41 protein-coding genes and 2 pseudogenes are annotated in these 48,401 nt (G+C 70.7%); 16 read left to right on the forward strand and 27 right to left on the reverse strand.

Annotated features, from left to right (window positions below; all coding sequences use genetic code 11):
* Positions 1-647 (reverse strand): annotated as a pseudogene (locus tag ACZ7H1_RS08115) (hypothetical protein); the annotation flags it as partial.
* A gap of 355 nt (positions 648-1,002) precedes the next feature.
* Between ACZ7H1_RS08115 and ACZ7H1_RS08120 the strand changes: the two are divergent.
* Complete coding sequence (locus ACZ7H1_RS08120; RefSeq protein ID WP_470784723.1) at positions 1,003-2,715, forward strand: M4 family metallopeptidase; 1,713 nt, start codon at positions 1,003-1,005, stop codon at positions 2,713-2,715.
* A gap of 73 nt (positions 2,716-2,788) precedes the next feature.
* On the opposite strand, the gene ACZ7H1_RS08125 is transcribed toward ACZ7H1_RS08120, so the two are convergent.
* Positions 2,789-3,331, reverse strand: coding sequence for a hypothetical protein (locus ACZ7H1_RS08125; protein ID WP_470784724.1), 543 nt, complete (start codon positions 3,329-3,331; stop codon positions 2,789-2,791).
* A gap of 293 nt (positions 3,332-3,624) precedes the next feature.
* Between ACZ7H1_RS08125 and ACZ7H1_RS08130 the strand changes: the two genes are divergently transcribed.
* Positions 3,625-4,335, forward strand: coding sequence for a DUF4232 domain-containing protein (locus ACZ7H1_RS08130; protein WP_470784725.1), 711 nt, complete (start codon positions 3,625-3,627; stop codon positions 4,333-4,335).
* 251 nt (positions 4,336-4,586) lie between these two features.
* Here ACZ7H1_RS08130 and ACZ7H1_RS08135 read toward each other — a convergent pair whose 3' ends face one another.
* Together ACZ7H1_RS08135 and ACZ7H1_RS08140 are read right to left on the reverse strand one after the other, a co-directional pair.
* Positions 4,587-4,904, reverse strand: coding sequence for a hypothetical protein (locus ACZ7H1_RS08135; RefSeq protein ID WP_470784727.1), 318 nt, complete (start codon positions 4,902-4,904; stop codon positions 4,587-4,589).
* A gap of 239 nt (positions 4,905-5,143) precedes the next feature.
* Positions 5,144-5,815: a MerR family transcriptional regulator gene (locus tag ACZ7H1_RS08140; RefSeq protein ID WP_470784728.1), complete on the reverse strand. Its 672-nt coding sequence runs from the start codon at positions 5,813-5,815 to the stop codon at positions 5,144-5,146.
* Between the two features lie 133 nt (positions 5,816-5,948).
* Here ACZ7H1_RS08140 and ACZ7H1_RS08145 point away from each other — a divergent pair, with 133 nt between their 5' ends.
* Positions 5,949-7,304 carry a YhgE/Pip family protein gene (locus ACZ7H1_RS08145; RefSeq protein ID WP_470784730.1) on the forward strand — a complete coding sequence of 452 codons (1,356 nt, stop codon included), beginning with the start codon at positions 5,949-5,951 and terminating at the stop codon, positions 7,302-7,304.
* A gap of 43 nt (positions 7,305-7,347) precedes the next feature.
* On the opposite strand, the gene ACZ7H1_RS08150 is transcribed toward ACZ7H1_RS08145, so the two are convergent.
* From ACZ7H1_RS08150 to ACZ7H1_RS08160, 3 genes are all read right to left on the reverse strand, one after another.
* Positions 7,348-8,763, reverse strand: a complete 1,416-nt coding sequence (locus tag ACZ7H1_RS08150; RefSeq protein WP_470784731.1) for a M1 family metallopeptidase — start codon at positions 8,761-8,763, stop codon at positions 7,348-7,350.
* Positions 8,764-8,965: 202 nt separating this feature from the next.
* Positions 8,966-12,598: a CHAT domain-containing protein gene (locus tag ACZ7H1_RS08155; RefSeq protein ID WP_470784732.1), complete on the reverse strand. Its 3,633-nt coding sequence runs from the start codon at positions 12,596-12,598 to the stop codon at positions 8,966-8,968.
* 85 nt (positions 12,599-12,683) lie between these two features.
* Positions 12,684-13,523 carry an endonuclease/exonuclease/phosphatase family protein gene (locus ACZ7H1_RS08160; RefSeq protein WP_470784733.1) on the reverse strand — a complete coding sequence of 280 codons (840 nt, stop codon included), beginning with the start codon at positions 13,521-13,523 and terminating at the stop codon, positions 12,684-12,686.
* Positions 13,524-13,865: 342 nt separating this feature from the next.
* Here ACZ7H1_RS08160 and ACZ7H1_RS08165 point away from each other — a divergent pair, with 342 nt between their 5' ends.
* Complete coding sequence (locus ACZ7H1_RS08165) at positions 13,866-14,828, forward strand: tellurite resistance/C4-dicarboxylate transporter family protein (protein WP_470784734.1); 963 nt, start codon at positions 13,866-13,868, stop codon at positions 14,826-14,828.
* Between the two features lie 102 nt (positions 14,829-14,930).
* Here the strand turns inward: ACZ7H1_RS08165 and ACZ7H1_RS08170 are convergent, their stop codons facing one another.
* From ACZ7H1_RS08170 to ACZ7H1_RS08180, 3 genes are all read right to left on the reverse strand, one after another.
* Positions 14,931-15,590, reverse strand: a complete 660-nt coding sequence (locus tag ACZ7H1_RS08170; RefSeq protein WP_470784735.1) for a CE1759 family FMN reductase — start codon at positions 15,588-15,590, stop codon at positions 14,931-14,933.
* Complete coding sequence (locus tag ACZ7H1_RS08175; RefSeq protein WP_470784736.1) at positions 15,587-16,687, reverse strand: LLM class flavin-dependent oxidoreductase; 1,101 nt, start codon at positions 16,685-16,687, stop codon at positions 15,587-15,589. The genes ACZ7H1_RS08170 and ACZ7H1_RS08175 overlap by 4 nt, the downstream gene beginning before the upstream one ends.
* Positions 16,688-16,818: 131 nt before the next feature.
* A complete protein-coding gene (locus ACZ7H1_RS08180; RefSeq protein WP_470784738.1) occupies positions 16,819-17,607 on the reverse strand; it encodes a GNAT family N-acetyltransferase in 789 nt (262 codons plus the stop codon).
* 236 nt (positions 17,608-17,843) lie between these two features.
* Here ACZ7H1_RS08180 and ACZ7H1_RS08185 point away from each other — a divergent pair, with 236 nt between their 5' ends.
* From ACZ7H1_RS08185 to ACZ7H1_RS08195, 3 genes are read left to right on the forward strand one after another with little or no spacing between them, the layout of a single operon-like run.
* Entirely contained in the window at positions 17,844-18,815 is a 972-nt protein-coding gene (locus ACZ7H1_RS08185) for an MBL fold metallo-hydrolase (protein ID WP_470784740.1), read from the forward strand.
* Positions 18,808-19,929 carry an RNA ligase family protein gene (locus tag ACZ7H1_RS08190; protein ID WP_470784741.1) on the forward strand — a complete coding sequence of 374 codons (1,122 nt, stop codon included), beginning with the start codon at positions 18,808-18,810 and terminating at the stop codon, positions 19,927-19,929. The genes ACZ7H1_RS08185 and ACZ7H1_RS08190 overlap by 8 nt, the downstream gene beginning before the upstream one ends.
* A gap of 38 nt (positions 19,930-19,967) precedes the next feature.
* Positions 19,968-21,008, forward strand: a complete 1,041-nt coding sequence (locus ACZ7H1_RS08195; protein ID WP_470784742.1) for a vWA domain-containing protein — start codon at positions 19,968-19,970, stop codon at positions 21,006-21,008.
* Between the two features lie 36 nt (positions 21,009-21,044).
* Here ACZ7H1_RS08195 and ACZ7H1_RS08200 read toward each other — a convergent pair.
* The 7 genes and pseudogenes from ACZ7H1_RS08200 to ku form a co-directional block, all read right to left on the reverse strand.
* Positions 21,045-21,450: pseudogene (locus ACZ7H1_RS08200) on the reverse strand (hypothetical protein).
* A gap of 75 nt (positions 21,451-21,525) precedes the next feature.
* Positions 21,526-22,155, reverse strand: coding sequence for a hypothetical protein (locus ACZ7H1_RS08205; protein WP_470784743.1), 630 nt, complete (start codon positions 22,153-22,155; stop codon positions 21,526-21,528).
* A gap of 48 nt (positions 22,156-22,203) precedes the next feature.
* On the reverse strand, positions 22,204-22,815 hold the full coding sequence (locus ACZ7H1_RS08210) for a hypothetical protein (protein WP_470784744.1): 612 nt from the start codon (positions 22,813-22,815) through the stop codon (positions 22,204-22,206).
* A gap of 293 nt (positions 22,816-23,108) precedes the next feature.
* Positions 23,109-23,270 (reverse strand): hypothetical protein, encoded by a 162-nt coding sequence (locus tag ACZ7H1_RS08215; RefSeq protein WP_470784746.1) that lies wholly within the window; start codon positions 23,268-23,270, stop codon positions 23,109-23,111.
* Between the two features lie 264 nt (positions 23,271-23,534).
* On the reverse strand, positions 23,535-24,293 hold the full coding sequence (locus ACZ7H1_RS08220) for a VOC family protein (RefSeq protein ID WP_470784748.1): 759 nt from the start codon (positions 24,291-24,293) through the stop codon (positions 23,535-23,537).
* Positions 24,294-24,503: 210 nt separating this feature from the next.
* Positions 24,504-25,175 carry a DUF4097 family beta strand repeat-containing protein gene (locus ACZ7H1_RS08225; protein WP_470784750.1) on the reverse strand — a complete coding sequence of 224 codons (672 nt, stop codon included), beginning with the start codon at positions 25,173-25,175 and terminating at the stop codon, positions 24,504-24,506.
* 329 nt (positions 25,176-25,504) lie between these two features.
* Complete coding sequence (gene ku / locus ACZ7H1_RS08230; protein ID WP_470784752.1) at positions 25,505-26,482, reverse strand: non-homologous end joining protein Ku; 978 nt, start codon at positions 26,480-26,482, stop codon at positions 25,505-25,507.
* Between the two features lie 546 nt (positions 26,483-27,028).
* On the opposite strand from ku, the gene ACZ7H1_RS08235 reads away from it, so the two are divergent.
* Positions 27,029-27,796, forward strand: a complete 768-nt coding sequence (locus ACZ7H1_RS08235) for a hypothetical protein (protein WP_470784753.1) — start codon at positions 27,029-27,031, stop codon at positions 27,794-27,796.
* A 221-nt stretch (positions 27,797-28,017) separates the two neighbouring features.
* A complete protein-coding gene (locus ACZ7H1_RS08240) occupies positions 28,018-29,508 on the forward strand; it encodes an outer membrane protein assembly factor BamB family protein (RefSeq protein WP_470784755.1) in 1,491 nt (496 codons plus the stop codon).
* 478 nt (positions 29,509-29,986) lie between these two features.
* Here the strand turns inward: ACZ7H1_RS08240 and ACZ7H1_RS08245 are convergent, their stop codons facing one another.
* From ACZ7H1_RS08245 to ACZ7H1_RS08270, 6 genes are all read right to left on the reverse strand, one after another.
* The gene (locus tag ACZ7H1_RS08245; protein WP_470784756.1) at positions 29,987-31,354 is read right to left on the reverse strand and encodes a hypothetical protein; all 1,368 of its coding nucleotides are present in this window, start codon (positions 31,352-31,354) and stop codon (positions 29,987-29,989) included.
* Between the two features lie 70 nt (positions 31,355-31,424).
* Positions 31,425-32,777 carry an amino acid permease gene (locus tag ACZ7H1_RS08250; protein WP_470784757.1) on the reverse strand — a complete coding sequence of 451 codons (1,353 nt, stop codon included), beginning with the start codon at positions 32,775-32,777 and terminating at the stop codon, positions 31,425-31,427.
* On the reverse strand, positions 32,774-34,051 hold the full coding sequence (locus tag ACZ7H1_RS08255) for an MFS transporter (RefSeq protein WP_470784758.1): 1,278 nt from the start codon (positions 34,049-34,051) through the stop codon (positions 32,774-32,776). The genes ACZ7H1_RS08250 and ACZ7H1_RS08255 overlap by 4 nt, the downstream gene beginning before the upstream one ends.
* Complete coding sequence (locus tag ACZ7H1_RS08260; RefSeq protein WP_470784760.1) at positions 34,048-35,295, reverse strand: ATP-grasp domain-containing protein; 1,248 nt, start codon at positions 35,293-35,295, stop codon at positions 34,048-34,050. The genes ACZ7H1_RS08255 and ACZ7H1_RS08260 overlap by 4 nt, the downstream gene beginning before the upstream one ends.
* Before the next feature lie 80 nt (positions 35,296-35,375).
* Positions 35,376-36,377 (reverse strand): class I SAM-dependent methyltransferase, encoded by a 1,002-nt coding sequence (locus ACZ7H1_RS08265; protein WP_470784761.1) that lies wholly within the window; start codon positions 36,375-36,377, stop codon positions 35,376-35,378.
* Positions 36,374-37,366 (reverse strand): pyridoxal phosphate-dependent aminotransferase, encoded by a 993-nt coding sequence (locus tag ACZ7H1_RS08270; RefSeq protein WP_470784788.1) that lies wholly within the window; start codon positions 37,364-37,366, stop codon positions 36,374-36,376. Before ACZ7H1_RS08270 ends, ACZ7H1_RS08265 begins: the two co-directional genes overlap by 4 nt.
* Before the next feature lie 183 nt (positions 37,367-37,549).
* Between ACZ7H1_RS08270 and ACZ7H1_RS08275 the strand changes: the two genes are divergently transcribed.
* The 3 genes from ACZ7H1_RS08275 (at position 37,550) to ACZ7H1_RS08285 (ending at position 41,870) form a co-directional block, all read left to right on the forward strand.
* A complete protein-coding gene (locus tag ACZ7H1_RS08275) occupies positions 37,550-40,315 on the forward strand; it encodes an AfsR/SARP family transcriptional regulator (protein ID WP_470784763.1) in 2,766 nt (921 codons plus the stop codon).
* A 179-nt stretch (positions 40,316-40,494) separates the two neighbouring features.
* Positions 40,495-41,004: a lamin tail domain-containing protein gene (locus ACZ7H1_RS08280; protein WP_470784765.1), complete on the forward strand. Its 510-nt coding sequence runs from the start codon at positions 40,495-40,497 to the stop codon at positions 41,002-41,004.
* Positions 41,005-41,303: 299 nt separating this feature from the next.
* The gene (locus tag ACZ7H1_RS08285; RefSeq protein WP_470784766.1) at positions 41,304-41,870 is read left to right on the forward strand and encodes a DUF1062 domain-containing protein; all 567 of its coding nucleotides are present in this window, start codon (positions 41,304-41,306) and stop codon (positions 41,868-41,870) included.
* 77 nt (positions 41,871-41,947) lie between these two features.
* On the opposite strand, the gene ACZ7H1_RS08290 is transcribed toward ACZ7H1_RS08285, so the two are convergent.
* Positions 41,948-42,631, reverse strand: coding sequence for a CAP domain-containing protein (locus ACZ7H1_RS08290; protein WP_470784768.1), 684 nt, complete (start codon positions 42,629-42,631; stop codon positions 41,948-41,950).
* A 409-nt stretch (positions 42,632-43,040) separates the two neighbouring features.
* On the opposite strand from ACZ7H1_RS08290, the gene ACZ7H1_RS08295 reads away from it, so the two are divergent.
* Positions 43,041-43,373: a hypothetical protein gene (locus tag ACZ7H1_RS08295; protein ID WP_470784769.1), complete on the forward strand. Its 333-nt coding sequence runs from the start codon at positions 43,041-43,043 to the stop codon at positions 43,371-43,373.
* Positions 43,374-43,423: 50 nt separating this feature from the next.
* On the opposite strand, the gene ACZ7H1_RS08300 is transcribed toward ACZ7H1_RS08295, so the two are convergent.
* Both ACZ7H1_RS08300 and ACZ7H1_RS08305 read right to left on the reverse strand, forming a co-directional pair.
* The gene (locus ACZ7H1_RS08300; protein ID WP_470784771.1) at positions 43,424-43,972 is read right to left on the reverse strand and encodes a GNAT family N-acetyltransferase; all 549 of its coding nucleotides are present in this window, start codon (positions 43,970-43,972) and stop codon (positions 43,424-43,426) included.
* A 138-nt stretch (positions 43,973-44,110) separates the two neighbouring features.
* The gene (locus ACZ7H1_RS08305; protein WP_470784772.1) at positions 44,111-44,899 is read right to left on the reverse strand and encodes a VOC family protein; all 789 of its coding nucleotides are present in this window, start codon (positions 44,897-44,899) and stop codon (positions 44,111-44,113) included.
* Between the two features lie 121 nt (positions 44,900-45,020).
* Here ACZ7H1_RS08305 and ACZ7H1_RS08310 point away from each other — a divergent pair, with 121 nt between their 5' ends.
* The gene (locus ACZ7H1_RS08310; protein WP_470784790.1) at positions 45,021-45,650 is read left to right on the forward strand and encodes a TetR/AcrR family transcriptional regulator; all 630 of its coding nucleotides are present in this window, start codon (positions 45,021-45,023) and stop codon (positions 45,648-45,650) included.
* A 293-nt stretch (positions 45,651-45,943) separates the two neighbouring features.
* Positions 45,944-47,134 carry a cytochrome P450 gene (locus tag ACZ7H1_RS08315; protein WP_470784774.1) on the forward strand — a complete coding sequence of 397 codons (1,191 nt, stop codon included), beginning with the start codon at positions 45,944-45,946 and terminating at the stop codon, positions 47,132-47,134.
* A gap of 97 nt (positions 47,135-47,231) precedes the next feature.
* On the opposite strand, the gene ACZ7H1_RS08320 is transcribed toward ACZ7H1_RS08315, so the two are convergent.
* Positions 47,232-47,504: a hypothetical protein gene (locus ACZ7H1_RS08320; protein ID WP_470784776.1), complete on the reverse strand. Its 273-nt coding sequence runs from the start codon at positions 47,502-47,504 to the stop codon at positions 47,232-47,234.
* Positions 47,505-47,851: 347 nt separating this feature from the next.
* On the opposite strand from ACZ7H1_RS08320, the gene ACZ7H1_RS08325 reads away from it, so the two are divergent.
* Entirely contained in the window at positions 47,852-48,196 is a 345-nt protein-coding gene (locus tag ACZ7H1_RS08325; protein ID WP_470784777.1) for a DUF1330 domain-containing protein, read from the forward strand.
* The last annotated feature ends 205 nt before the right edge of the window (positions 48,197-48,401 follow it).

The following is a 48,401-nucleotide window of genomic DNA, read 5'->3' on the forward strand; positions in this document are numbered from 1 at the left end:
GTAGGTGGCGAGGAGAAAGAAACCCCCCCCCCCCCCCCCCCCCCCCCCCCCCCCCCCCCCCCCCCCCGCCTTCGCCCCCCCCCCCCCCCCCCCTTCCTCCCCCCCCCCCCCCCCCCGAGCCGCTCGGAGGCGACGTGCACCGGAACGACCTCGGCCTCGTCCGCGACCACCGCCAGGTCGGGCAGTTCCCGGCCTTCCGGCAGCCCGATGCGCGCCCAGAAGACGGGACGGTTCTCCACGGCCGCGAGGACGAACACGGGGTGGGCCGCGGTACGCATCCCCGCTTCCCGGGCGAACGCGCGCTCCTGTGGGTCCTCGCCCACGAAGACGCATTCGCCGGGCGCCGCGGACTGCACGCCCGCCGCGCTCGCGATCGCCTCGTCGAAGAGCCTCCGGCTGTTCTTCGGACCCCAGTGCACGAGACCGTCGTCCGTGAAACGGCCGGGAAAGGCCGCGTGCAGAGCCGCCGCGGCCACCGCGGCGGCGCCTTCGTGGGTTCCGGGGTTGGAGATGATGCCCTTGGGGACCTCACCAAGAGAGTCGAGCACGGCCATGACCCGCGGCCGGGGCAGGAGCGTCAGCGAGTCGTCGGCCTCGAAGCGGGCATCCGCCAGGGTCGCCCCGATGTCGAAGAAGAGCACGGGCATCTCGATCCTCCGTTGACCCGGAAGCCCGGGGGCCGACGGCCACACGCCCGGCGAACGGCCGGGCACGCTGCTCCGAGAACGGGCTCCCGACCCCTCCATCCTCGTCCTGCGGTTGCGTCCGCGCATCCCGGGGCGTAAGGGGATGCCGTTGAACCTCGCACAGTTGAAGCGAATACGGGTGTCCGATACGGGTGTCCTACGGGTGCACGTCGGTGCGAGCCGTCCGGTTGCCGCCGGTGTCACCTGGTGTGACGTTTGAAGGGGGCGCGCACGACGCGCGCGACGAAGGGGCGGGGCAGCATGCGCGAGGACGACGCACCGAGGGGGCGTGATGAGGGGGACGCAATGAGGGGTCGTGTGGACAGCCATGTCACAACTGGAAACATTCCGCTATCACTTCACCGACGACCCGCTGGCGGAGGGCGTGCCCCGAGGGCCCGAGTCCGTGCGCGGGGTGGGCGACCCGGAGGGCGCTGGGCGCCGGGCCTTCAACTCGGCCGAGTCCGCCGCACGGTTCTACCTGGCCGAGAAGCTCGCTCAGGAGCAGGCCCCGGCGCTGCGTGAGGCAGTTCGCGAGGACCGGCCCGACCGGGTGCCCGATCTCGCCCTGAGCACGGAGCGCCACCAGGCCGGCACGGGCACCACTCTGGTCCGCTTCGAGCAGACACAAAGGGACATCCCCGTGTTCGGCGCCGAGGTGCTGGTCGAGATCGACGAGAACCAGCGGTTGGTCTCGATGGACGGCAAGCTCGGCGAGGTGACGGGCGTCGGCTCCGTGCCGGAACTGTCGGGCAGGGAGGCCCTGGAGCGCGTCAAGACGGCGACCGGGAGCACGGTCAGCGCCGAGGAGCTGCCGCCGGCGACCTTGGCGTACGTCAACCGGGACGGCCGATGGCACCTGGCCTGGCACCTGCGCGAAGTTCCGGCCCAACTGCCGGAGAACCGCCGCGAGGAAGGCCAGCGCGGCCATGGCCTCGGTGCTTCGCCGCGTGACGCCTTCCCGATCACCGGGTACCTCGTCGACGCGTACTCCGGCGAGATCCTCAAGTCGTACGGGATGGCTCCCACGATCGTCGTGCCCACCCGGCTGGAGGGCGAGGACGAGGTCAGTGCCCGTCACCAGTTCCAGGGCAGCCGGCAGGACGGCTCCTTCCTCCTCCACAACAAGTGGCGCCAGATCGCCACCTACGACCTGCGCTTCGCCGACATCGACACCGCCCGGCTGCCGACCTCGGCGATCGGCTCGCCGCAGGCGGACTTCGGCACCGGCCACCGCGCGGGGGTCTCGGCGCACGTCAACGCCGAGAGGGTGGAGAAGTTCTACCGCGACCAGCTCCACCGGAACGGCATCGACGACGCCGATATGGACCTGGTCTCCCTGGTCAACTGCACGTACCGCTTGCACGGCCCGGGGCCGGAGTGGTTCAACGCCGTATGGTTCAACAAGCGGATGTGGTACGGCCAGGTGTCCGACGGGGCACGGCTGGTCAGCCTGGCGCGCTATCTCACCGTCATCGCACACGAGATGACCCACGGGGTGATCGAAACCTCCAGCGACCTGATCTACGAGGACCAGTCCGGCGCCCTGAACGAGTCGCTGGCGGATACGATGGGCATCATCATCGCCAACTGGTACGAGGCGTCGGACCGCAACGACGTGGGCACCTGGAACTGGGAGCTCGGGGCCGGGCTGGGCGGCAACGGTCTGCCGCTGCGCGACCTGAGCGATCCCACCCGGACCGGCGATCCCGACCACATGCGCGACTACCTGCACACGACGCGCGACAACGGCGGGGTCCACACCAACAGCAACATCCACAACAAGGCGATGTTCCACTTGCTCACCTCGGTCGACTCGGCCGGCGGGCCGGTCCTCAAGGTCGAAGAGTGGGCACTGCTGATCTATCTCGCCATGGTGCGACTGCTGAAGGATTCGGGATTCACGGACATCCACCGGGCGCTGCGGGACGTCACCAGCACGTACCTCTCCGGGGACGCTGCGCTGCGGGCCGCCGCGCACGCGGCGATCGACCAGGCGTACCAGAAGGTGGGCATCGCCACCGCCTGAGCGACGCGGGCGGACCGGGCCCGGGACGGGCAACGGCCGGCCCTGGGGAGGCGGGCAGCGGTCTTCCCGGCTTTCAGGCCGCTGTCTTCCCGGCCCGCCGGCGCCGCGGCGCGGTGTTCAGGACGGCCCACAGCCGCCGTCCGTCCGGCCCCGTGTCCGTCCCGACCGAGTCGACCGTGGCCAGCACCGCGACCTCGCCGAGCACGGCATCGTCCGGCGTCCCGGCCACATGGCTGAGCACGGCGACGAGAACCTTCTCGTCCTGGTCGCCGAGGTGCACGCTGAGCCGCTTCCCGCCGTCCGCCACAGCGGCCGTCACCAACCGCAGCACGGCCGCTTCGAGGTCGCTCTCGTCCAGTGCCGGATATCCCCAACCGCGTACGGTCTCCAGGGTTTGACGGGCAGCCTTCTTCGCCGCCCACTCGTCGGACCGGAACGTGAGCGCAGCCGTGCGCCGGTTCCGCACGATCACGCGCGGCTGCCGTGCCGCCACCTCCTTCACGGGCTTCGCCGCCGGCTGGGGCCGCGGGGCCTCGACCGGCTTCTTCTGCGGCGGCGGCGTCTTCGGCGGGTAGGTCGGCGGTAGCTTGGCCCCCTGGGCATCGAGATCCGTCAACTCGTCCTCCTTGCAGCGAGGTACAGCGGCTGCTCGCAATCCTGGCAGGCTCCTTCCACGCCCGGGAGCAGTTCATCCCGCTCACGCCCGACCGGCGGCGGGCCGCACGCGTGTCCGGGTCCCGTTCGGCCCTGCCCCCGTCGTCCGCCGGCCTGACACCGCCCTTCACCACGGAACCGTCACCACCGCATGCAAGAGCTGTAACGGTCGTTGCGGGGCGCGTGAATCCGACGGCACGGCGGGCATCCTGTCCAGACCAATCCCAGCACGTCAGCACGCCACGGGGGCTCGTGATGCGCACTTTCCGCAAGACCACCCACGCCCGGACGCTCGGCGCCCTTGGCCTCGCCGCGCTGCTGGCCGCCACGGCCTGCGCGCCGAGCGACGACAAGGCCGGCGGCACGCCGCCGAAGTCCGCCACCTCCCCTTCCGCAGCGCCTTCCGGCTCCGCATCCGCACCGGCAGCCCCCTCGGCCTCCGCGCCGTCCGCCGCCAAGCCCTCCGCGGCCTCCTCCGCGCCCGGCCGTCCGGGCGAGGCCGAGGGCGACCCCACGGGCATCGACGGCAACTGCCCCGGCGAATACACCGAAGTCAAGGTGGAGTGGGCCGTGCCACCCACCAAGGACGACACGAAGCTCCTGCTGACCGTCACCAACACCAGCACCAAGCCGTGCAAGCTGCGGACCCACCCGGTACTCCGGCTGGAAGACGGCCAGGGCCGGCTCGTGGGCGTCTTCAAGAAATCCAAGCCGCAGACGGAGGTGACCCTCGCCCCCGGCAAGGAGGCGTACGCCGGTCTGCTCCTGCGCCAGAGCAACAAAGAAGTCAGCACGCTCGTGAAGGACATGGCGCTCGCGCCGCACGGTCAGAGCCCCGACGACAGCACGGGCGAGGGTGTGCTCCTGGAGATGCCGAAGGGCGGCGTGTACGTGGACGACAAGGCCCGCGTGACGTACTGGAACGTCAGCTCGGAGGCCGCCGTGTCACCGCTGTTCGCCCACTGACCGCCCGCGTGCGGGCAGCGATGCTCACCGGCCGACCAGCGGGAGTGCCGGGAAGGTGTGGTTCTGCCACAGGAGCCGGGAGGCCTCCTCCGGATAGACGGTGACGGTCGGTTGCCTGTCGAAGAGCTGTACGAGGCGCCGCTCGGCGTCGTACGCAGGCCGGCCCGGGTCGCCGTGGGCGGCGAACGCCGTCCACGCGGCGCGGATCTGCGCGGACAGTGTTTCCGCCTCCGGGGAAGGGGGGTCGCCGATCAGCGGCCGTCCGGGCCCGGGGCGAGGATGCGCAGGGCGGTGTCGGCCTGCTCCTGCGTCACCTGACCGAGCACGCCGTCGATGAGGCTGAACAGCCGGTGCTCGTCGCGGACGTGGCCGGCGAGGAGCTCGACGTCCCGGCCGGCGCCTTCGGCCAGCGCCTGCCAGGGGGTGGCCGGCAGAACGTCGCCGTCGACCACGGGGGCGAACGGGATCGGCCGGTGCGTGATCTGCCCCCAGCGTTCCCTCCACTGGCCGATCTTCGCGGAGATCGCGTCACCGGCGGCGGGCAGTCTGGACGGCGCGACCGCGGACAAGCCGGCCACCGTGGGCCGTACGACGCGGTGACGGTCACTGCTGCTGCCTCTCCGACGGGTCGAGCGCGGTCAGTTGGCTCCTCCGGCAGGCGGAACGGCTCCGTGGACCCTGCCACCGCGCACAGGATGAGGGCCAACCGTTTACGGACGGCCTCGACCTGACATCGGCAGGAACGCCCGAAGTCTCGAACGCCCGACCGGGTCAGGCCACGCGGCCGGCGGCCGGACACGCGTGAGTGCTACCGGGGCGCTCCGGGCTCGGCGCTGCCGCCCGCGACCCGGCGCCGGACCTGGTCCTCCTGGGCGAGGCGCCGCAGCAGCTCGAAGACCGGGGCGCAGATCGCGAAGACGATGACCGCCCGCTCGGCCAGAGCCACCGGGTCGTCGAGGCCGGCCGCGCGCTCGAGGTCCAGCCGGGCCACCGACTCGGCCAGCCTCGCGTAGGCGGCGAGCTCGCCCGGGGCGTACTGCGCGTCCAGCCGCCGCAGCTCCTTGAGCGCCGCCGTCAGCCCCTTCACGTGCGGTGACGTGCCGGGCGCCTGCCAGTCCAGGGCCGCGAGCAGCTCCGCCACCTCGGCCCCGGCGGTCGCGTCGGCCCCGGCTTCCTCCTCGTCGCCCGCCGCCGGCTGTGCCGCCACCGGCACGGGCAGGGCGTAGCTGACCGCTCCGAGCGCGCCCTCGGAGCTGCGGGCCTGGTCGACGGCCCCGAGCACGTCACGGGTGGCGGCGATGGACAGGCCGCCGAGCGTGGTCAGTGCCTTGATCAGCCGCAGCCGCTGCGCGTGCTCCTCGCCGTACTCGGCCAGGGTCGCGGCGGTCGCCCGCCCTGCCGGCATCAGGCCCTGCCGCAGGAAGTACTTGATGCTGGCGACCGGCACGCCGGTCCGCCGGCTGAGCTCCGAGATCTTCATACGGCTTCCCTGCTGGTCACGCGGTCCGGTATCCGTCATCGGCGATTGGACACCACAACAAGATACTGCCACTATCCAGTAGCTGGATACCATAAGTATCCAACTACGGAAACGCAGCCGCACCGGAGAATCGATGCCTCATCCCACGCCCCCCTCCGTGCTCCGCCGACCCCAGCTGTGGATCGGAACGGGACTGATCGCCGCAGTGGTCTCGATGCTGTTCGCCCTGCTCTACGTCGGCGGCAACGTCAACCCCAAGGGCAACCTGCGCGACCTGCCCGTGGCCCTGGTCAACACCGACAGCGGCGCCGACGCCAACGGCCGCCGCATCAACCTGGGCGAGCAGGTCGTCTCGGGGATCCAGAAGGCCGCCAAGGACAACAAGAGCATCGACTGGCAGGTCGTGAGCCGCGAGGAGGCCGACAAGCGGCTGGGCCAGGGCAAGGTCTTCGGCGCCCTCGTCATCCCCGAGGACTTCTCCACCACGGTGACCGGGCTCACCGCCCCGCAGCCCGCACCCCGGGGCAAGGCCGCCCCGCCGACCCTGACCGTGCTGACCAACCAGGCCGCCGGCAGCATCGGCTCCTCCATGTCCTCCCAGGCCGCCCAGAAGGCCGCCCACGCCGCCTCCGCCCAGCTCGGCCGGGAGCTCCTCAAGCAGGCAGGCTCCCGGAAGACCCCGCTCCCGACGGCAGCCCAGCTCCAGCTGGCCGACCCGGTGACCGTGAACGTCGCCGACGGCCACCCCGTGGGCTCCCGCAGCGCCATGGGCCTGAGCGCCTTCTACTACGCGCTGGTCCTGGTCGTCTGCGGCATGCTCGGCGCCAACGTGGTCAATTCCCAGGTCGACACCGCGCTCGGCTACGTGCACACCGATTTCGGCCCCTTCCGCAAGCGCGAACCCGTCCAGCACACCAGCCGCGTCCGCACCCTGGCCATCGGCACGGCGCTCATGCTCGGCCTGTCGCTGGTCATGGGCACCCTGGTCGAGGTCGCCACGGTCGGCATCCTCGACATGGACGCCTCCCACCTCGGCCTGCTGTGGCTCTACTCGGTCGCCACCATCGCGGTCGTCGGCATCGGCAGCCTGGCCCTGTTCGCCGCCTTCGGCACCCCCGGCATGCTGATGGCCACCATCGTCTTCATCGCGATGGCCGTCCCCTCCTCCGGCGCCACCGTGCCCGTCCAGGCGCTGCCCGGATTCTTCCGCGCCCTCGCCGAGTTCGAGCCGCTGCGCCAGATCACCGAGGGGCTGCGCTCCCTGCTCTACTACGGAGCCCAGGCCGACGCGGGCCTGACCCGGGCGTGGACGGCGATGGGTGTCGCCCTGGTCGCCGCGCTGCTCTTCGGCTTCGCCGTCGCCCGCCTCTACGACCGCAGGGGGCTGCACCGCATCCCCCGCCCTGAGGCCGAAGCCGCGACCACGGCCCTCGACGAGACCCCCGAGGCCCCGGAATCCCCCGAGGCCGCAGCGACCGCCACGGCCTGAGACCACCGGGCCTCCCGTCAGGAGCGTTTCGCGCGGGTCCGCGTCACGAGCCCGTTCCCGTGCGAATGCGGTGCTCGCGCCAGAACGACGTGAGGTCGGTGGGCGTCGCCGCCTGCGCCGCACGCTGGAAGGCGGTGGTCGTCGAGACGCCGTACCAGTGGTCGCGTACGTAGCGCTTCAGCACGGCGGCCATCGCCGGGCCGCCCAGGACCCTCTCCAGGTCGTGCAGCGCGCACGCGCCGTTGACGTAGACGAAACGGGTCCAGCCGCGGCCGTAGGCCGCCCAGTAGCCCATGGAGTTGGTGACCGCCTGGGTGTCGTCCTCCCAGACGACGGACTCCGCGCACGATTCGCCGTTGTCTCCGACGAGGAGGGCGGCGGCGTAGGTGGCGAACGCCTCGTCCAGCCACGGCGAGGCGTACTGGTCGTTGCCGACGATGCCGTACCACCACTGGTGGGCCAGCTCGTGCAGCATTCCGCCGCCGGTCTCGTCCGGCCAGACCAGGACCAGACCGGGGAACTCCATGCTGCCGATGGGCGCGAACCCGTCACTGATGATCGCGTCGATCTCGCCGTAGGGATAGCGGCCGAACCGTCTGCCGAGCTCGTCGATGCCGCGGACCGCTTCGGCGCGGGCGGCCGACACCCAGGCGTCCGGGGTGCCGGCCGTCCAGTAGGAGCGCACCTTGACGCCGCCCGGCGAGGTCGCGACACCGCTGCGGAACGGGCCCGCCGCCCACGCGAAGTCCCGCACCTGGCGGGCGACGCTGGTGGTGACGGTGCGGCCGCGGGTGCCCGGCCGGGTGGTGGTGACGCCGGTGGCCGGGACCTTCAGCGCGGCCGGGTGGTCGAGGGTGACCCGGAAGTCGGAGGCCAGCGCGTAGTAGCTCTCGCCCCGGTCGAGCTGGGGGTCCAGGTGCCAGCCCCGCGCGTCCCGGACGGCCAGCACCGGGAGGGCGTTGCCGAGGTAGCGGTGGGCACCGTCCCGCCCGAAGCGGTGCATCCGGTCGGGGACGGTGATCGAGACGTCGAAGCCGACCGTGGCCCGGCCCCCGGGCCGCAGCGGGACGGGCAGCTTGATCCGCACCGCGCTGCACCCGACCGACGAGGCACCGTGCACGCCTCCGGTCACCCGGCTGATCCGGACCGGGGAGGGCGCCTGCGGCGTGCCGCAGCCGTCGGTGGCGTTGCCCCACAGGCGGACGTAGACCTCGCGCAGCGGCTTGCCGGACCGGTTGCCGAAGGTCACCGTCTCGCGGCCGGTCCAGCGGGTGCCGGTGGCGTCCGCGCGCAAGGCGACGCGGTACGCGGGCCGGGAGGGCGCCGCGCGCTCGGTACCGCTCCCGGCCGCGCGCTCGGTACCGCTCCCGGCGTCTGCGGAGGCCGGGGCGCCGAGCCCGGTCACCCCCAAGAGCGCCGCGAGCGCCATGGCCGCGATTCCGTACCCGGTCCGTCTCATGATCTGCCCCCGCAGTCGTGGTGATCGGCATGCGCGCACCGACGCTACGGGACCGAAACGGCCTTGCCCATAGCCCCGCACGACCCCAACACGGCGCGTGTGGAGCCGAGTTGAGGGAACGGGCGTCAGAGCGTGCCGGCGAGCCCGATGCTGCCGAGGGTGCCGGTCAGGCCTTCGAGGTCGACCGGTACGGTCGCCGCGGTCACGCTCCCGCGTGGAGGTAGGCCGCCCAGAGGAGCGGCGTTTTCGTCCGGTCTCTTCCAGCAGGCAGGTCCTGCCCGTCACGCACTGCGCGTACGGCCCGGTGCAGGGCATCTGCAGATCGGTTCGGGTCCATGGTTCCGGTCGTCGTCTTCAATGCGGCGTAGAAGGCGTCAGCCGTGCTGACGGCGATCTCGTCGTCGATCTCCCACAGCGTGCCGATCACATGGGGAAACCCCGCGAGCTGGAAGGCGGAGGTGAGGTGGATGGCTTCATCGAGCAGCTCGGTTCGGTCGATGGCCGCGGTGCGGCAGGCGGAAAGGAAGGCCAGTTGGGCGTGGTCCAGGGCGAGGGGAGCCAGGCTGGCGACGGTGAACGGGTCGTCGGCGTGGTCGTGGAGCAGCATCCTGCTCTTCGACGGGTCGGAGGCGTCGGTGTCGCCGTGGCATGCGAAGTGCACGAACTCGCACTCGGAGAGGTACATCAGCACGTTCGCCTTGGTCGGTGTGTCCGCGGTCGCCGGAGGGGACGAGGAGGGCTCGGGCTCTTGCAGCAGCACGGCGTGCGGCAGGCGGTCAAGGAGCATGGCCGCTTCGGCCGCGGCGAATTCCAGGAGGCCGTCGTCGGGGAGGCCGGGCGTGGTGGGCATGCAGACGATCAAGGCGCGTTCGGAGCGCTGACGTTCTGCCCGTATCCGGGAGGAGTTCTCTCGAGCGTGGCGCAGCGCGCGCACGGTGGGGGTGTAGGAGGAGATCACCCGGTCCATGACCGTACGGGGTTGTGGTGCGCCGGATTCCGTGTGGTAGCCGGCTGCGTGGAGGGGCAGCAACCCGAGCAGCCCGCCGGGGGCCCACCAGACACGGGGCACATGCCCGTCACCGTACGTGCGGTAGGCGCCGGCCAGTGTGTCGAGTTCGGCCAGGACGGGACCGGCAACGGCATCCCAGAGCCACTCCAGGTGCTCCACCATGACGCTCTGCGCCAGGCTCCGCTGCGCTTCGTCCTCGCCGGCCGCGGCCGCGTCCTGGGCTTGGCGGAAGGAGTCGGCCCGTTCCCGCACCGTGGCCGCCGCGAGGTCAGGGAGCTCCCGGTGGTGAATGCCGTCGCTCGTGAGCAGCAGGGCGTCGCTGCGGTAGTCGCTGACGTTGAACACGACCACCGGCCCCTGGGAGGCTTCCTCGAGGAGTTCCGCGGTGGTGGGCGGCAGCGCGAACGAGGCGAAGCCGTCGAGACGGCGGATCTCGTCCAGCGTTGCGTTGAAGTCTTCCGCGAGCCGGTGCCGGTCTCCCTCCCCGTGGAACGGTCCTTCGCCGAAGGGGTCCGGGAGATGGTTGAGCCGGGCCCGGAGCTGGGCGAACCGGCGGGCGAGCCGCGGGTGGTGCCTGCTCAGGTCGGTGAGATCGCTGCGGGCGTCCAGCGCCTGACCGAACAGGATGGAGCGCCCTGCTTCGAGCAGCCGCAACGCCCTGGCCGCCCGGTCGCTCGCCGTCCCCCGGGGCGAGGCGAGGGCCAGCGCGGCGGCGTCGGCGACCAGCCCCGCGAAGCCTCCGAGCACGTGCTGCTGATCGGTCTGCTCCAGGTGGAGCGGCGTCAGCTGGGGCAGCAGCCGTACGGCCCTCTCCGCTGCCTCCGCCGCCTCCGCCACCCGCCCGGCGTCCGACTCGGCCAGCACGACGGCCTCTGCCCATGCCGAGCGGATGCGGTACGAGGGCACCGCGCTCTCGATCCCGGATGCCTCTGCCCACGCAAGTTCCGCCGCGTACAGGTCCGCTTTCGCCCCGGTGTGCTCGAACCGCAGGAGCAGGGCATTGGCCAGGCTGGAGAGCATGGGGGTGCGGTGGGGATGGTCGGAGGGGACGATGCGCACCGCCTCTCGCAGGTGGTCGACGGCGGCGTTCGCATCGGCAAGGGCATGACCCGCTTCGAACCGGGCTCTCAGCACGTTGCCCGCATTGGACAGGTGCATCGCGCGGTTGGGATGGTCCCCGGGGGTGGTGTACAGCGCCTCGCGCCCCGCATCGACGGCCTCGTCCAGATCGGTGGAAGCGCCTGCGTACTCGAAGCGGGCGTGCAGGGCGCTGGCCAGGTTGGACAGGCGGACGGCCCGGTTGAGGTGACGGCGAGGGGTGGCCCGCACCGCATCGCGTGCCGCGTCGACGGAGGCGTCGAGATCGGCCGTCGCACCGGTCCTGCCGAATCTGACCCGCAGTGCGCTGCCGAGGTTCGACAGGCAGTAGCCGGCCCGTTCGGAACCGGAGGGGACGGCCCGCGCCGCCTCGTACAGGACGTCGATGGCGCCGTCGAGGTCGGTCAGCGCACCCATTCTCTCGAACCTGGCCCGCAGCGCGTCGCCGAGGTTGGACAGGCAGCCAACCCGCTCGGTGTGGTCGGCCGGTGTGGACCGTACCGCGTCGTGCATGGTGCCGATGGCGCCGTTCAGGTCGGTCAGGTTGCCGGTTCGCTCGAACCTGGCCCGTAACGCCGCCCCCAGGTTGGACAGACGGGGGCCGCGCTGGGGGTGGCCGACGGGAGTGGCCCGCAGCGACTGCTGCATCACCTCGACGGTGGCGTCGAGGTCGGCCGGAGCGCCGCCTCGTCCGAACCGGGCCCACAGCACGCCGCCCAGGGCGGCGAGAATCCTGCCGTCGGAGCGGAGGGCTGTCGTGGTCCGTACGGCCTCGTGCAGCATGTCGACGGCGCTGTCCAGATCTGCCGAGCTGCCGGGCAGCGAGGACCGGTCCTGGAGCGCGGCGGCCAGGGTGGACAGCCGGCTCTCCCATTGCACATCGTCCCTCGGCGTGGCACGCATGGCCTCGAGCAGAGGGCCGATGGCGGCGTCGAGGTCGGCTGCCTCTCCCGTCCTTTCGTATCGGCTTCGCAGGGCCACTGCCAGGTTGGACAGCATCGTCGTACGGTTGGCCTGGCCGGCGGGCGTGGCTCGTACCGCTTCGCTCAGGTGGCCGACGGCAGCGTCGAGGTCGGCCGGGGCCCCGGTCCGTCCGTACCGGGCTTGCAGCGCGGCCCCCAGGTTGGACAACGCCACCGTGCGTTCCGGATCGGCGGCGGGAGCGCTCCGCACCGCCTCCCGCAGGTGGCCGATCGCGTCGTCGAGATCTCCCGCTGCGCCGTCGAGCTCGAACCTCAGCTTGAGCGCAGCTCCCAGATTGGTCAGACGGCGTGCGTGAATAGGGGCGTGGGGCGGGGTGGCGCGCACGATGCGCTCCCACAGTTCCACGGTGTTCCGGACCAGTTCCCGCCGGGGCGAGGTACTCGACTCGTGGAGTGCCAGCAGGGCGTACGGCACTGCCGAGGTCGCAAGGCGGGGCAGCAGCGGATCGGGCAGGTCCTCCATGCCGACCACGAAGCAGAACGTCAGCGCCTCGACAGCGGCATCCAGATCCGCCTGCCCTGCACCGGCGGGCAGCGCCTGACAGCGGAACCAGTGGAACCAGCCCAGCAAGTACTGCGGCTCCAGGTCGCTTTCGTGCTCGCTCGCGCGGGCGAGCCTCCGCGCGTCGCGCACCGCCCGCGGTTCCAGAGCCGGAGTCGGGTCGCGTGTGTCGTTGATCCTCTGCAGCAACGCCCTGACCGCCTCGCGCGATTTCGCGCGTCCCGAGCCTCCCCATCTGCTCACATCATGTGATGGTAGTGCCACATCCTGTGGGGAGGGCGGGTGTTGCCATGATGCGCTCACCCGCCGAGCGGGCCGGATTGCCCGCTTACGTGGTGTCCAGGTCGGCGTGCACCAGGTGGTGGTCCGAGTAAGGTGTCGGATTCACACGGTGCCGGAGCGGGAGGACGCCCCTCAGGAAGATGTAGTCGAACTTGCTCTGCCAGTCGGTGGTCGGCTTGCAGTTGCCGGTGGACGACGGCCGGCACTGGGGGTCCGTATCCGTGGCCAGTGCCCACATCCGGGTGAGCTCGGAGGTGTCCGGCACGGCGTTGAAGTCGCCGAGAACGATCGCGCGGTCGTGCCGGGCGACGACTGCGGCGAGTGCTCCGGCCTGGCCCGCCCGGACTGCCTCTTGCCGGCGTTGGGCAAGGTGCGTGTTGAAGACCCGGACGGACCGGCCGCCCACCGTGGTCGTCACTGCCATGTACCCGCGGTCTTCGGATCCGCCGTCGGGGTATTCCGCTGTGACGCGGTCGGTCATCGGTGCCGCCGAGAGCACCGCCTGGCCGAAGCCCCCCGGGTTCCACGGCACTCCCCCGCAGCGGCCCCAGTTCTGCAGGACCGTCCCGTACTCGACGTGGTAGACCAGCCCGTAGAGGCGCTCGAGATAGTGCCGGATCCTCTCGACGTCACGCACGCACGCCTCTTGCAGGCCGATGACCTGGGGCGCGTACGTCGCGATCTCCGCTGCCCGGTCGACGTTGCCTTCCCCGCAGGGGTTGCAGATGTTCCACGTCATGACCCGGTTCGGTACGACCTCCCCGGCGGCATCGGCGGGCAGTGACCGGGCGGAGGGGCCAGCGCTCGGTGCGCTGGGGCCGACGAGCACCGTGCAGGCCACGATCACGGCGCCCGCGAGCACACGCGTGCCTCTACCGAGCACCATCGCCTCCTCGAAGTGGATACCCGCCCACTACATCTCACGTCTCATGCACAAGGTTATGGGACGGCATGTGCGGCGGGTGAGATCAGGGCTTGGCCTTCGCTGTCAGGCATCCGGACCGTCTCCGGCCGAGCTCGACGCGCGCTTGGCCCTTCCCCGCACACGGGCCTCCTGGGAGCGCCGAATGGGCTACTTGCAGTCCGCCCTCGAGATCCGCTTCCTCACCGTGCACAGCCCCCACCGGCCCGTCACCGCGAGAACCGGCCACTCGCACGTGTGGGCAAAGGCCGGGTAACGGCCGGGGCTCGGGTGGCGGAGCCCGGTGCGGTGGGTTCCGCTGGGAGGATGCGCGACCGTCCCGGCCCGTGGTGGACCGAGCTGCCGCCCGCCGCGGGCGCCGCCGTCATGGCCACCTGCATCCTCTCCATCGGACTCCATCTGACCGGGTACGAGGTCCCCTCCCTCGCGCTGTTCGCGCTGTCGGGACTGGGATGGGTGCTGCTGGCGGGCGAGTTCCTCGTCCGCCTGTTCGGCAACCGGCAGCGCTGGCGCTCCGAAGCCGACACGCCGCCGGCGCTGACGGCCGTGGCCGCCACCACCGTGGTGGGCGTGCGCTGCTCCCAGCACGGCTGGACGGGCCTCGCGTACGCGCTGCTCGCGGTGGCCGCCCTCATCTGGCCGGTGCTGCTCTACACCGTGGTCCGCAGCTGGCACCGCCGCATGCCCGGCTCGGCCTTCCTCGTGTGCGTGGCCACGCAGGGCCTCGCCGTACTCGCCGCGACCCTCTCCCTCGCCGAGGACGCCGCCTGGCTCGGGAACACCGCCCTCGCCGCGTTCGCCCTGGGGCTGCTCCTCTACGCCGAGGCGCTGCTCCGCTTCGACTTCCGGCAGATCCGCGAGGGCGGGGGCGACCAGTGGATCGCGGGCGGTGCGCTGGCGATCTCGGCGCTGGCCGGGTCCAGGCTCTTCGCCCTGCCGCTGTGGACGGGAGGCGGGCACGCTGCGCTGCGGGGGCTGACCCTGACCCTGATCGTGCTCGACCTCGCCTGGTACGTCGTCCTCCTCACTGCCGAGGCCCGCTGGCCGCGCCCGGCGTACGACATCCGCCGCTGGGCCACCGTCTTCCCTCTCGGGATGACCGCCGTGGCCTGCCTGTCCACGGCCGACACCGCCGGCGTCGACTGGCTGCACTCCACCGGCCTGGTGCTGCTGTGGATCGCTCTCGGCCTCTGGCTGGTCACGGCCGGAGGACTGGCGCTGTCCGTACGCCGACGTCGCACCGAGCAGACTTCCACCCCAAGGGCATAGGGCGCGGCTCCGGTGCCGCCGGGCACGGAGCAGTGGGAACGCGCCCTCCCCGCCACTGAACGGTAGCCACTCGGTTACGGTCCGCTCCCGGTCCGGCCGCGGTTACTCGGCCCGCAGCGCGGCCAGCCGCCGTTCGAACGGCACCACCCCGAAGCCGTCCGCCGGGTCCACCGACGTGATCGCCCCCGTCAGCGAGCGGGGTGCGATCGCGGCCGCGGTGTCGACGTCCGGGGCGACATCCCGAGTGGCGGGTGCGGGAGCCATGAAGCGCGCCAGCTCGGCGCCCGCACGGGCGATCCGCTGCGCCAGCCCCTCCTCGCCCCAGTCCTCCGAGGCCGCGTAGACGGCGGTGGGCAGGACGAGGGCGCGCAGGTACGTGAACAACGGGCGCAGGGCGTGCTCGGTGACCAGGGAGTGCCGGGCCGTGCCGCCGGTCGCGCCGAGGAGGACCGGCTTCCCGGTGAGGGCGTCCTTGTCGATGACGTCGAAGAACGACTTGAACAGGCCGCTGTACGAGCCCGCGAACACCGGCGTTACGGCGATCAGGCCGTCCGCGGCTGCCACCGCGTCGAGCGCGGCGGCCAGTCGGGCGGGCGGGAACCCGGTGACGAAGTGCTGGGCGATCTCCGTCGCCAGGCCGCGCAGTTCGATCACTTCGGGCTCGGCGTCCACGTGCCCCGCCGTCGCGGCCGCGAGCCGGTCGGCGAGCAGCCGCGTCGAGGAGGGCGAACTCAGGCCCGCCGATACGACGATGAGCTTCATGCCTGCGTCTTCTCCTTCGGTGTTTCCCGGTCCGCCGCCACGCGGACCGGGTGCGTCGGCGCGTCCGGCACGCCGGCCGGGCGCAGGTTCGCGAACTCCTTGCGCAGCACCGGCACGACCTCTTCGCCGAGCAGGTCGAGCTGCTCCAGGACGGTCTTCAGGGGCAGGCCCGCGTGGTCCATCAGGAACAGCTGGCGCTGGTAGTCGCCCGCGTAGTCCCGGAAGGACAGGGTCCGCTCGATGACCTGCTGCGGCGAGCCGACGGTCAGCGGGGTCTGGGAGGTGAACTCCTCCAGGGACGGGCCGTGGCCGTACACCGGCGCATTGTCGAAGTACGGGCGGAATTCGCGCACCGCGTCCTGCGAGTTCTTGCGCATGAACACCTGGCCGCCGAGCCCGACGATGGCCTGCTCGGGGGTGCCGTGCCCGTAGTGGGCGTAGCGCTGCCGGTAGAGGTTCACCATCTGCTCGGTGTGGGAGGCCGGCCAGAAGATGTTGTTGTGGAAGAAGCCGTCGCCGTAGTACGCGGCCTGCTCGGCGATCTCCGGCGAGCGGATGGAGCCGTGCCACACGAAGGGTGCGACGCCGTCCAGGGGGCGCGGGGTCGAGGTGAAGGACTGCAGCGGCGTGCGGAACTTGCCCTTCCAGGTGACGACGTCCTCGTCCCACAGACGGCGCAGCAGCGCGTAGTTCTCGATGGCGAGGTCGATGCCGTCCCGGATGTCCTTGCCGAACCAGGGATAGACCGGGCCGGTGTTGCCGCGGCCCATCATGACGTCGACGCGGCCGTCCGCGACGTGCTGGAGCATCGCGAAGTCCTCGGCGATCTTCACCGGGTCGTTCGTGGTGATCAGCGTCGTCGACGTGGACAGGATCAGGTTCTCGGTGCGCGCGGCGATGTAGCCCAGCATCGTCGTCGGCGAGGAGGGGACGAACGGCGGGTTGTGGTGCTCGCCGGTGGCGAAGACGTCGAGGCCCACCTCCTCGGCCTTCTGCGCGATGGCGAGCATCGCCTTGATCCGCTCGTGCTCGCCGGGCGTGCGTCCGGTCGTCGGATCGGTCGTGACGTCACCGACGGTGAAGATCCCGAACTGCATGACTCCCCTTCCCAGGGTGATTGACGATTCAACTACACGGGGGAACGAGGGCCTCGTCCGAGGTATTCCCGATGGGGCGCGGAGAGGGCCGGGCCGGACTGGGCTGGGCTGGGCTGGGCGCGGGCCGGCGCCTACGGCAGCGCGGTGTACGTGGCCTCGGTGAAGTCGGCGACCTCGGTGAAGCCGAGCCTGCGGTAGAGACCGATGGCCGTGGCGTTGTCCGCCCGGACGTTCAGCCCGATGTGGTCCACGGTGCTCCCCAGCCGCCGGCACAGAGCGGCGACGCATGCCCCGCCCGCACCGCGTCCGCGCACCGCGGGGTGCGTGGTGACGTTCCCGATCGCGGCGACCCGGTAGACGGCCGAATAGACGTGCACGCCCGCGACCGCGACCAGCCGGCCGTCCTGCCGGGCCCCCACGTACTGTCCGGTGTCGAGCATCCGCCGGTCGAACCAGTTGCCCGGGTACGCCTGCTCGAACAGCTCCAGCAACTCCGGCAGGTCGGCGCGCCCCAGCGGGGACGGCCGCCACGTGCCGTCCGCGTGCGCCGCGGCACGGCCCGGGTCGGTGAGCGCCATCCGCAGCAGCGTGCCGTGCGGACGCACGTCGTACGCCGACGCCAGCACCTTGTGCGCCGCTCCGGTCAAGTGCCCGAAGAAACGCCGGGGAAGTACGGGTTGCAGCGCCTCGGCGAGCTCCTCGAGCTGCTCTGCCTGCTCGGGAACCGTGAAGCCGAGCAGGGTCGGCATGTCGCCGACCACGTACAGCAGCGCGACCGGACCGTCCTCGGAGACCGTGTACCAACTGGTGTGGGGCCACAACAGGTCGTCGAGGTCGCCGAGTTCCATCAGGTGCAACGACGGATTCCGCCGGAAACGGTCGGCCAATGCGCTTCGGTCGTGCAGGCTTCGGAGGGTCACCCGTCCAGCCTACGGTGCCCCCTGCTCACCCCGGAGCGGGGCCACCGCGTACACCGGGGACGTAGGCCCGCCCGGGGAGCGACCGGCAGGACGGGGGCCTCGCGCCGACGCGTCCGGACCCGGAAAATCCGCAGGCCTTCCGTCGGGGCGGCCCGCTACGATCACTGCCCTCACCCGACCACGCGCCTCACCCCCCTCACTCACCCCACCCCATCACGCATCCGACGGAGGCACCGATGACGCAGGTCCCCCCGCGGACGCCTGCCCACCCAGGGCGGCTGGAACAGGGCCACCCGTTCCGGCAGTGGAAGACCTGGCGCATACCCGGAACCGGGCTCACCCTCACCGGATACTCGCGCGCCAACGACAAAACGTTCTTCCACGTCCCCGAACTCCGCTGCGCACTCGACGCCGGACTGGCGGAGGGCCACCAGCCGGAAACCGTCTTCCTCACCCACACGCACCACGACCACTCCAAGGACCTCGACTACCTCGCGGCCAGGCCGGCCGGGGTCGACGTCCACCTGCCCGCCGCGGCGGTCCCGTACGTGGAGACCTTCCTGAGGGCCTCGGCCGAACTGAACCACGGCGCGGCCTACGACCCGGCCCTGGCCGCGAAGTGCAGGCTCCACGGGGTGCGCGGCGGCGACGAGTTCACCTTCGGGCGCCGGGGGCACCATGTGCGGGTGGTGGAGTGCGCGCACAAGGTGCCGTGCGTCGGGTACGCGTTCTCCGAGTGCCGCAAGGCCCTGCTGCCCGAGTACGAGCAACTGCGCCGCACCCTGGCCGAAGCGGGCCGGGGCAGCGAGTTCGGCCGGATCGTGGCCGAGCGCCGCAAGGAGGGCGCCGAGGTCGAAGGCGAGGTACGCAAGCCCCTGTTCGCCTTCCTCGGTGACACCCACGTCAGCGTCTTCGACGACAACCCGTGGCTCTTCGAATACCCGGTGATCGTCACCGAGTGCACCTACCTCGACGACGCCGAGGCCGAACGGGCCAACCGGGTGGGCCACACCGTCTGGAGCCGGCTGAGGCCGGTCGTCGAGGCCCATCCGGACACCCTGTTCGTCCTCACCCATTTCAGCCTGCGCCACTCGGACCAGGAGGTCCTCGACTTCTTCGCCGACGTGCACCCCGCCAACGTGCTGCTCTGGGTGCACCCCGAGAGCCGACTGCCCGAACAGCACCAGAGCGGCGGTACGCGTGACTGACGTGCCCGACGGCCACTGGGCGCCGTACCCGAAGATCCCCTCCCGTGCCCGGCTCGGCGAGGCGCGGGCCCGCGCATGGGTGGCGCTGGAGAAGATCCACGGCGCGAACTTCGCCGTCGTGTGCGACGGCGAAGGGGCGCGCCCGGCCAAGCGCCGTGAACTGCTCGGCGAGAGCGGCCTCGACGCCTTCTTCGGCGTAGGAAGGATCTGGCCCGCCCTGGCCGTCGCCGCGGAGCGCTGCGCCGCCGCACTGCGGCGCGACCACGGCGCGCACGCCTCTGCGCCGGTCACGGTCTTCGGTGAACTCGCGGGCGGGCGCTACCCGCACCCCGACGTGCCGCCCGCGCCGGGGACGGAACCCGTGCAGACCGGCGTCTGGTACGCGCCGGGACTGCACTGGCTGCCGTTCGACGCCGTGCTCGGCATCGACGGCGGTGTCCTGTGGGTCGGCGACCGGGCCCTGCGCGGGGCCGCGGGCGCCGCGGGCCTGCACTGTGCCCCCGTCATCGCCCACGGCACCCTCGCCCAGGTGCGGGAACGGGACCCGGTGTTCACGACCCGGGTACCGGACCTGCTGGGACTGCCTGCGCTGCCCGGCAACCTCGCCGAGGGCCTCGTCGTCAAACCGGCGGGGCCGTGGTGGTCCGCCGAAGGAGCCGCGCCCGGCAGGACGCCCGGCACCGTGGTGGCCGCGGCCGGCGCGCTCGGTGCCGGCACGGGCCCACGCCCGGTTGCCAAGTTCAAGCAGCCCGCATTCGCCGAGGACGGACGCTTCGACGGCTCGCGGCCCTACCAGGTGCCCGCAGCCGGCGCCGCCGGCGTGCCCGGCTGGCTCCTCGGCCAGGTCACCGCGCTCCTGACCCCGGCCCGTGCGGCCGCCGCCGTCAGCAAACTGGGGCCGCGCGCCCCGGTCGAAGAGGTGGCCGCCGAAATCGTCCGGGACGCGGTCGAGGAGGTGGCCGAAGCCCTCGGCGGCCTCGATGACGGCGTGGCGCAGTCCCTGGAACGGGCCGTACGGGACGGGGCGCTGGCGCTCGCCCGTTTCGACGCGGCCGACCGCCGCGCGCCTGTACGTGCAGCTTGGCAGCCAAGATCGATTGTCAGTGGTGGGTGAGAAGGTAGGAGCATCGAGTCGCCAACAGGGGAGCGGTCATGTCCGGAAACCAGAATTACATCAATCACGTTGCTCTCGTGCTGGATGCCAGTTCATCCATGTCGCATCTGAACGGCAAGGTCGTCGAGGTCGCCGACCAGCAGATTGCCTATCTGGCCCGTCGATCGCAGGAACTGGACCAGGAAACCCGCGTCACCGTCTACGTCTTCTCGAACGCGGTGGAGTGCGTCATTTACGACAAGGACGTGCTGCGGATGCCGTCCTTGAAGCAGCTGTACCGCGTCGGTGGAATGACGGCTCTTCTGGCGGCCACACTGAAGTCGCAGCGGGAACTGGCGCAGACGGCCCAACTGTACGGCGACCACAGCTTCCTGACGTTCGTACTGACCGACGGGCAGGAGAACGCAAGTCACCGCTGCGCGGACGCCCCCAGCAGGGATCCGCGTGAACTGGTGCAGGCCGTCACCAAGATGATCGAGACGCAGGAGGACAACTGGACACTGGCCGTCCTCGTGCCGGACCAGGTCGGCAAGCGCGAGGCCATGCAGTGCGGTTTCCCGAAGGACAACATCGCCGTCTGGGACGCCACGAGCACCCAGGGCCTGGAGGAGGCCGGGCAGGTCATCCAGGAGGCGACCGAAAAGTTCATGGTGGGCCGCACGAAGGGCATCCGGGGATCGCGGGCGGTGTTCTCCACGGGCGCCGATGCGGTAAACAAGGACACCATCAAGGCGGCCGGCCTCACCCCGGTGAATCCGTCGGAATACGAGCTCATTCCGGTGGCTCGTGAAGCGGCGATCCGTGACTGGATCACCGAATGCGGGCACACCTACCGTACCGGTTGTGCGTTCTATCAGCTGAGCAAGTCGGAGAAGGTCCAGGCGCGGAAGCAGATCGCGGTGCTGGAAAAGAAGACCGACCGGGTCTACTCGGGGCCGGAGGCCCGGGCCCTCCTCGGCCTGCCCGACAGTGAAGTCCGCGTCAAGCCGGACCACAACGACGATTTCACGATCTTCGTGCAGAGCACCAGCGTGAACCGGAAGCTCGTCCCGAACACGCGGCTGCTGTTTATGATCTGACGCCGTACTGAACTTGCGCGTGCGCGACGCCGGGCGTCACTCGTGGTCCGCGCCCGCCAGAGCCTCGGTGATCAGGCGGGTGGCGTAGTCGCGGTCGTCGGTGAGCCGGTTGATGTGGTCCGCGAGCAGGAAGGCAGTGGCTTCCAGGGGGTCCATCGCGCCCTCGGTCCAGTCCCCGTGCTGCTTGCGCCGGAGATCGGGGCTCAGGCCGGTACCGGCCGCGATGACAAGGCCCGCCATGGTGGGGATGGCCTCGGGGCGAATGCTCCTGTATGAAGATGATCGTGCACGCACCGTCCAGCAGATCGCGGGCCTCCCTGGGGCTCACAAAGGCGGTGAACTGGTCCGTCAGCAGCCGCTGTTCGGGGTCGCCCTCGGTTCTGCCGTCGTAGACGGCCTTGAGCCGGGAGTCGATCACCTTGAGTGCGGCACTCAGATCCACCGGTGGGCGGCGGCGAGCAAAGACGGTCCGCCGCGCGCGCGGGTTCGACACCGTCAACTCGCCGGGCCTTCACTGCTACCGCTCTCCAGGCTTGAACGGGCCGGACACGGGGGCTACGCACTTGTCGACGACGGTGTTCTCGCCGGCCGCCGAGCCGTCCAGGCAGAGCCGTCCGCCCTTGTCACGCAGGTCGAGGAGGAACCGCGCGGTCGCACCGGACTGCTTGAGGTCGTGGATGCGCTCGTCGACGTAGCCCAGGTCGTTCAGGACCGTCCTGACCTTGGCGGGGGTGGGGTCCACCAGATCCCGGAGCGCCCGGGCGATGCGCTCTTCGTGCAGGGAGCCGGCACACCAGTCGCGGGCGTTCAACTCCGCTTCCGGGCCCGCCGTGGGGGCGATGGGCTCGACGTCCGGCGGTACCTCCACCGCACCGGGCGGCAGGGCGTACACCGGACCGGTCGGCGGCCCCTCTGCCGGGGCGCTCGGGGGACACGACCGCGCGATCCTGTCCAGCATCTCGTCGAAAGACGCGCCGGACCGGAACTCTGCAGTGTCAGCAGGCTTGCTGTGCGGTCCGTCGGCGCTCGTCTGCCCGGTTCCGCAGGCGGCGAGCGTCAGAGCGGCAAACGCAGTCATCGCGAGCGTGAGCCGCGGGCGGCGCGGGGAGCCGGCAAGCATGCTGGTCAGGGCAGGGGTTCGTCTCATGCGCCAAGTCTCCGATCAAGCCGTGCCCCTGCAGGTGAGTACGCGTACTCACCTGCAGAGGGGTACTTGCTCAGACATGTGGGCAGGGGCCGCGGCGGCGCTGGGCGCGGGAGCCGGGGCTCGCACCGCTGCGGGGACCGGCTGCCGTGGCCCGCAGCTCGTCACGGCGCGAGCAGTCCGATCCGGCCCCACTCGAAAGGCAAGGGCCCCGCCACGGGTACGGCGCAGGTGGTAGGCCCGTGTGACCACCGCCAGCAGCGGCCCCCAGGCGAGGACCGGGGCGTAGCAGGCCCACATGGCCCATGCCCCGGGGCCGCTGGTGGGGAATGCCTCGCCGGTGTCGTTCAGCGGGGGAACGAAGCGGAACAGGTAGTTCAGGGTGGCGTACGCGGCCAGGGCTGTAGCCAGCAAGGCGCCGATGGAGGCCGGGACGACGACCGCGCGGACTGACAGCACACGGCCGCCGAAGAAGGGAACCCAGGCGGGCAGCCGTTCGCCCCAGGGGCGGACGAGCCCGAGGGTGAGCAGCGCCAGGCACTCGGCGACCAGAGAGAGCGAGAGGACGTACGGCCGTTCCCCGGGCAGCCAGTCGTGCCCGGGGTACCAGTCGGGCCAGCCGGTGACGAGCGCGATGCGCCACAGCCCCGGGGGAGAGCGCACAAGGGAATGGCGTACGCCGCCCACTTGATGCGGCGCGGCACGTCGAGGAGGGGCTGGGGGCGGTGGGGGCTCATCGCGGTCTTCCTTTCACCGGGGAGTTCCGGTACCGCCATGCTCACCCCGCCGCTCGCGGCCTCGCGTCCCCCGCTGGTCCTGGCCTCCTCCCCCGCGTGGGGGAGGCGAGGGAACACCTGAGGGCCCAACCCGCCCCTGGCCCCACCGGCCGGGGGCCGGCCACTGGTGCAGCAGCCGGCCCCCTTCTGCCCGTCCTGCCAGTTCGGCCTAGTGGATTCTTACTCGCTCTCGCTGCTGCACCGTGCGCACATCGCGTAGGCGGCGGCGGTGTCTGTGGTGGGGCCGCCGCAGAGGCAGCAGGTGCCCTGCCGCCCCTCCACGTGCGCGACGAGCTCTGTCTCGGTATTCTTCGCCCCCGCCATTCCATCGCTCTCGCTCATGTCCAACCTCTCCTGCCCTCGGACGATGACCGGCACCGAGCACCCGATGCGGGCGTAACTCTTACAAGCGTGAAACGACACCACGTCCCCCGCGCGCTAACCCCCTCTGAGCAGGCACGGAAGCGCTCCCGCGAAAGCCGGGAAAGCAAGATCCCGGGTCGTAAACCTCCGGGTCGGCACGAGAGCCTGCCCGGCTCCAGCCCAGGCGAGCCACCCGGTGGCCATGGTGCACGAGCAGGCAGGCCTCACGGTGTCGGAGTGTCGTCAGGGCGCCACTTCAGGACGGGGCGCGAGGACGCAGAACTCGTGGCCCTCCGGGTCGGCCAGGCACTTCCACGGGGCGTCGCCCTGCCCGAGGTCGATGTCGGTGGCGCCGAGGGCCCGCAGCCGGGCCACCTCCGCCTCCTGATCGTCACCGGGGTACGGCAGCAGGTCGATGTGGACGCGGTCCGGCACGGTCTTCGCGCCGGGCGTGCGGAGGAACTCGAGGTACGGGCCGACACCCTTGGCGGAGCGGAACACCGCGTGATCGTCAGTCGCCTCGTGCAGGGTCCAGTCCATCGCCTCGCCCCAGAACCGGGCCATGGCCTGCGGATCCACGCAGTCGACCACCACCGCGGCGATCGGCCCGGTGTCCCGGTAGACCTCCCGGGGCTCCAGCACGCAGAACTCGTTGCCCTCCGGGTCGGCGAGAACCGTCCACGGCACGTCGCCCTGGCCCACGTAGGCGGGCGTCGCGCCGAGAGCCCGGAGGCGCGCGACCAACTCCGCCTGGTGGGCCGCAGAGGTGGTGGCGAGATCGACGTGCACACGGTTCTTGGTCGTCGTCTTGGGTTCCGGGACGGCAACCACGTCGACGCAGAGGGCGGCCGGATCCGGCCAGACGAATCCGCCGATCGGTTCGACATTGGTCACGCCGGGTCCCTCGCTGGAAACACCCCAGCCGAGCGCCTCCGCCCAGAAGCGGCCGACTGCCGAGTCGTCAAGAGCCTTCATGTTCACGTTGACCGGTCGTAGTGCCATGCCGGCGATCCTACGCACCCGCCCTGCAACGGATCCACACCTTTCGAACTCCGTGCAGTCCATGTCCGTCGGCTCCGCCAGAAGCCCGCCCGGGTCCTGTCCGCCCCGGCGGACGTACGGATCCTGAGGTCTCTCGACAGTCGGCGCCCGCAACTGGACCTCAGTGGCGCTCGCCTGATGGTTGAGGCCGGGTACTCGATACGGCCCTTCTTACAGGCTGCGCGCGGTGATGTCGCCGTACGAGGTGGTCGCGTAAATGGCCAGGGCGGTGATGGGGCCATCGGTGTTGTTGAGCGAGTTGCGGATCCGGCCGTGGCCGGTGTCCGCATCCAGGGACGCGGAGACGCCGCGGGCGGCCCCGACCGAGATGTCGCCCTGCTGAGTGCGCAGGGTGACCGTGCCGCGCGCGGCCTCGGCGATGTGGAGGCTGCCCCGCTGGGTGCTGATCTCCGCGGAGCCGCTCAGGCGGCCGACCGAGACGTCACCGTGGAGGAGGGCGAGGCGGGCGTTCACGGCCTCGCCGATCTCGACCGCGCCCTGCGCGCCCTCGAAGGTGACGTCGCCGAGGCGCCCGAGGCCCCGGAAATCGCCGTCGGCAGACTTCGCTTCGACGCAGGAGCCGGCAGGCAGCTGAACGGTGACGTCGACGGAACCTGAGCTGCCGACGATCCAGTTCTTCGCCGCCGGTGCCGCGATCCTCAGGACCCCGTCGGCGTACACGACCTCGATCTCCTTCGCCGCCTTCACGTCACTGCCCTTCGAGTTGTCCGCAGGCAGGATCTCGACCGTGGCGTCGGCCCGGTCCGCAGCCTCGATCCGGATGCGCCCCGCGGGGATGTCGAGGACGGCGGAGATGGGGGCGACGGTGTCGAACTTCTGCATGGTCTACTCCTGCTTCTGCTGTGCGCGCCCGCGCGGCCCGCTCCGTTTCTGATGATGGAAACGCTACGTTGCATTCAACGATCAGACAACACTGTCGTTGCGAACAAAATACATATGCGCAGGTCAAGCCGTAGAATTCGTTGCAATAACCTCCAGCCTAATGCAACAAGCCTTCATTCGTCGTTGCATTAGATTGAAGATGAACGCTATGCCGGACGCGCGCGGAACGCGAAGCAGACCGCGATGCCTATTTTAAGAGCCCGCACCCCCACATCCGCGCCCCCGGCGGCACGGCCTCAGCGGCCGCGGGGCCGCGATCAGGGCAGGGATCAGGACAGGGCCTTGACCAGGTCGTCGCGGGTCATGTGAGAGCGTCCGGCGACGTCGGCGGCGGCAGCCTTCTTGTAGAGCTCGGCCTTCGACAGGCCGCTCAGGTCCTTCTTGGGCGCGGAGCGCATCCGCTTCTTCGCCGCGGGCTTCTTCACCGTGGTCTTGCCGGACGCGGTGGCCTTGCCGCCGGTGGCCTTGGGGCTCTTGGCCCGCTCGACGCTGGCGCGCAGCGCTTCCGCGAGGTCGACCACTCCGGTCGGCTCGCTCGGCACCTCGGCCTTCGCCACGGTCTCGCCGCCCTGCTTGGCCTCGATCATGGCGGCGACCTTCTCCTGGAAGGTGTCGTGGAACTTCTCGGGGTCCCAGTCCATGGTCAGGGCCTCGATGAGCTGCTCGGCCATCTTCAGCTCTTTGCCCGAGGCCTTCGCCCTGCCGGGGAGGTCGTCGATCTCTTTCCTGGGGTCTCGGATCTCGTCGGCCCAGTGCAGGGTATGGAGGGTGAGGAGGCCGTTCTCGGACTTGAGCGCGACCAGGTACTCGTGCTGACGCATGACGAAGGTCGCCACGCCCGCCTTGCCGGCCTTCGCGAGAGCTTGCTCGATGAGTCTGTAGACCTTGCCGTACTCGGCGCCCCGCGGCCCGAGGTAGTACGTCTTGTCGAAGAAGATCGGATCCACCTCCGCGAGGTCGACGAAGCCGGCGATCTCAAGCGACCGGGAGCGGCCCGGCGCGATCTCGTCCAGCTCCTTCGGCTCGACGAGGACGTACTCGCCGTCGGCGTCGTAGCCCTTGACGATGTCGTCCAGCTCGACCTCCTCGCCCGTGCGCTCGTTCACCCGGCGGTTGCGGATCCGGTCCGAGGTCCCGCGCTGCAGCTGATGGAAACGGATCGTGTGGCTGTCGGTAGCCGTGTACAGGCCTACCGGCAGGCTGACCAGGCCGAAGGCAAGACTTCCCGCCCACACGGGACGAGCCACGACCGCCACCTCCTCCGATCGCCCCCGCCCTTCCAGCTCACGACACCTACCCGGTGATCGCACCTCTACGCCGGAGCAACGGATTCAGTCCGAGGCCCTGCGGGGCGCCACAACGGCCGGGAACAGCGCAGGACGGCCGGAGAGCCGCGGTGCTGCCCGGTGAACGAGCTGTCGAGGACCGGCCTTTCCGAGATCAGCTCACGCATGACGCCAGGGGCACGGACACCCGCAGCAACGCTCGTTTTCCATCTCGAATTGTCAATCCTGGTCCGCCTGTTGGCTAGGACATCAAGAGGAGTCAGACTTCGTCGCACAAGCTCGTCGAGCGAGCACTGTGCATGCCATGTCGAGGGGGACGGTATGACGCAGGATCCCGCGGGGGGTGACCGCGGACGTGCACCTTCGGGAGCGGACGCCGACCGAATCGCGGCCCGCCCGCCCGAGGAGTCCACTCCAGCGAACACGCCGACTCGCGACGCAGATCCCGCAGCTGGGGGCGATGCCCGGGAACCCGGGCGGAGTGCGGCGAGGGCCTGGGGGGCAGGTGTGGCTGCAGCGATCGTCGCCGCGGTGGCCGCCGCTCTCCTCACCGGCTGGCTCCAAGACGAGGGGCCGGATCTGGTCGACACGGTCACCGGCGAGCCGTCGGTCAAAGTCGTGCATGCAGCAACTTCCGTAGATGAGGGACCTTTTGCGCTACGGGGCGGTATGACCACTCTGCGGGACCGAGCCATGCTGGCGGAGCCTGCCGCCAGTGAGCAATGGCGGGCCTTCCTGCAACGCCGACGGGCGGCGCCAGTAGGCCGGATGAACGTCGTCGCCGTGGTTGAGGGCAGGCGCAGCAAGGCGCGCGTGGTCGACATGCGCCCTCGCATCCTGCGGAAGCAGGAGCGGTTGAGCGGGGCGTACTTCGCGCCGGCGACTGCCGGCGAAGTAGGCACGATCTCGCTCGCCGCGGACCTGGACCGGCGAAACCCTGTTTTCGTCATCGACAAGGGGAAGACCAAGGAGCCGAGCCGGGCCTACTTCCGCGTGCACCAGATCGATCTGGTGCGGGGCGAGCAGACCACGCTGGCCATGTCGTTCGCCGCGCGCGCCGCAGCGTACGACTTCGATGTGGTGGTCAGCGTCATTGCCGACGGGAAGACCGAGGAAGTGGTCATCCGCCTCCCGAAGGAAACGCCCTTCCGGATCACAGGACGCCAGGATCGGCCGAGGGGCTACGGCCAGGTGTTCAACGAGTTCCAGGGGGCATGGGTGCAGGCACCCCCGGGCCGCTGGTGCGTACCGTCGGCCGTCAATCCGGACTGCTGACCGTGAGGCGAGGGATCCGGCTCGTCCTGGTAACCGTGTGCGTGGCGCTCTGGCCTTGGATTGCGGGGTCGGGTGGACCGCCGCGCGCATGGCCTACTGCCGTAGGGCTGCGCGAAGTGTGGCATGCGGACCTGGTCCTCGGTAAGCAGACCTCTCTGTACGCCGACCACGGATACATCGTGTCATCGGCCCGCCGGGGTCGCGGGCTGGAAGTCCGCCGGATGGCCACCGGAAAGCACCTGTCCTCTATCGCACCTCGCGACATTCCGCAGGAGTACACGGCGGAGCGCCTGCGCATCAACCGATCGACACTCGTGATTGCCTGGACGGCTCTTGGTTCCGATCCCGTCCTGCTTCGCGGATACGACCTGGAAACCGGTCGGCAAACGTGGCGCAGAAATGTCGACCAGCCGTCCGGACGCGGGTCGCGCGTGGACCTCACGGAAGGCATGGTCGCAGTCTTCAGCAGCCTTCCGGCCAAGGTCAGGGTATTCGATGCGCGCACCGGGGCCCATCGATGGAGTGCCGAGGCAGGGCACCGGTTCGACGGCCTGTTCCTCCCGTCGCGCGAGGCACAAGCGGTTTACGCGGGCGCGGGCAAGATCCTGTACGCCCTCACATGGAAGGGCCACCCCGGATCGCCGGCCACGCTGGCGGCTCTGGATTCCCTCTCCGGCGCGAAACTCTGGCAGCGCACCGTACGAATGCCCACCGCGCCCGGCTCATGGGACGCCAGCGGATACCCCTACGGGCTGGCGCTGACCACGTCGAACGCCGGTGACATCGCCGTGAACCTCGGCGAGAAGCACCTTCTGTACTCCGATACCGGACGCCTATTGTCGCAAGGAAGCAATTACATATGGAGTCTTTCCCGAACGGGATCGGTTCTGTACGTGCAGGAAAAAAGGCAAGAAGAAAACGAATACACCCCATTCCGCCTGCGCGTAATCGACGCTACCGGTGGCGGGTCTCAATGGGAGCGCACCGTCTACGCTCCCCTCGAACTGGAAGGAGACTCGCTGATCGGACAGATCCATCGCGAGTGGCCGTTGGCCACGTACGTCGAACATGTCGCACTCACCTCTGGCCGCTCCGTGCAGATTCCAGTTCTCAGCAGCGTAATTCACACGGATCTCATCGGATCCGACGGGGATCTGCTGGCCATCTGGGAAGAGAAGGGACATACGGATACACCCCCGGAGAACGTCTACGGCCGGCTCACCGTCTACCGCTTCGTCGCCGACCCGGGAAACCCCTACCCGGCCCTCGCCGGCCTGCCGCCCTCAAGATGGCCGGATGCATGCCGCCTGCTCCCCCTCGACAAAATCTCGAGCGCCACCCGTTACAGCCCTGTCCCTCAGAGTCGCAGTGTTTTCGGAACTCGCCTGCCGCGACCGCCGACCTGCACCTTCGTACCCGGCACGGCATCAGCACCCTTGGTCCGCATGACCGTCGAGTGGACGGCACATTCACCACAAGAAGCCGACCGCCTTCTGCGTTCACGGCTGGCCTTGGCCCGCCTCAGCGCTCAGACCGCCCAGTGGATCGGGCCACACCGCATTGCCGTTACCGAAGAGCCTCCCAGTGGCAGGGTCTACGCCGTCTACGCCCGGGTCGGCACGTCCGTGGTGCGGATCACCACGACCCCCACCGCGCCCGCCCTTGCCCGGCAGGCTGCCGCAGCGGTCGGACCAGCGGGTAGCCACAACTGAACCGAAGCCCCTGCGGCTGCTCCTTCGGGGTCCACTCCTCGAACGCCCCGGCGTCCCCGCGTGCGGGCAATCAGGCGTCGGTCATTTACGTGAAGTGCTGGAGGACGGCCGACTGGACGTGTTGGAGGACGAGCGTGTTCTGCTTGATCTGGGAGAGGCGGGTCGTCGCGGGCGGGGCGTACTCCGGCTGCTCCACGTACGAGCGCGGGGCCGCAGGCGACGAGTGCAGCGGCTTGAAATGCCAACCTCTGATGGGCCGTTCAGACGCACCTGGTTTCAGGTTCGCCCCGTGCGCGGACCATGTCGATTTCGGACGGCGCCGGCCGGCGCTGTCGCACGGTGCGGCAACGAACCCCCGGGAGGGATTCCCGGGGGTTCCAGCGAGCGCACGCCCATCCGCCGATCCTTCGCGGTCACCGCGGTCACCGCGGTCCGCCGTCCGGTCTGAGGACGGGTTGCGTCCCGAAATGCCCGGCGCTCAGCGGTCGGTGCTCGGCGTCTCCTGGAGTACGGCGCCCCCGTAGGCCCCGGTCGCGACGTTCACCACGCCCTCGCCGGCGGCAGCGGGGGTGGCCCGGATGTAGGCGCCGCCGTAGCCGTTGACCACGGTGAACACCCCCCACAGCGCGGTCCACGGCTGGAGTTCGCCGTTCTCGTCCGGATACAGCTCCGGGACCGGGCGGACCCTGCGCTGGAGGATGTACGGGCCGTCGAGCGCGGCGACGATCTGTTCGCGCCACTGGTCCGGGGTGAGGCCGTCCGCCCAGCCGAGCAGCACGCCCTCCCCGCCGGCCAGTGAGGTCGGTTTGAGCGCCAGGTCCTGCCGGTGCGCCACGGCGTACTCGACCAGGTCGACGCGTTCACCGCTCTCCAGGGTGACCGGGCCGGGGCGGACCATCCGGGTCCACGGCAGGATGCGGTCCAGTCCGGCCAGTTCCTCGGCACTGAACAGCCCGCGGTTGCGTTCGTCGGACAGCAGCGCGAGGGCGCCCTTGCTGGCGTACGCGGCGGAGTCCAGCGGGGTGAAGATCCGGACCTCGCCGCGCTCGGCGGCGTCGAGGACGGGATCCATGAGAGCCGCAGCGTCGGGGAACTTCAGCAGGTCCCCGATGAGGAAGGCACGGAAGATCACGTCGACCGGCTTCCCGTCGAGCCACACCCGGCCGTCCCTCGCGTCCAGCTGCCCGAGGTGGCACGGGTGGGCCTCCAGGCCGAACTCGGCCCAGCGCCGGCAGAGCACCTCCATGTACGGGAGCATCTTCCCGTAGCCGTCGAGGGTGTCCGTCAGGGCGACCACCGGGGAGTCCCCGGGCCGGAACCCGCCCTCCACGATGATGTTGTTCACCTGCTCGCGCAGGGAGTCCACGAAGCCCAGCCCCCGGCTTCCGGCGAAGTCGGCGAGCACCGGGTGGGCGAGCAGCTCGCGGCACATGTCGGCGTTGTCCATCCCGCCCACCGCGCTGCCTATGTTGAGTTCGAGCAGCTTGAACCCGGTCTCGTCGACGTACAGGTCGGCTCGGGTCTGACGGGAGACCGCGCTGCCGCGGCCGCGCACGACGGCGGAGATCTGCACGTCGGCCAGTCCCACCGCGCGGGCGAACGCCACGAAGTCGCCGCCGAACAGGCGGTCGGGCAGGGACTCCAGAGCGGACCGCAGGTTCTCCAGATCGGCGTGGAGCTGCACCTGCTCGGCGTGGCCGAGAAAGAGCGGTCGCGACAGGTACTTGCCCCCGTAGAACGTGTCGAGCAGCTCGGAATCCTTCTGTGCACCCGTCAACTCGGAGCCCTTGGCGCCGCTTTCGACGACCCTGGCGAGATACTCCCGGGTGAGTGACGCGCGATCCATCGACTTCTCTCTCTGCTGTGGGTGGGTACGGGGGAGGCCGGCCCGGTGCCGGGCGGGCGCGAGGCCGGTCTCAGGCCCTGCGGGAGCGCACCAGGGCGACGGACAGGACGACCGAGGCGAGGACCGCCGAACTGATCATCTGGACCCGGGTGTCCGGGTCGATGAACATGCTCACGAGCAGCAGGGCGATGACGCCCAGGGCGAGCACGCTCAGGTAGGGGTACCCCCACATCCGGATCGGCGTGTGTGCGGGGAGGCTCCGGCGCAGTTTGAGCTGGGAGCAGGCCACGAGGATCCAGACCAGGAGCAGCACCGCGCCCACCGCGTTGAGGAGGTGCAGGAAGATCGTTTCCGGCCACAGCAGGTTGAGGACGACGCCGACGAACCCGAACGACGTGGACGCGAGCACGGCCGGGTACGGGACGCCCGTCCGGCTGATCCGCGTCAGGGCGGACGGGGCCTGCTTGCGCTCGGCCAGCGAGAACGCCATCCGGGCGGCGGCGTAGGTGTTGGCGTTGAGCGCGGACAGGAGGGCGATCACGACGATGACGTTCATGATCTGCCCGGCGGCGGGGATCCCGATCTCGTCGAGGACCGCGGCGAAGGGGCTGGTACCGATGCGCGAGTCGGTCCACGGGAGCAGGCTCACCACGACGATCATCGAGCCGATGTAGAAGACCGAGATGCGCCAGACCGCGCTGCGGACGGCCTGGGCGGCGGCCTTGGCCGGGTTCTCGGATTCGGCGGCGGCGATGGTCACGACCTCCAGGCCGCCGAAGGCGGGGATGGCCGCGACGAAGCCGGCGACGACGCCGTTCCAGCCGTGCGGGAGCAGACCGCCCGCCGCGGCGCCGGCCGCGGTACCGGGGTCCGTTCCGGGAAGGAATCCGAGGATCGCGAGCGCTCCGAGGACGAGGAAGCCGATGATGGCCGCGACCTTGATCAGGGCGAACCAGAACTCGAACTCGCCGAAGTTTCCGACGGCGGTGAGGTTGACCGCGGTGAAGACCGCCATGAAGAGCAGCATCAGGAGCCACTGCGGGACCGCGGGCAGCCAGCCGTGGACGATCACGGCGGCGGCGGTTGCCTCGATCGCGAGGACGACGACGAGGGTCGCCCAGTACAGCCAGCCTATGGTGAACCCGGCCCACGGGCCGAACGCCCGTTCCGCGTGCGCGGAGAAGGATCCGCTGGACGGGTACGCGGCGGTCATCTCGGCCATCATCCGCATCACCAGCATGGTGAGCACGCCCGCGGCCGCGAAGGACAGGACGATGCCCGGTCCGGCGAGCGCGATGCCCGCGCCGGATCCGACGAACAGTCCGGATCCGATCACCCCGCCCACGGCCAGCATGGTGAGGTGGCGCGGGCGCAGGGTTCCGTGCAGTTGTCTCGGTGGCTCGGTGAGGACCGGCGTGTTCATTCGGTGTCCTTCGGTGTCAGGGCCGGGGAGCTGGAGGTGGGGACGGGGTCGTGTGCCGTTCCGGCGGCGCGCGGCGGGAGCTTCGACCATGCGATCGCCACGGCCGTGGACGCTGCCGCCCCGAGGACGGCGAACACGGCGATGACGATCGGAGCCGGGGCGATGTCGGCGGCGAACCCGGCCGCGGAGATGCCGAGCCCCTGGGCCACCCGGACCGCGGTGGAGGCCAGTCCGAAGGCCTGGCCCCGCATCGCGTCGGGAACCGAGAGGCTGTACGCGGAGTTGGCCGGCACCTGATAGGCGGAGAACAGTCCGGACAGGGTCCACAGCGCGCAGGTGACCGCGATGCCCGGGGACACCGCGGTGAACGCCAGTACCGCGCAGGAGCCGAAGGAAAGCGGCCCGAGCAGCCGCAGGCCGCGCTCCGGGCTCACCCAGCGGGTCAGCACGAACACGCCGACGACCGCGCCGGCGGGACTGGCCGCGAGCAGGAGTCCGACTCCTGCCGGGCCGTGCCCCATGGCGTCGGCGTAGGGCGCGGCCAGGCCTTCCTTGCAGGCGTAGAAGCCCGACAGGCAGCCGAAGGTCACCAGCAGGAGGAGCCGGCGGTCGGCGCGGACCAGGGCCGCTCCGCCGGTGATCACGCTCCACCGGCCGCCGCCCGGCGCGGGATCGGACGGCCTCGGGCGGCGCGCGATGCCCCACCGGGTGAGGACCGCCGACAGGACGAACGTGCCCGCGTTGATCAGGAGCGCCTGCGACGGGCCCAGGATGGCGACGAGGACGCCGCCGGCCGCGAATCCGGCGAGCTGGCCGAGCTGGGCGGTGACGTTGACGACCGCTGAGGCGGCCAGGAAGCGTTCGCCCTGCACCATGGTCGCCAGCAGCGCCGAGCGTGCCGCCAGGTGTGGCGACTGGAGCAGCTGTACGAGGATCAGCAGGGTGCACAGCAGCCACAGCGGGCTGTCGGGTACGGCCATGGCGGCGACCAGGCCCGCCCGGGCCAGGTCGCACACCACCATCAGCCCCCGCCGCGGGTAGCGGTCCGCCAGCCATGACAGCAGCGGACCGCCCAGCAGCTCCGGCAGCAGGGTCAGGGCGTAGGTGAGCGCTGCCAGGCCCGCCGACGCGCTCCGGTCGAACACCAGCAGGGCGAGCGCCACTTTCGCGAGCTGGTTGCCGCAGACCGAGGTCAGCTGGGCCAGCCACAGCATGCGGAACTCGCCGATGGCGAAGACCTGACCGAAGCGCGGCGGCGCGGGCGGCACGCTCACGGACGGGCCATGGACTGCGCGCGTCCCGCCACCCGGACGACCTTCATGTCGTGGTCGGACACGGGTTCCCAGGCCAGGTCGTACGCCTCGAGGACCTGCCTGATCGCGAGCTCGATCTCCGTGCCGCTGGCGGCCCGGAACCGGTAGCGCCCGCCGGTCTCCTTGGCCCCGCCGGTGCCGTTGAGGATGTCACCCGGCGCGGGCAGCACCTCCGCGTACATCGCCGGCACCCGCTCGATGAGCGGGGTCGTCGAGAGCACACGGCACGGGCGTACGGGTGGTTCCGGCATCAGCAGGTAGCCGCCGGCGTCGCCCTCCGGATCGAGGGAGGGCAGTGACGGGGACTCGCCGAGGGCCAGCCGGGCAGCGGTCTCCAGCAGGTCGAGCCCGTACACCTCGCGCCACAGGTGCGGGAGTTCCGCTCCCCCGGCGCGCGCGGCCAGTTCGAGGAAGACCAGGTCGTCGTACTCGCCGGGGCCGCCCGGGGCGACGGACCCGGTCGGCCCGGCAGGTTCGACCGCGAACACCTCCAGGTGGAAGACGCTGTCGCGCACTCCGAGTGCGGCCAGGGCCACCTCGGCGTACCCGACCAGCCGCGTCTGCAGCTCCTCGTCGTCGGCGGCGACGGAGCCGAACGGTGCGCCCAGGGCGTACTCCAGGCAGGTGCTGATCAGCCGGAAGGCCCGGAGCACCTGGACGGTGCCGTCCTGCACCACCCCGTCGACCTGGTACATCGTCCCCTCGATGAACTCCTCGCACACGTAGTTCTCCAGCGGCGACGCGAGCGTCTCCTCCAGCGAGGCCGGCGAGTTGACCAGGTAGATCCCCTGACTCCCGGAACCGTCCCGGGGTTTGAGCACGACGGGGAAGCCGGCCTTCCCGGCGAACCGGCGCACGCGCTCCGGTTCGCCGGCATCGACGTAACGCGGGACCCGCAGGCCCGCGGAGGCGACGAGTTCTTTCATCGTCACCTTGTCGCGGACCCGTTCGATCTCGGCCGGGCCGGGGCCGGGCACCCCGAGCAGTTCCCGCAGGGCCGCCGCCACCTCCAGGTCGCGCTCGAACAGCGCGACGATGTGGTCCAGGGGGCCGAACTCGCGCACGATGCCGAGGGCGAGCTCCGACACCGCCGCCCAGTCGGCGAGGTCGTCGACGACGGCCACGGTCTCCGCCGGACCGGCGTCGACTCCACTGCGCCCGATTGCCGAAGTGAGATAGGCGACCCGGTCGACCGAGTGATCCACGTATGCGGTGTAGCGACAGCCCGCTTCCCCGTCGAAGCGATTGAGGATGAGGATGTGCCTGCCCGCGTCGGTCCGGTGGTTCATGCGGCCGGCAGCTCGCGGGTGAGGTGCATCAGCGCGGTGTACGGCGGGAGGTCGAAGTCGATGACGTCCGTACGGTGCCAGCCCGCTTCGGCCAGCACGTCCGTCCACTCGCCGAGGGACGGCAGCATCTGGCCCATGACGGCGTGCGCGGTCTCGAAGCCCAGCGTGAACACCGGGTGCGTGTCGGTGGGCCCGAGGTCGGAGCGGTACGTGTCGCAGATGATCAGGTCGGTCGCCGCCGGGAACGCCTCGCCGATCCGCTTCAGGCTCGCCAGGCACTGCTCGCGCGGCCACAGGTCGTGGCCCATCATGAAGCTGCAAACGAAGTCGACCTCGTCGAACTCCGGCCGGGGCTCCATCCGCGTCGCGTCCCCGCGCACCACCGACACACGGTCGCTGAGTCCGGCCTGCTCGACCGACTGCGCCGCCAGCGTCAGCGCACCGGCCGCGATGTCGACGCCGATTCCGCGGAACTCCGCGTCTCGTGCAGCCAGCTTGATCAGCCGCTCGCCGCTGCCGCAGCCCAGGTCGGCACCGAAGCGGAGCCCGCGATCCTCGATGATCTTGTAGAACATCGGGTCCACGTAGGAGAAGCCCGCGTCCCGTGCGGCCAGGCCGATCGCCTTGTAGTCGCGGACCACGTAGTCACCGGTGCGGGAGGAGTTGCGCACCAGCTCCGGCATGTTCCGGAACAGTTCGCCGCAGCCGCGGGTGAGCCAGTAGAAGAAGCCCTTCTTGGCCCAGGTGTCGGCGAAGAGCGGGCCGGGAGCGGCAGTGGCGTGGTCCGGGGTCAGGACCACGATGCCGGGCAGCGCCAGTCCCCGGGCTATGGCCTCCACAGAGGGGGCGTCCAGGTCGTTCTCACGGGCGAATTCCGCTAAGTCCACCGGCTGCTCGGACGTGTCGAGCCGCTCCAGCAGGCCCAGTTCCCACGCGGCCGAAATGGCGTACGCGGTGAGCGTGTTGTTGTACACATCGTCGATGACCTGGTTGGTCATGATTCCCCCACTGTGGTGGTCTGAAGTGCGGACAGAACGTCGTCGACCGCCGTGATGAGGGCGGCGACCTCGGCGGCGGAGCCCACGGTCACCCGCAGGCCGTCACCGGCCGGCTGGACCCTGACCCCTCGGTCGAGCAGATCGGCGGCCCAGGCGGACCCGCCGTGCGGCGGCCGTACGAAAAGGAAGTTGGCCTGGCTGGGCGACACGTCGAAGCCTCGGCGGGACAGCGCGTCCGCCAGCTCCTCGCGCTGCCGTCGGTTGCGTTGCCGGCGCTCCACGAGCACGTCCGGGTCGGCCAGCGCGGCAAGTGCCGCGGTGGAGGCGGCAGTGCTCACGCTGAACGGCGTCTGCAGCGCGCGGAGCGTGCCGATCAGGCAGGGGTTGGCGATGCCGTAGCCGATCCGCAGGCCGGCCAGCCCGTAGATCTTCGAGAAGGTCCTGGTGGTCAGGACGTTGGGCAGTTCGGACAGGGCGCCGATCGGAAGTTCGTCAGCGGCCTCGTCCATGTAGTCGTGGTACGCCTCGTCATTGAGCACGAGCATCGTGTCGGGCAGGCTCCTGGCCAGGTCCGCGATGGCCTGCCGGGGCCTCGCCGCTCCTGTGGGATTGTGCGGGTTGGACAGGGCCACGAGTCCCACCGGCGCGTCCGCGAGGTGCCGTGCCAGGTCCGCGTCCGGCGGCCACGGGCGGGTCAGTGTGGGCGTGCCGCACTGAGCGCCCAGCATCGGGTAGAACTCGAACTCCGGCTCGTGGAAGAAGGCGGCCCGGTCCGGTGCGGTGAAGGCCCGCCAGGCCAGGTTGATGATCTCGGCGCTGCCTGCGCCGACCAGAACCCGGTTCAGCGGAACGTCGTACAGTTCCGCGATCGCTGTTTCCAGGGCGCTCGCCGGGACCGGGTACCGGTGCAGCTGCGGGATCAGCGCCTGCAGGGAGCCGGCAACGCCGGCCGGCGGGCCCTCCGGATGTTCATTGGCATGGAGGCGCATCACCACGCGTCGCCCGCCCCCGCTGTGCCCGCCTTGGCCATCCTGCCTTCGTCAACGCCACCCACGGCTCGTTCCCCCTTCGATTCGGTGTCGATTAGCCTAGGAAGCGGCACTGGACAGCGACTGGACGGCGCATCAGCCGCCAGAGTTGAAGGGTGCGCACGACTGCGGGGGGAACCACGGATGCAGATCCAACTGCTCGGACCGGTGCAGGTCCTGCGTGGCGGCGTCCACATCGACATCCCGACGGCGGGCCGGCGGGCCGTCCTCGGCATGCTCGGGCTGGCGTCGGGCAAGCCGGTGTCGCGGGCCGAGCTGATCGACGCCCTGTGGCACGACGATCCGCCGCATTCCGCGGTCAACGTCATCCAGACCCATGTGAAGCACTTGCGGAAGCTGCTCGAACCGGACCGGCCGCACCGCGCACCCAGCACGCTGCTCCCGTCGGTCGGCGACGGCTACGGACTCCGCACCGACGGCTGTGACGTCGATGTCGTCTCGTTCCGTGCGGGGGTGAACGAGGCACTGGCGGCCAGGCAGTCGGGCGACCACGTGAAGGCCCTCGCGCTGTTCGACACCGCGCTCGGGCTGTGGCGGGCCGCCACTCCCCTGTCCGACGTCCCGGCGCTGGCAGCCCATCCGTCAGCCCTCGCGCTCGTCGAGGAGCGGTACGCGGCGCTGGCCGCCAAGGGCGAGACCCTGCTGGCCGCGGGGGCGGCCGACGAGGCCGTCGCGCTCTTCGAGCAGGTCGCCCACGCCCGTCAGCTGGACGAATCGGCCCAGGGCCGGCTCATCCGCGGCTACGAGGCCGCGGGCCGGCGGGCCGACGCCGTCGGCACGTACCACAAGGTCCGGCGCCGACTGGCCGACGAACTCGGCATCACCCCCGGCCCGGAGCTGGTCTCGGCCTACCGCGCCCTGCTCGCGGAGGAGGACACCCCGGTCCGCTTACCCGGGCCCCCGCGGCGGATCCCGGCGACCCTCCCCGGCGACGTGACGGACTTCGTCGGCCGGGAGCTCGAACTCGCCCGCCTGAGCGAGATCCTGGCCGGGGCCGGCGGTACGGCCGTGCCCATCGCGGTGGTGTCAGGGACCGCGGGCGTCGGCAAGACGGCACTGGCACTGCACTGGTCACACCTGACCCGCGCACGTTTCCCGGACGGGCAGCTCTACGTCGACCTGCGGGGCTACGACCCTCAGCAGCCGCTGTCCGGCGGCGACGCCCTGGCCAGGCTCCTGTCCGCACTGGGCCTGCCCGCGCACGAGGTCCCCCTGGAGATGGCCGACCGGGTCACCCGCTACCGGACCGAAATCAGCGGACGCCGGATCCTCGTGGTCCTCGACAACGCCTCCTCGGTGGACCAGCTCCGGCCGCTGCTGCCCGGCACCGGGTCCTGCGCGGTGGTGGTGACCAGCCGCGATTCCCTGGGCGAGCTGGTTGCCCGGCACGGCGCCCGGCGGCTCGACCTCGAACTCCTGCCCATGGACGACTCGCTGGACCTGCTGCGCCGGCTGATCGGCGAGCGCGTCGACAGTGAACCGGCGGTGGGCGAGGCCCTGGCCGCCCAGTGCGTCGGACTGCCGCTGGCCCTGCGCGTCGCCGCGGAACTCGCCGCCAGCCTGCGTACCACCCCGCTGCCGTGCCTGGTTTCCGAACTGGCCGACCGGCGACAGCGGCTGGGCATGCTCGATTCGGTGGGCAGCCCCGTGAGCGCGGTCTTCTCCTGGTCCTACCAGCACCTGCCGGCGGCCGCGGCGCGCGTCTTCCGGCTGCTGGGGCTCCAGTTGGGCCCCCACATCTCACTGACCGCGTCCGCCGCCCTCGCCGGGCGCAGCACACAGGACACCCGCGGGGCCCTCAACCTGCTCACCCGCGCGCACCTGGTCCACCTGACCGGTCCGGACCGGTACGGCATGCACGACCTGCTCCGGGCGTACGCAACCGAACTCGCCGATGCCGACGTCACCCTGGCGGACCGGAGCAGCGCCCGGCAACGGCTCGTCGACTACTACCTCCACACGGCGCACGCCGCCAGCGCGATGCTGGACCACCGGGATCCGATCGAGCTTCCCCCGCCGGCGCCCGGGGTACCGCTCCTGGCGTTCGCCGACCGCGAGAGCGCGCTGGGCTGGTTCGCTTCCGAGCACCAGACCCTGATGGCCGCGGTCGGCTCGGCCCCCGACACCCATGCGGGATATCTGGCCCGGACCGTCTCGGCGTACCTCGAACAGCGGGGCCACTGGACCGACTGGGTCATCACCCAGCATGCCGCCCTCGACGCCGCGCAGCGGCTCGGCGACCGGCCGGGCACCGCGGCCGCGCACCTCGAACTGGGGCGGGCGAACGCCAGGATGGACCGGTACGACGCGGCCGACCGGCTGCTGCGCCGGGCGGTCACCCTGTTCGAGGAACTCGACGACCCGCTGGGCCGGGCGGACTGCCACAACAACCTGACCCTGGTGTTCGAGCGGCAGCGCGACTTCCACCGGGCCCTGGAGCAGGCCACGCTGGCGCTCACGACGTACCGTGCCGCCGGCAACCGGATCGGCGAGGCGAGAGCGCTCAACAACATGGGCTGGTGCAATACGCAGCTGGGCCGGTACGCGGAAGCGGTCGCCTGCTGCGAGAGCGCCCTCGCCCGGCAGCGGGAGATCGGCGACCGCAGCGGTGAGAGCGCCACCCTGGACACGCTGGGCTTCGTCCACCACAACGTCGGCCGGCACCAGGAGGCCATCGCCTGCTACGAGCGCGCCCGCGACCTGTACCGCGAATGCGGCGACCGGTACAACGAAGCGTCCCTGCTCACTCACCTCGGCGACACCGCCCATGCCGCGGGCCTGCCCGACACCGCCCGGGAGGCCTGGCAGAACGCCTTCGACGTCATGACCGAGCTCGGGCACACCGTCAGCGCGGACCAGCTCGGCACGAAACTCGCCGGCCTCGGCTGAGCCGGAACGCCACCCCTGGTCGGGGGCGGGGGCCGGCGTCCGCGTGCTGCTGCGCAAGCGCGGTTGCCCGTACCGCATCTGATGGATGATCATTCAGGCTGGTAATCCGGCTGTCCATCCGCCGGGTTCGGAATACCGAACGCCAGAACACTCGAACACCCTAAGGGGAACCACCGCTCATGCGCATCACCCGGTCCGCCGCCGTCACCGTCGCCGCGGCGGCGCTGCTCGGCGCCTTCGGCACAGCCCCGGCCTCGGCCGCCCCCGGCGATCACGTACGCAGCCTGCACTTCGGCGCCTTTTCGTTCAACAGCCCCGGAAAGGACACCAAGTCGGCCAAGTCGCGCAACGGCGAGTGGATCGACATCCACAACTACACCAGCCGTGCGGTGAACCTGAAGGGCTGGTCGGTCCACAACGGCGACGGCCACCGCTACACCTTCCGCACCTACGTGCTGCGCGCCGGCAAGACCGTGCGCCTGCACACCGGACCGGGACGCAACACCGGCTCGAACGGCACCAAGCTGGGCCACGTCTACTGGAACGCCTCCGGCCACCGCTGGCACAACGGCGTCTCCAACGCCTTCCTCTACCGGCCGGACGGCCAGACCCTCTCCAAGTGGTGCCGTTCGGGCTCCTTCTGGAACCACCGCAGCCCGAGCAACTGCCACGAGATCCGCGTCGGCTGAGGCAGTGGCCTGAGCCACAGCGGGACGGCAGGCCGCAGTAGCACCCGCGGCGCGCGGCCAGGAGCAGATCCGCCTGCTCCTGGCCCGACCCGCGGCCGCGGAGTCGTCGTGAGCACGCCCGAAATCCAGTGGAGCCGCACTCCCGTGTGGCGTTACGGTGCTCCCGCCCGCAACCACGCTGCCGAGGACGTGCCGTTGTACACCAAGTGAGACACCCCGAGCGCTGATTCGTCGCGCGTCGCACCTGTGCGCCGCGCTCCTTTTCGCTGCGGTCTTCTCACTGGAACCGGTGTACCTCTGTGTCCGAAACCTGGGTGGTCGTGCCCACCTGCCTGCCGATCGTTCTCCGCCGTTGCCACAGGTGCGCCTCCGGGCGCTTCCGGGCGAACGGCAAATTCCGCGTCAATGCGAACCACAAGCTCCTCGACGCCTGGCTCCTCGCGCTGTGCACCGGGTGCGGGGACACCACCAGGCTCACCGTCCTCGAGCGGATGAACGTGCGTTCCGTACCACCCGGGCTGCTGAACCGGCTGCACGGCAACGACCCCGTCCTGGCGGCCGAGCTGCTCCAGGACCCGGTCGTACGGCGCCGCAATCGCATCGCCCTCGACTGGGACGACGCCTGGCGCCTCGACAGCGGGGCTCCGGAGCAGCCGGATCAGCCGGATCAGCCGGAGGGTGAAGCGATCGAGGTCTCGGTCCGCTTTGCCGCGCGAATACCCGTGCGGCCGGTGCGGCTGATCGCCGAAGGTTTCGGCCTTTCGCGAGCCGGGGCCGAGAGACTGCTCGCCGAGGGGAACCTCGTGTCGACAGTGCGCCTGAGCGGCAAGCTCTCGGGCGACTTCACCTTCATGCTCAAGCGCTGAGCCCTTCCGGCCCGGGGCCCGTCCGGCAGTGTCCGATCCGCCGGACAGGCCCCGGCCTCGGGCCGGCGAACGGCTCGCTACTTCTCACACCGGCCGAGGGTGACCACATAGGTCCCCGCATCGCTCTTCCCGGCGCCGGCCGGGTCCGCCGATCCGCCCCTGGGTGCGATGCCGAACTCGGTCAGCGACGGGTCCCGGATGATCTCGGCGTGGCCACCCGTGCTGATGTTCAACCACCAGTTGACGGCCGCGCGCGGAGTGCCCTCCCCGTCCCAGTCGTTGTAGGTGATCTCGTAGCCTGCCCACGACCTTCCGTTCGCGCAGTACCCGGCGCCCTTGATGCGGGCCCCGATCTGCTCTTGACCCGAACCGGCAACCTGCGGGTTCTGGTGCGGGTCCTTGCCCGGCCCCCACCACTTCTGGGCCAGCGCGGCGGTCACGTGCTTGTTCGCCGCGTCCCTGAGCTCGTCGGATTGCGAGAGCGGCTGGAGCCCCAGCTGCTGTCGCTCCGCGTTGATGAGGCAGGTGATGCCCTCGATGGCGGGCAGCACCCCGTACCCGAAACGGCCCGGATCGGCAGGGGGCGGCTTGTCGTACGAATCGGGGCTCGCGTCCGCGCAGTGCGGCCACGGCTGAGCCACGGCCGCAGCCGTGGCCACCGGAACGAGCGAGGCGGTCAGAAGGCCCGCCGCGGCCACGGACATCGCGGCCCGTGCGTACGGACTGCGAGTCCACGTGCGCGTGGCAATGTGACTGCGCATCCTCATGGGGCTTCTCGTCTCTCCCCGAGGCCTGTTTCTGGCGGTACCCGCTCCCCGGACACGGCCCTGGCGCGTCAGTCCCATGATGCGTGCGACAGGTTCGCCCCGCCATTCAGGACCACCGCTCCGGCGTCGTGTCGGCAGCCCCCCGCGGGACTGACCGCACTCGCGGCGTACCCGGGCAGGAAGCGCCGCCACGTACACCCGTACCGGCGTGGACAGCTCCGTCACGCAGGCTTCCAAGGCGGCCGGTTTCCCCGTGGTTTTCACAGCAGGCGCCCCCCCGCTAAATCGTTGAACGTGTTCAAATTCTCTGACAGTATGGCCGTCGGAAAGCCTGCCGAGCAGCGGGGATGCAGCCGTCTGCCCGTGTGACGGGTTTGCCTCGAGACCCGGAGGTCGGTGCGGCGTGATTTTCATCTTGCTCGGATTCGTGGTGGTGGGCGCGGTCGCGGCCCTCACGCCGGGAGCGCTCCTGGGATACGTCTTCGTCGTGACGACCGGCAGGTTGCCGCTCCGTGCCCGGGTGCCGCTGCTGCTCGTCCCCGCGACGGCGTCGGCGGCGCTGTGGCTCGGCGTGGGAGTCGCCGATTTCTGGAAACCGGCCGCCATGCTCGCGTCGTTCACCGCGGCACTCGTTTCGGGAGTCGCCTTCCTCGTGCGCGAGTCCGACAGGCGACGTGCAGCCCAGACCCCTCCCGTGGTGTGGCCCCACGCGCATCCGCCGACCACCCCGAGGTGACGTGACAGGGCGGTCGACCTCGGCTCCGGCCACGCGAGCTGCGCCCGTGCCTAGACCGCGGGAAGGGAAGGATCGGGCGTCCAGGGAGACGGTGCGGTGATGGACCAGCGTTCGTGGTCGCGCCAGGCCCCGTCGATGTAGAGATAAGCGGGTGACAGGCCTTCGTAACGGAAGCCCAGGCGCTGGACCAAGGCCAAGGACGGCTTGTTCGCCGGCTGGACGTTCGCCTCCAGCCGGTGGAGCCGCAGGTCGTTGAAGGCGTGCTGCAGGACTGCGGTGAGCCCTTCGGCCATGTAACCCCGTCCCGCAGACGGGGCGAAGGCCGCGTAGCCGAGGGACGCACCCTGATAACGGCCCCGGATGATCGAGTTGATGTTGACCATGCCGGCAGCTGCACCGGTCTCCTGAACGCGGATCAAAAAGCCCCGGTTGGTGCCGTCGCCGAAGCGGCGCATCCACTCCTGGAACTCCTCCGCGGTCGCGGGCAGCTGCATCCACGGCCCGTGGAGCTCGGCGCTGGCCCTCACGAGCGAGCAGAACTCATCTTGGTCGGCGAGGGTGAGCGGGCACAGTTCGACCCGTGACGGCGTAGTGGGCATGGGCCCATGCTAGGACCCTCTGCCGAACGGAAGATCACACGGGTGATCCAGCACCGAAGGGCTCCCCAGTCGGCCTGACCAACCGCCACGCTCCGCACACGGCGACGCTCCGCACGGCGCGCTCGCCGCGCGAGGCCGTCACCGGGCCCAGGGCAGGACGCGGGTGCCCTCGGCGCCGGGGACGGAGGCCACGCCGTCCGAGCGCATGGCGACGTGGGCCTCGGCCGCCTGCGGGGCGTGGATCCGGCGGAGTGCGTGCGGCGGGAGGACGAAGGTCTGCCCGGCCGCGATCTTCTCGGTGCGGCCGCCACAGGTGAGTTCGAGCAAGCCGGCGGTCACCGTCCAGACCTGTTCCCGGCTGACGAGATGCTCGGGGCCGGTCTGGCCCGCCTCCATCGCGACGGTCCAGGTGCTCAGCTCCGTGCTGCCCCGGCTTGGAGCGGCCAGCCCGGTCATGCGCGCGTTCGGGGATTCGGTGACGTTCTCGGCGGCGGGGCTGATCACGTGCACGGTGGGCTTCTCGGGCTTCCCGGGATGCACCGGCTCGTCGGGGACGTTCCATTCGACGAGCTGGACGACGACGCCGTTCGGGTCGGTGAGCTGGAACAGCCGCTCGCCCCAGGGCTCCTCGCGCAGCGGCATGGTGATGGGGGCGCCCGCCTCCCTCAGGCGCTCTTCCTCGGTCTCGATGCCGGTGACGGTGAGGGCGAGGATCAGGCCCGTTGCCTGCCGGTCGCGCTGCTCGGGCGGGAGGACCTCGGTGCCGCGGCGCAGCAGGACGATGTCGGCGGCGGCGTCTTCGCGACTCAGGGACGCGAAGCCGTCGGCGGCCATGGCGACCCGGTAGCCGAGGTGGGTGCAGAAGAAGTCGCGCGAGGCGTCCACGTCGGCGACGGTGAGGGACAGGGTGGAGTTGGTGACGCGCAAGGTGGCTCCTGCCATCCGTTCGTTCAGGTGAATTTTGCAACGGACGTAACTTTAGGGAGGGACCCCCAGTCGGTCAAGAGTATTTTTGCTACGAGTGTAAGATTGCTCCATGACTACCGAGATGGGGCTCCGCGAGTCCAAGAAGCAGGAGACCAGGCAGCTGATCTCCGACTGCGCCACCAGGCTGTTCATCGAGCAGGGCTTCGAGCACACGACGATCGCCGAGATCGCCGCCGCCGCCCGTGTCGCCAAGAAGACGGTCACCAACTACTTCCCCCGCAAGGAAGACCTGGCCCTCGATCACCACGAGGCGTTCACCCAGGGCCTGGCCCGAGCCGTCGCCGAGCGCGAACCCGGCGAGGAGCCGCTCACCGCCCTGCGACGGACGTTCCGCGCCGCCCTGCTGGAGCACAGCCCCGTCGTCGGCTTCACCGGTCTCCCGTTCGCCCGCATGGTCGCCGAAAGCCCCACCCTCACTGCCCGGCTCCGCGAACTGCACGACCGGCGCGAGGAGTCGCTCGCCACGGCCCTGGCCGCCGCCACCCCGGATCCCGTCCCGGCCATCGCGCCCCGGGCCGCCGCCGCGCTGATCGCCGCAGCGGACCGGCTGCTCTTCCGGCGCATCCAGGAACTCACCCTGGCCGGCCGCTCCGACGACGAGATCGAGGCCACCCTGATCCCGGAGGCCGACCACCTCCGCACCCTCCTCGGCGCCGCCCTCGGCAACCAATCCGCCGCCGCAGCCTCGTGACCCCGCCGCGCGTTCGACGCGCAGCCGGCCGCCGGGCACTCACGCGTGCGCGCAGTCAGGCCGAAACCGGCCGCCCGAAACGGTTCTCGGTGCGCCTGCTATCACCCACAGCCGCAGACCTTGCCTTTGCTGTCATTCATTGCAACGGAATGTTGCATTCGCTCACAGGGTCATTGCATCGAAATACCGCCTTTTACCTGCGGAAATGTCATTCAGATGATTGACGATACATCGAACGCAACGTAGCTTTTAGGAAGTGTCAAACACGTAATATCGCGAGACGAGGAATAACCATGAGCGAATACCTCCACACCGTCACGACCCCGCCAACAGAACGCCGGCCCGGCTGCCCCTTCGACCCGCCTGCAGAACTCACCGAAGCCCGCCGACACGGCCCCATCAGCCGCTACACCCACCCCGGCGGGAAGAACGGCTGGCTGATCACCGGATACGACCTGGTCAGGTCGGTCCTGGCCGACTCCCGGTTCAGCTCGCGCAGGGATCTCCTGAACGTGGTCGATTTCGAAATCCCTCCGGCGCCGCCCGGCGAGTTCCTCCTCATGGACGACCCGCAGCACTCGCGCTACCGGCAGCCACTGGTGGGCAAGTTCACCGCGAGGCGGATGCGACTGCTCACCGAACGCATCGAGCAGATCACCACCGACTGCCTGGACGCCATGGAGAGGACCGGGCCGCCGGTGGACCTGGTGACCGCGTTCGCCAAGCCCATCCCCACCACCGTCATCTGTGAGCTGCTGGGAGTCCCCTACCAGGACCGGGACTTATTCCAGGACCAGATCGACAAGTTCATGGGCGGGGAGACGAACGACGAGGAGCTGACGGCGGCCTACACCGCGACGCAGGACTACCTCGCGCAGCTGGTGGCCGCCAAGCGCGCGAACCCCACCGACGACGTCCTCAGCGAACTCACCGACAGCGACCTCACTGACGAAGAGCTGAAGGGGATCAGCCTGATCCTGCTGGCGGCAGGGTTCGACACCACAGCGAACATGCTGTCCCTCGGCACGTTCGCGCTGCTGCAGAACCCGGCGCAACTGGCCGCGCTGCGCGCCGACCCCGCGCTCGTCGACGGTGCCGTGGAGGAGCTGCTGCGGTACCTGAGCGTCGCCAAGTCGTTCATGAGGACGGCGCTGGTGGACGTCGAGCTGGGCGGCCAGACCATCGAGGCCGGCACGACGGTCGTCCTGTCCTACAACACCGCCAACCGCGACCCCGAGCGCTTCACCGATCCCCACGTACTCGACCTGCACCGGCAGGACGGCGGCCACCTGGCGTTCGGGCACGGCGTCCACCTGTGCCTGGGCCACCAACTGGCCCGCATCGAAATGCGGATCGCCCTGTCCGGGCTGATCAACCGCTTCCCCGGGCTGCGCCTGGCCGTACCCGCCGAAGACGTGGCCCTGCGCCCGGAAACCGCGGACATCTACGGGGTGAAGCGCCTCCCGGTCACCTGGGACCTGTGACCACGAACCCATAACGGGTCAGGCGCGGTTCGGCGGTCGTTGGCCTGACCCATCCGGCGACGTCCCCCTCCTGCCCGCACCGGAGGGGTCCTCCGGTCTAGCGCGGGGCCATCCGGCAGGCGGTGACCGCGGTGCCGTTGGTGATACCACCCTCGGTCAGGGCGGTCACGCACAGGTCGTACTCGCCCTCCTGGCCGGTGTAACAGGCCAGCCGGACATACTCCGGAGCCTCGCCGCCCCGCAGTTCACGCTCGACCTGGTTGATACATGCCCTCACGTCCGCGTGCGCAGCCGGGGCGGCCAGGGCCGCGCCGCCGAGGGCGAGGGTCAGTCCGGTAAGAACACTGGCGATACGGGTCGACGTACGCAAGGGGATACACCTGCTCTCGGGGTGCGGTCATCCCGACCGGACGGCGAAGAGCCCGACGGCGTACTGGCCGTGCGTGCCAGTTCCGGTCGCCATAACCACCGTACGACCGGGCGCCCCTCCCCACGAGCCGGGGTCCGCGCGCGGGCGCGAGACCTCGCACGGCGAGCGGGACGGGGAACGCATGGAGCGCATGGAGCGCATCGAGGCCGTTCCCCGCCCCGTCCGCCCGGGCGGCGCGCGGCAGGCCCGGCCGGCATGACCCCGGAGGTAATCGCCGTCCCCTCCGGCCCCTGACAGGATGTGGTCAACAGCCCGCACCGGCGGGCCCGTTGAAGGGGGAGAACACCGTGACCGCGTACGCCATCGGCCACATCCGACCCGCCACGATGCACGAGGACGTCCTGCGCTACATCGAGGAGATCCAGGCCACGATGGACCCCTTCGGCGGCCGTTTCCTCGTCCACGGCAAGGAGGTCGAAGTCGTGGAGGGCCCCTTCCCCGGGACGGTCGTCGTGATCGCCTTCCCCGACATCGAGCGGGCCCGCGCCTGGTACGCCTCGCCCTCCTACCAGGAGATCCTCCCCCTGCGCACCCGCCACATCCAGGGCGAGGTCATCCTCGTCGAGGGCGTCCCGGCCGACTACGACGCCGCGAAGACGGCCGCGGGCCTGCGCGAAGCCGCCGGCCTCTGACGATGGACAACCACGCCCTCCTCGTCGTGCGGGAGAGCGGCGGGCACACCGTCCGCCGCTCCTCCCCCGGCGGGGGGGGGGGGGGCCCCCCCCCCCCCCCCCCCCCCCCCCGCCGCCCCCCCCCCCCCCCCCCCCCCCCCAACACCCCCCCCCCCCCCCCCCCCCACCCCTCCCCCCCCCCCCCCCCCCCCCCCCCCCGCCCTCC

Source organism: Streptomyces sp. NPDC037401, from assembly GCF_055602345.1.

Coding starts and splice junctions, on each gene's coding strand:
- ACZ7H1_RS08145 (WP_470784730.1), top strand. CDS start 5,949: ATGCCTCATCCCACGCCCCCCTCCGTGCTCCGCCGACCCCAGCTGTGG.
- ACZ7H1_RS08265 (WP_470784761.1), bottom strand. CDS start 36,377: ATGACCAACCAGGTCATCGACGATGTGTACAACAACACGCTCACCGCG.
- ACZ7H1_RS08130 (WP_470784725.1), top strand. CDS start 3,625: ATGCGCACTTTCCGCAAGACCACCCACGCCCGGACGCTCGGCGCCCTT.
- ACZ7H1_RS08165 (WP_470784734.1), top strand. CDS start 13,866: ATGCGCGACCGTCCCGGCCCGTGGTGGACCGAGCTGCCGCCCGCCGCG.
- ACZ7H1_RS08245 (WP_470784756.1), bottom strand. CDS start 31,354: ATGGATCGCGCGTCACTCACCCGGGAGTATCTCGCCAGGGTCGTCGAA.
- ACZ7H1_RS08280 (WP_470784765.1), top strand. CDS start 40,495: ATGCGCATCACCCGGTCCGCCGCCGTCACCGTCGCCGCGGCGGCGCTG.
- ACZ7H1_RS08185 (WP_470784740.1), top strand. CDS start 17,844: ATGACGCAGGTCCCCCCGCGGACGCCTGCCCACCCAGGGCGGCTGGAA.
- ACZ7H1_RS08150 (WP_470784731.1), bottom strand. CDS start 8,763: ATGAGACGGACCGGGTACGGAATCGCGGCCATGGCGCTCGCGGCGCTC.
- ACZ7H1_RS08250 (WP_470784757.1), bottom strand. CDS start 32,777: ATGAACACGCCGGTCCTCACCGAGCCACCGAGACAACTGCACGGAACC.
- ACZ7H1_RS08310 (WP_470784790.1), top strand. CDS start 45,021: ATGGGGCTCCGCGAGTCCAAGAAGCAGGAGACCAGGCAGCTGATCTCC.
- ACZ7H1_RS08290 (WP_470784768.1), bottom strand. CDS start 42,631: ATGCGCAGTCACATTGCCACGCGCACGTGGACTCGCAGTCCGTACGCA.
- ACZ7H1_RS08270 (WP_470784788.1), bottom strand. CDS start 37,366: ATGCGCCTCCATGCCAATGAACATCCGGAGGGCCCGCCGGCCGGCGTT.
- ACZ7H1_RS08160 (WP_470784733.1), bottom strand. CDS start 13,523: ATGGTGCTCGGTAGAGGCACGCGTGTGCTCGCGGGCGCCGTGATCGTG.
- ACZ7H1_RS08175 (WP_470784736.1), bottom strand. CDS start 16,687: ATGCAGTTCGGGATCTTCACCGTCGGTGACGTCACGACCGATCCGACG.
- ACZ7H1_RS08225 (WP_470784750.1), bottom strand. CDS start 25,175: ATGCAGAAGTTCGACACCGTCGCCCCCATCTCCGCCGTCCTCGACATC.
- ACZ7H1_RS08300 (WP_470784771.1), bottom strand. CDS start 43,972: ATGCCCACTACGCCGTCACGGGTCGAACTGTGCCCGCTCACCCTCGCC.
- ACZ7H1_RS08205 (WP_470784743.1), bottom strand. CDS start 22,155: ATGAGACGAACCCCTGCCCTGACCAGCATGCTTGCCGGCTCCCCGCGC.
- ACZ7H1_RS08140 (WP_470784728.1), bottom strand. CDS start 5,815: ATGAAGATCTCGGAGCTCAGCCGGCGGACCGGCGTGCCGGTCGCCAGC.
- ACZ7H1_RS08170 (WP_470784735.1), bottom strand. CDS start 15,590: ATGAAGCTCATCGTCGTATCGGCGGGCCTGAGTTCGCCCTCCTCGACG.
- ACZ7H1_RS08195 (WP_470784742.1), top strand. CDS start 19,968: ATGTCCGGAAACCAGAATTACATCAATCACGTTGCTCTCGTGCTGGAT.
- ACZ7H1_RS08315 (WP_470784774.1), top strand. CDS start 45,944: ATGAGCGAATACCTCCACACCGTCACGACCCCGCCAACAGAACGCCGG.
- ACZ7H1_RS08275 (WP_470784763.1), top strand. CDS start 37,550: ATGCAGATCCAACTGCTCGGACCGGTGCAGGTCCTGCGTGGCGGCGTC.
- ACZ7H1_RS08215 (WP_470784746.1), bottom strand. CDS start 23,270: ATGAGCGAGAGCGATGGAATGGCGGGGGCGAAGAATACCGAGACAGAG.
- ACZ7H1_RS08220 (WP_470784748.1), bottom strand. CDS start 24,293: ATGGCACTACGACCGGTCAACGTGAACATGAAGGCTCTTGACGACTCG.
- ACZ7H1_RS08240 (WP_470784755.1), top strand. CDS start 28,018: ATGGCCACCGGAAAGCACCTGTCCTCTATCGCACCTCGCGACATTCCG.